The following is a 52,110-nucleotide window of genomic DNA, read 5'->3' as shown; positions in this document are numbered from 1 at the left end:
CCTCGATCAGGCTGCCGACTTCCTCGAAGGTGAGGGCCGAGATGTCGTAGCTCGCCGGGACGACGGGCGTACCCGCGCTCAGGAACACGGAGCTCGGGGTGCCGATCTGCAGCTCACCGCTGAACGTGCTGACGGTGCCGGTGACCTCGACGACGTCGCCGAGGGCGAACGGACCCGCCGCGGAATCGAAGAACTGGATGCCGCCGGTGGCGTCCTGGATGTACCAGGTGCCGCTGTTGTACGTGCCCTTGAGCACGGTGATCTGACCCGTGACGGTGACGCTCTGGCCGAGGTAGGGGCTGGCAGGCGCGCCGCCGGCATCGTAGACCTGGATGTCATCGATGTCCTGGGCGGTGGCCACGCCGCTGATCAAAACAAGGCACATGCACAGTGCCATGCCAAAAAGATGCTTCTTCATCCTTTCGGCCTCCTTCGCGCAGGGGTGATCTGTTTCGGCACTTCTGCAAGCGCCATCCGGAAAGCCATGCCGGTCGAACCCATGTTCGGACCTGTGTTCAGACGTGGGCTCGGACCCGGCATCGTGCGCTTCCTACTCGAGAAGTCAGGTGTCAAGCGAATGGACCTCAAGTGGGAATCAGAGCGCATGTGCGGTGCGGTGGGCGGATCACGTTCGGTCTCCCCCAACCTCCATCCCGGCCGGCATGCCGGCTTGGGCGAATGTGGGCCGGGATGGTCAGTCCCCCTGCGCCGCGTCCCTCTCCGCACCGCCTTAGCCGAGGCGGCCCGAAAGGGATCACAAGAATAGCATACCGGGCCCGGAAAGAAAACCGGGCCCGGTCAATAATTTGTTAAATCCTCACTATTCCGGACGGCTACGCAGGATCGTTTGTCCTGTCATTTCATGGGGTTGCGGGATCCGCAGCAGGTCCAGGACGGTGGGCGCGATGTCGGCCAAACCGAAGGATCCGTCCTTCAGGGCGTCCTTCCGGCCCGCGAATTCCCGTCCGGCGACCACGAAGGGCACCTTGTTCAGGGAGTGCTGGGTGAGGACGGAGCCGTCTTCGGCGAGCATCTCGTCGCAGTTGCCGTGGTCGGCGGTGACCAGCCAGACGGTGCCCTGCGCGAGGCTCGGCGGCATGATCTCGGACAGGAGCCGGTCGAGGGTGCGGAAGGCCGCGACCGCGGCGTCGTACACGCCGGTGTGGCCGACCATGTCGCCGTTGGCGAAGTTCACGATGACCACGTCGTAGTCGTCGCCGCGGCAGGCGCGGTCGACGATCGCCGCCACCTCGGGCGCGCTCATCTCGGGCTGCAGGTCGTAGGTGGCGACCTTCGGCGAGGGGACGAGCTGGCGGTCCTCGCCGGGATACGGCTCCTCGCGGCCGCCGTTCAGGAAGTACGTCACGTGGGCGTACTTCTCGGTCTCGGCGGTGCGCAGGTTGCGCAGGCCGTGGGCGGCGAAGACCTCGGCCAGGCCGTTGCGCGGCATCTCGGGCCGGAACACGGCGGGCAGGTCGGCCAGCTTCTCGTCGTAGGGCGTCATGGTGAGGTAGTTCACGCGGGGGCGGTGGGCCGGCGTGAAGCCGTCGAAGCCCTCCTGCACGAAGGCCCAGGTGAGTTCGCGGGCGCGGTCGGCGCGGAAATTCCAGAAGAAGACGCTGTCGCCATCCTGCACGGTGGCCACGGGGGCGCCGGCGGCATCGGTCAGGAGGGTGGGCTCCATGAACTCGTCGGTGACGCCGGCGGCGTAGCCGGCCTCGATGGCGGCGACGGGGTCGGTGGCGCGGGCGCCCTTGGCGTCGATCTCGCCGTCGACCAGCAGGCGCCAGGCGCGGCCGACGCGCTCCCAGCGCTTGTCGCGGTCCATGGCCCAGTAGCGGCCGCAGACGCTGGCGATCCGTCCGGCGCCGATGGTGTCGAGGGCGGCGACGAGGTCGGCCACGTAGCCGGCGCCGCCGCGGGGGTCGGTGTCGCGGCCGTCGAGGAAGGCATGCACGTAGATCTCGCCCAGGCCGGCGTCCTTCGCCGCGGCGACGATGCCCTTCAGGTGGTCGGTGTGGGAATGGACGCCGCCCGGCGAGACGAGGCCCAGCAGGTGCAGGCGGCCGCTGCCGGCGCGGGCACGCTCCATGAAGCCGGTCCAGGCGGGGGTGCGGGCGAACTCGCCCGTGGCGAGGGACTTGCTGATGCGCACGAGCTCCTGGTCCATCACGCGTCCGGCCCCGATGGTCAGGTGGCCCACCTCGGAGTTGCCCATCTGGCCGTCGGGCAGTCCCACGTGCAGGCCGCTGGCGTCGAGGGTGGTGAAGGGGTAGTCGCGGAAGAGCGACTCGTAGAAGGCCGGCGCGGCGCCCTTGACGGCGTTGCCGATCTCGCTGCCGGGACCGGTGCGGTAACCGACACCGTCGAGGATGCACAGGACGAGGCGGGGCTTGGTGCTCATCTTCTTCCGTTCCGTTCAGTTCGCGTCGGCGAGCGCTCCGGCGGGCAGCGCCCACATCTCGACCTCGCCGAGGGCGGCCAGGACGAGGTCCTCGATATGGTAGCGGTCGGCGGCCGGATCCGCCGCCTCCGGATCGTCGTCACGGGTCAGGACCACCGCACCGGCCTGCAGGATGGCCCGCGTGATCTCGCGGCCGTCGGGCAGGAACTGGCTCACGCGCAGCTTGCCGCGGCGCACCACGTAGTCGGCGGGCACGGCCGGGTGCAGCAGCTGGTCGCCGGCGAGGGGCACCAGGCGCCGCGCCGCCTCGAGACGTTCCATGAGGCCGGGGCGCGTGGCGAAGAGGTGGGCGCCGCGCCAGAGGATGAGTTTGCGGTTCATCGGCGCTCCTCCAGGTAGGGCACGATGCGGCTGCTCGGCAGCTGGCGGCTGCTGGCCCCGACGCGGATGTAGAACTCCTCGCTCTCCTGTCCCTTCTGTCCCTTGCGCAGGAAGACCGGATCGGTGCAGCGGTCGCAGGTGACGACGAAGACCCGCTGCTCGCCGAGGGCGTGGAAGCGGCCGTGGATCCAGGCGGCGAACTCGAGGCCGATGTGCTGCTGCACGAGGTTGTCGAAGTGGAGGATGAACTTGTCGTCGCTGGGGAAGGCGTCGCGGGCCGTGCCCACCACCCCGCCGTCGTCGGCGACGCCGATCAGCAGGTGGCCGCCGTCGGTGTTCAGGTAGGCCACGACGGTCTTGAGCCAGGCCAGCTCCATCTCCTTGCCCGGCTTGTCGGCGTGCAGGTTCCAGCGCATGGTCGCCTTGAACTCGACCCCGACGGACTCGCCGCCGGCGATGAGGGCGCGCACCGCCGCCGCGTCGTCGGGCGGGGCCACGCGGCCGCGGGCGGTGCGCCGGTACTTGTTGCGGTAGTCGAAGGCGAGCAGCACGACGGCGGTCATGGCCAGGGCGAGGATGGCGCCGAAAAGGATCGTCACCCGGCCGGTGGCCGTCTCCAGGCGGCGGCCGAGATCGCTGGCGGGCGCCATCAGGCCCAGCTCGCCGGGGTCGGTGCCGGGCACGCTGCGGTAGAACGAGGCCCACCAGGTGGTGCCGTCGACCTTGAAGCGGAAGGCCTCTTCCCAGGGGCGTTCCCGCCGGCCCCACTCGCGCAGGGCGGTGCCGATGACCTCGTGCTCGGGGCGGTCGCTGACCAGCAGGTCGTTGCTGTCGGTGGTGTCGAGTTCGCCGCCCGAACCGGGGGCGAGCCAGGCGATGCGCCCGCCGGCGAAGCGGCGCACGAGGATGCCGTTCTCGGTGATCGGCGCCGTGGCGGTGAAGCGGTCGAGGTCCGCCTTGGCGATGCCCACCGCGAGCACCGTGCCGTCATCGGTGGCCCGCCCGATGAGCAGGCCCCGCACGCCGAGCCCCGGCAGGTCGCTGTAGTCGGACCAGGCGACCGGATCGCCCGGCCGCGCCTGGCGGGCGCGTCCGTACCACTCGGAGTGGCGCGGGTCGGCTTCGCCCTCGCCGGCGGGCGCCAGGCCCCAGGTGCCGCCGCTTCGGGCGAGCCGCACGATGGCGCCTTCCGGCGGCAACAGGTAGGCGGCGCTGATCTGGGGCGTCGGCGCGAGGAGGGGCGCCAGCAGGGTCGCCGCCGCGTCGGGGTGCGCCGCGTCGAGCAGGCCTTCGCGGTACCAGCCGTCCATGGCCGCGAGGTCGTCGTTCACGGGCTGCAGGTAATAGCGGAACTGGTTGCTGGTCGCGGTCAGCTTGCGGTCGAGGATGTCGGCGAAGACCGTACGCTGCACCTGCAGTTCGCGGATGGTGATCCAGGCCACGGCCGCGACGCCCACCACGACCAGCACCGTGACGGCGGTGACGAGGGGACGCAGGCGGCGTCCGGCACGCGGGGAGGCAAGGGCGCGCAAGGGATTCTCCGGGGTGGCGGTGGCGCTTCGGTTCGCGGCGAAAAAGTACCGCATCGCCCGGCGCGCGACAACCTCCGGACCCGCCGATTGACGCCGGAAGGCGGCGCGACTAGGCTCCGCGCCAGGGAGGTTCCGACATGACGAGATTCCGGATGGCGGGCAGAAGCCGGGCGGGGACCATGGTGGTCCTGGCGGCGATGGCGATCCTGGGGGCGGCGACCGCGGCTTCGGCCCAGGAGAACGAGTGGCCCAAGGTGATGGAGGGCGAGCGGGGGCGGATCCAGCTCTACCAGCCCCAGGTCGAATCGTTCACGGGCAACCGGCTCGAGGCCCGTGCGGCCGTGGCCGTGACGGCCAAGGGGGCCAAGGCGCCGGTCTTCGGCGCCATGTGGTTCCAGTGCGACCTGGCCACCGACCGGGAGGCCGGCACGGCCACGCTCGAGCGGGTGACCGTGAGCAACGCACGCTTCCCGGACACCGACGCCGCGAAGGTCGCGGAGCTGAGCCGGTACCTCGAGGCCGAGATCCCGAAGTGGGACCTCGAGATCTCCCTCGAGCGCCTCGCCGCGTCCCTCGACGGGGTCGCCGGCGCGGGGGCCGAGGAGGGCTTCAACCACGACGCGCCGCGGATCCTGGTGCGCGACCATCCGGCGGTGCTGGTGCTAGTGGACGGCGACCCGATCATCGCGACGCTGTCCGGCACCGACCTGCGCTACGTGGCGAACACGGTGTTCTTCATCGTCGAGGATCCGGCTTCGCGCTGGCTGTACCTGCGGGGCGGGGGCATGTGGTTCACGGCGGCCGACCTGGCCGGTCCGTGGCAGGTCGTGTCCGGGCTGCCGCCGGCGCTGGGCGACGTGGCGGCCCGCATCGAGCAGGAGGAGCAGGACCAGGCCGCCGCCGCGGCCGCCGACGCCGAGAACCTCGGCGTCGCCCGGGACGCCGACGAGGCGCCGCCCGAGATCCTCGTGAGCACGGGACCCGCCGAGCTCATCGTCACCGACGGCGCCGCCGATCTGGCCCCCATCGCGGGCACCGACCTGCTCTACCTGCGCAACTCCGAGTCGGACATCGTCATGGACATCGCGGGGCAGAAGTACTACGTGCTCATCGCCGGACGCTGGTTCCGCAACGGCGAGCTGGCCGACGGGCGCTGGGAGCACGTGCCCTTCGCCGATCTGCCCGCCGACTTCGCCGCCATTCCCGCCGATTCGGACATGGGCCGGGTGCTGGCCTCGGTGCCGGACACGCCCCAGGCCCGCGACGCCATCCTCGATGCGCAGATCCCCCAGACGGCGGAGATCGACCGCCGGACGGCCACCTGCGAGGTGCGCTACGACGGCGACCCGGTGTTCGAGTCGTGCGGGGCGGGCATCAGCTACGCCCGCAACACCGACAAGTCGGTGCTGCTGATCGAGGGCGACTACTGGTGCGTGGACAACGCCGTGTGGTTCACGGCGAGCGGGCCCAACGGTCCCTGGCGGGTGGCCGACATGGTGCCGGCGGTGGTGCAGGACCTGCCCCCGGATTGCCCGGTGTACAACGTGAAGTACGTGCAGATCTACGACGCGACGCCGGAAGTGGTGTACGTGGGCTACACCCCGGGCTACTACGGCACCTACGTGGCCGGTCCGTGCGTGATCTACGGGACCGGCTGGGTGTACCATCCGTGGTGGGGCGCCGTGTACTACCCGCGGCCCGTGACCTACGGCTTCGGCGTGCACTACAGCCCCTGGACCGGCTGGGGCTTCACCTTCGGCATGAGCTACGGCTGGCTCAGCATCGGCGTGGGCTGGGGCCGGCCCTACTACGGCTGCTGGGGTCCGGGCGGCTACCGGTACGGGTATCGTCACGGCTACTGGCACGGCTACAACCACGGCTACCGGCACGGCTATGACCGCGGCTTCGCCGACGGCTACCGCGCGGGCTACCGCGCCGCGCAGCACGACCCGCGCGCCAACACCTACCGCGCGCGCACCGACGGCGTGAAGCGCACCGGCGACCTGGGCCGCCCGGCGCGGGTGCAGCCGGGCCGCAGCGACCGGGCCAACAACGTCTACGCCGACCGCAACGGCGACGTGTACCGCGACCGGGACGGCAACTGGGAGAAGCGGGAAGGCGGCGAGTGGCGCGACGAGAAGGGCGAGCGCGAGCGGGACGGGGATCGCGAGCGCGACGGCGACCGCGACCGCAGCCGCGACAAGGACGCCGGCCGGAACCGGAGCCGGGACGAGGCCCGACCCGAGGGCGACCGCAGCCGCGACGGCAGCCGCGACGCGACCCGGCCCCAGGGTGACCGACAGCCCGACCGCCAGCCCGACCGCAGCCGGGAACAGGTCAAGCCCCAGGAACGCCCGCAGCAGCGGGACCGCCAGCAGCTCGACCGCGACCGGGGCAACCGGCAGCGCGGCGCCGAGCGCCAGCGTCAGGCCCCGCAGCGTTCGGCGCCCCGGGGCGGGGGCGGCCGCCGGCGCTGAGCCGCCTGACCGGACCCGCGACGCACCACGACCCGGCCGCCGGTCACACGCGGCCGGGTCGTTTCGTAGTCGGGGCGGACGCGAGAACGGCGCCGCCCCTTGCGGGAAACCGCGTTCGGGGGTTCCTTCGGCGCTAGAAGCACCCAGCAACGGGAGGACGTCATGAGAGTCGACAAACGGGGCCTGGCCCTGATCATCATCCTGGTCGCGGCCGCTGCGGCGGCGATCGGCCAGGCGGGGGAGAAGCCCGTGGAATACAACAAGCTGAATTACGAGGAGAAGCGGGTCATCCTGCAGAAGGGCACCGAGATGCCCTGGACCGGCGAATACGACAAGCTCTTCGCGAAGGGCACCTACATCTGCCGCCGCTGCAACGCCCCGCTGTACACGTCCCAGGACAAGTTCAACTCGGGCTGCGGCTGGCCCGCCTTCGACGACGAGATCGCGGGCGCGGTGAAGCGCGTGCCCGACGCCGACGGCCGCCGCACCGAGATCACCTGCGCCAACTGCAGCGGGCACCTGGGCCACGTCTTCCTGGGCGAGGGGCTGACGCCCAAGAACACGCGCCACTGCGTCAACTCCATCTCCATGCGCTTCGTGCCCGCGGGGGAGGAGTTGCCGGAGGTGATCACCGCGGCCGCGGACTGAACCGCGTCTGGGCGGTTGTCTCCCGCGGCGAATTGACCGATGATTGGGGGCGGATTGGATCCTGTGAGATCCGGGCCGCCCCCGTTTCCCGTCGGGGCGGGCTCCGTTTTGCCCCCAGCCGGAGACCGGACATGAACCTCTTCCAGGAGCTGCGCGAGCGGCGCGTGCCCCAGATCATCAGCGGCTACGTGGTGGGCGGATGGGGCCTCCTGCAGTTCCTCGCCTTCCTCGAGGGCCGGATGCGGGTGGCTCCGGACCTGGTCAACCTCGTCGGCCTAGGCCTGCTGCTGGCCCTGCCCAGCGTGGCGACCCTGGCCTGGGTGCACGGGCGGCCCGGTCGCGACGCCTGGGGCCGCGCGCCCAAGATCGTGGTGCCCGCCAACGTGGTGGGCATCGCCGTGCTGCTCTTCGTCATGTTCCAGGGGCGGGAGCTCGGCGCCGTCACCCGCACCATCGAGGTCGAGGACGAGAACGGCGCCGTCGTCGAGCGCGTGGTCCCGACGAGCGCGTTCCGCCAGCGGGTCCTGATCTGCTACCCGACGCTGCCGGCGGGCGCCGACTCGGCCGACGTGTCCGGCGAGGTGCTGGCCTACCTGGTCTCCATGGACATCAGCCAGGACCCCTTCGTCGACACGGTGCTGCCCCTGTCGATCCCGGCCTCGTTCCGGGCGGCGGACTCCGAGGACGGGCGGGGCCTGTCCGGCGCGCGCCTGCGCAAGATCGCGCGGGACGCCCACATTCCCCACTACCTGACGGGCGAACTCGCCCCCGCCGCCGGGGGCTGGGAGCTGCGGACGCGGCTGAACGCCAGCGAGACCGGGCGCATCGTGGCGGAGCGGACGTTCACGGCGCCCGACCTGATGGCCCTGACCGACCGCCTCTCGCGCCAGGTGCGCGAGGATCTCGGCGTGCCCGCGGCCCAGCTCGAGCAGAACCCCGACCTGCCCGTGGTCGAGATGACCAGCGCCGACCCCGAGGCGGTCCGGCTGCACGTCCGCGCCGTGCTGAACGTGACCCACGCCAACAAGTGGGACGAGGCGGTGCCGCTGCTGCAGGAGGCCGTGAAGCGCGACGAGGGCTACGCCCTGGCCCAGTTCCTCCTGTTCGGCGTGTCCCAGAGCCTGGGCCAGGCCGAGGTGGCGTCGCAGGCCATCGGCGCGGCCATGGCGAATCTCTACAAACTGCCCGAGCGGCTGGGCTTCCTGATCAAGGCCCAGTACTACTTCAACGAGAAGCACGACGCGGAGAAGGCCGCCGCGGTGGTCGACATGTGGGCGCGCATCTATCCCGACGACGTCGGGGCCTACGAGCAGATGGCTACCTTCGCCTACATCCGGCAGGACCTGCCGGCGGCCGTGGCCGCCCACGAGCGGATCCTCGCCATCGATCCGGCCCGCGTCAGTTCGCTGGAGGACCTGGCCGACCTGCACACCCAGCTGGGCGATCTGGACAAGGCCGAGGGCTACCTGAAGCGGTACATCGAGCTCAACCCGACCCGGGCCGACGGCTACGAGAACCTGTCCGACTTCTACAGCGACGTCGGGCGCCTCGACGACGCGCGCGACGCCCTCTCGGAGGCCCTGCTGCTCGAGCCGGAGAACGGCACGCTGGCCATGAGCGTCATCGACCTGGACATCAAGATGGGGGCGTGGGAGCCGTCGGAGCAGGTCCTGAAGGAGAAGCTGACGACGGCGGGCGGGGCGCGCGAGACGGCGCGGGCCGCGAACCGTCTCGTGAACCTGGGCATGCTCCTCGGGCGCGGCGACATGGTCGAGGAGTACCTGGACGTGTCCCACGCCGCGATTCTCGAACTGCAGAACCCGCTGCAGGCGAACCTCGTCTACACGATGATGCTGCCGTCGCTGAGCAGCGCCGGGCGGCCCGACGCGGCGCTCGCGCGGATGGCCGCGGCGCGAGAGGCGATCCCGGCGCCGTTCACCGGGCTGGCCGGCGTGGGGCAGGCGTGGGTGCTGGTCGAGGCCGGGCGCCCCGCCGAGGCGCGGGCGGCCCTGGCCGAGGCCGTGGTGATCATCGACCAGTTCGGCTTCGAGACCTTCCGCTCGAGCGTCACCATGGTCGAGGCCATGATCGCCGAGGCGGAAGGGGACATCCCCGGCGCGGTGACGGCCTACCGCGAGGCCCTCGACGAGGCCATCAAGGTGCAGCCCTTCCTGCGGGCCGACTGCGCGCGGGCCCTGCGCCGGGACGGCCAGCTCAAGGAGGCCGCCGTGGTGCTGGACGAGGCGCTGAAGGTGGAGCCGGCCTACCCGCAGATCCGGCTCGAGGCGGCGCTGCTGGCCGAGGCCCGCCGCGACATGGACCAGGCCCGCGACCACCTGGATGCGGCGCTCGCGGCCTGGTCGCAGGCGACGCCCGGATTCCAGCCCGTGCTGCAGGCCCGGGAACTGGCGGCGCGGCTCGCGGCGCGCTGAGCCCGGCCGCCGTGCTGCGCAAGGGAAAGGCGCCGCCCCTGCGGGCGGCGCCTTTATCCTGCCGGTCCGGCGGGCGGCCTAGGAGCCACCCATCTCGCTTCCGGCCAGCGACCGCGGCTCGGCGTTCTTGCAGTAGCGCTCGAGCCACACGTCGGTCTCCCACAGCAGGTGCATGAGCGACTCGCGGGCGCGGTAGCCGTGCGACTCGTGAGGCAGCATCACCAGCCGGGCCGTGCCGCCCAGGCCCTTCAGGGCGCCGTACATGCGCTCGCTCTGCATGGGGTAGGTGCCCGAGTTGTTGTCCGCGTCGCCGTGCACGAGCAGGATCGGCTCGTTGATCTTGTCGGCGTGCATGAACGGGCTCATGGTCGTGTAGATCTCCGGAGCCTCCCACACCGTGCGCTCCTCGCTCTGGAAGCCGAAGGGCGTGAGCGTGCGGTTGTAGGCGCCGCTGCGGGGCAGGCCGCAGCGGAAGAGGTCGGAGTGGGCCAGCAGGTTCGCCGTCATGAAGGCGCCGTAGCTGTGGCCGCCGATGGCGATGCGGTCGCGGTCGACCACGCCGCGGTCGACGACGACGTCGACGGCGGCCTGGGCGCTGGCCACGAGCTGCTGCACGAAGGTGTCGTTGGGCTCCTCGTCGCCCTCGCCCACGATGGGCATGGTCGGGTCGTCGAAGACCGCGTAGCCGCGGGTCAGGAAGACCATCGGCGACCACCAGCCCACCCGCGTGAAGCGGTAGGGCGAATCGGTGACCTGGCCGGCGTCCTGCTTGCTCTTGAACTCGGTGGGGTAGGCCCACATGACGCAGGGCAGGGGCCCGTCCCGCTCCTTGTCGTAGCCCGCCGGCAGGTAGAGGGTGCCGGTCAGCTTCACGCCGTCGCTGCGCTCGTAGGTGATCAGCTCCTTGCTGATGCCGTCGAGCTGCGGCGTCGGGTTGGGGAAGCGGGTCTTCTGCGTCGCGTCGCCCGATTTCAGGTCGCGCAGGAAGTAGTTGGGGGGCTCGGTCTGCGACTCGCGCCGGGTCAGCACCAGGCGCCTGTCCACGTCGATGACCTCGACGGGATCCTCGTAGTAGGGCGCCTCGGAATGGAACAGGCGCGTGGTCTCCATGGTGCGCAGGTCCAGCGCATCGAGGAAGGGGCGGTCGCCCTCGGGGCTGGCGCCCGGGCCGTCGAGGAAGATGGTGTTGCCGCCGTCGGCGGTGAGGATCACCCACTCGCCCCAGGCGTTGGCGTGCAGCACGGGTTCGCCGGGATCGGCGTAGCGGTCCTGCCAGCTGCGGTCCTGCACGAGCACGGGGGCGACGTCGCGGTGGTCGGGCTGCACGCGCCACACCTTCACGTTGCGCGTCGTCCACCACCACGAGCTGACGAAGGCCAATTCGCCGTGGCCCCAGGTGACGCCGCCGTAGCGCTGGGCCAGGGTGGCCAGCACCGCGGGCTCGCCGCTGAACGGGGCCGCGAGGGTGAACACGCGGTCGCGCTCGGCGGCCTCGACGCCGCCGTCGCCGCCGTCGAGGGCCTCGACCCAGACCAGCTCGGCCGCGGCGTCGGCGCGCCAGTCGATCGAGCGGCGGCCCGTCTCCACGGAGCCGAAGCTGATGGGCACCTGGTCCTGCAGCGGCAGGTCGGCCACCTCGTAGACCAGCTTGCCGTCGCGGTCCCAGACCTGGACCGCCTTGGGGAAGCTGCCCTCGCGCAGGGAGTAGGAGTAGGGGCGTCTGACCATCTCGACCAGGACGTACTTCGCGTCCGGCGAGGGGTTCACCCGCCGGTAGATGGCGGCGTCGCCGATCCTGCGCGTCTTGCCCTTCAGGTCGACGACGACCAGCTCGCTGGTGGCGTAGTGGTCGTACAGGCTCTCGTCGTAGGGGTTCTGCAGCAGGTCCTGCAGGGTGCGGGCCGGGGCCTTCTTGCCCAGGTTCTCCTGGATCACCGGGCCCGACGGGACCACGGGCTCGGCCGGGGCGGCGCCGCGTCCGGCGGGGATCACCCGCGCGACGAGGGCCTTGTTGTCGGACAGCCAGCTGTAGGGGCGGCCGTAGACGGCGTTCAGGGCCATGCCCGCGGGGGTGAGCCGCTGGGCCTTGCCGTCCTTCGCCTTGGCCGTCCAGAGGGTCAGGGCGTCGTCGATGTTCACCACGAAGGCGATGCGTTCGGAGTCCGGCGACCAGGTCACGCTGGTGATCTGCGGGTCGGCCGGCAGGCCGGTGACACGCACCTCGTCGCCCGACGAAAGGTTCTGCAGCAGGAGCCCGTTCAGGTTCCAGCCGCGGCTCGGGCCGTTGCTGCGCGGGTTGATGCGCAGGCCGGCGAGACGCAGCTCGGGCTGGGCCACCTCGGCGATGGACGGGTAGCCGGGGCGCTCGAGGTGCAGCAGCCAGCGGTTGTCGGGACTGATGGAGACGCCGGGGGTCGGCGGGGCGTCGATGATGTCGGCCAGCACCTGGGGGGGCATCTGGTAGCCGAGCCTGGTGCCTTCGTCCTGGGCGGCCGCCGGCAGGGCCAGCAGCAGGACGAGCAGGGTCAGCGGCAGCGCCGGCGACCGGAACGTGCGGAACTGGGACATCTTGAACTCCTCGGTCCGGTGTGGGGAGAACGGCGGAATGCTCCCACTCTAACGCAGGAGCGCTCCCGCGGCACATACGGAATCGCGCGGCGGGGGTTGCCGACCGGGGCGATCGGGGTGAGGTTGGAGGCAGCGTCTTTCGTGACCGTCCGCAGAGGAGGATGTCCCATGTCGTCGTTCGCCCCGCATCGCCGTCGTTTCCTGATCCGCTCCGGCACCGCCCTGGCCGCGGGCTGGGCCGTGCTGGCCGGCCTCGTTCCCCTCGGGGGCTGCGGCGGCGAGGACCAGGCGGCCGACACCACGCCGGGACGCGCCAAGGCGACCATCGACGCCGCCCGCGCCGTCGCCGATCCGTGCAACGACCCGGCCTCCCTCTCCGAAGAGGCGAAGACGACCCGCGCCACCTTCAAGTACGAGATCCGCTCCGCCGATCCGGCGAAGCTCTGCCAGTCGTGCAACTTCTGGCAGCCGCCGGCCGACGGCGGTCCCTGCGGCACCTGCACCCTGGTCAAGGGTCCGATCCACCCGTTGGGAAGCTGCATGTCGTGGGTGGAGAAGGTGAAAGCCTGACCGGATCGGTCGATAATCGTAAGTCCAACAATCGGTTGGGAATGTGGTGCAGCGGGTCGGGGCCGCCGCCGAGGATTTTCTGGCCAAAAGAGACCGTTTTTTTAATATTGCGAACCAATATCACACCATGTTACCATGGATTGTGATGATTTGATTCTCATTCTCACTTGAAGCGTGGGCGCCCATCTGCGGCCCAGTCCGACGTTTCCATCACCTGTAATGACGTGACCGGTTCGCCCGCGGGGGCGGTCGGTTGTGCGGACCGCAGGCGGCCGCGAGACGCGGTGCGTCCGGGGCGGGGGTGGCCGATGCCGAGTGGGAAGTCGAATCCGATGACGACTCCGATGACGAGTCCGATGACGAGTCCGAAGCCGTGCGGGAAGACGGGAGCGTGGGGAATGACGAAGTGGTGGAGCGGGGTGCTCCTGGCGGGCCTTCTCGTGCTGGGCGGGGTCCCGGCGCTGGCCCAGTTGAACGAGGAGGCCGTCGAGTTCGACGAGCACCTGGGCGAGATCGTGCCCGGGGACATCACGCTCATCGACGAGGACGGCCAGGCGGTGCTGCTGTCGGACATCGTCGACCGGCCGACGCTGGTCACCATGGTCTACTTCGAGTGCCCGGGCATCTGCACGCCGCTGCTGAACGAGGTGGCCGACATCCTGGGCAAGAGCCGGCTCCAGCCGGACAAGCAGCCCTTCCAGCTGATCTCCGTGAGCTTCGAGCCGAAGGACACCTCGGCCATGGCCAAGGAGAAGAAGGCCAACTACCTGAAGCTGGTCGGGCGCGAGCTGCCGCCGGAGACGTGGCGCTTCTACACCGCCGACCAGGCCGACATCGACGCGCTCACCGGGGCCCTGGGCTTCCGCTACAAGCGCGCGGGCAAGGAATACACGCATCCCGGCGGCATCGCGATCCTGTCGCCCGAGCGGAAGATCGTGCGCTACCTGTACGGCCTGCAGTTCCTGCCCTTCGACTTCGAGATGGGCGTCTACGAGGCGGCCCAGGGCAAGGTGCGGCCCACGACGGCGCGCCTGCTGCAGTTCTGTTTCAGCTACGACCCCGAGGGTCGGACCTACGTCTTCAACCTGGCCCGGGTGGTCGGCGTCGTGATGCTGACCTCCATCGTTTTCTTCATCGCGTTCCTGTTCTACTTGACCCGTGTCCGCGGACGCGGGAAGGAGGCTTGATCTGATGGCCGACAGTTCCGTTGCCGCTTCCGGTGCGGCCGCCTATGGCCATTCCGGCAGCTACCTGAAGACCCCCGCCAACGGCGGTCTCCTGAGCTGGTTGACCACGGTCGACCACAAGAAGATCGGCCTGATGTACGCGGCGGCCATGTTCACCTTCTTCCTGGTCGGCATGTCGCTGGGCGTGCTGATCCGGCTGGAGCTGATGCAGCCGGGCTCGCAGTTCGTCAGCGCGAAGACCTACAACTCGGTCTTCACCCTGCACGGCGTGATCATGATCTTCCTGTTCATCGTGCCCGGCATCCCCGCGATCCTGGGCAACTTCATCCTGCCCCTGCAGCTGGGGGCGGACGACGTGGCCATGCCGCGGCTGAACCTGATGAGCTGGTACGTGTACATGATCGGCGCCGTGATGGCGGTGCTCTCGCTCTTCGTGGGCGGCGGCGTGCCGGACGGCGGCTGGACGTTCTACGCGCCCTACGCCCTGAACACCCAGACCAACGTCTCGCTCGCCGTGGGCGCGGCCTTCGTGCTGGGCTTCAGCTCGATCATGACCGGCATGAACTTCATCACCACGATCCACCGCCTGCGCGCCCCGGGCATGGGTATGTTCCAGATGCCGCTGTTCTGCTGGGGCCTGTACGCCACGAGCTGGATCCAGATCATCGCCACGCCCGTGGTCGGCATCACGCTGGTGCTGGTGATCATGGAGCGCTGGCTCGGCCTCGGGTTCTTCAACCCGGCCCTGGGCGGCGACCCGGTGCTGTACCAGCACCTGTTCTGGATCTACTCGCACCCGGTCGTGTACGTGATGGTGCTGCCGGCCATGGGCATCATCTCGGAGATCCTGCCCACCTTCTCGCGCCGCACGATCTTCGGCTACAAGGCCATCGCCATGTCGTCCATGGCCATCGCCGTGGTGGGCTACCTGGTGTGGGGCCACCACATGTTCACCGCCGGCATGAGCAACACCGCCCGCTGGGTGTTCTCGCTGCTGACGTTCTTCGTGGCCATCCCCACGGGCGTGAAGATCTTCAACTGGCTCGCGACCCTGTACAAGGGCTCCATCGAGCTGCGGGCGCCGCTGCTGTACGCCCTGGGCTGGATCTTCCTCTTCTCCATCGGCGGCCTGACGGGCCTGGCCAACGGCGCCCTCTCGACCGACATCCACGTGCACGACACCGCGTACATCGTCGGGCACTTCCACTACACCATGTTCGGCGGCGCCGCGATCGGCATGTTCGCCGGCCTGCACTACTGGTGGCCGAAGATCTGGGGCCGCATGTACAACGAGAAGGTCGCCATCATCGCGGGCGGCTTCATCCTGGTCGGCTTCAACACCCTGTACGGCTCGATGCTGGCCCTGGGCATCATGGGCATGCCCCGCCGCTACGCCGACTACCTGCCCCAGTACGCGCCGCTGAACTTCGTGGCGACCGTCGGGTCGTGGATCCTCGTCTCGGGCGTGCTGCTGATGCTGTTCAACCTGGTCCGTGCGATCCGGTCGGGCGCCAAGGCCCCGGACAACCCCTGGGGCGGCACCACCCTCGAGTGGCAGACGACCTCGCCGCCGCCGCTGTTCAACTTCGCGACGCCGCCGACGGTGACCACCGGCCCCTACGACTTCACCGAGATCCTGCGCGAGCGCGGGAACGAGCCGTCGACCACCCAGGAGGTGCGTTCGTGAGTTCCCACGCGACCGATGTCCATGACGTGAACGCCGCGCCGCACGCCCACGTGGTCCACCGCGACGACGAGGGCTCGAAGACCGGCATGTGGCTGTTCCTCTTCACGGAGATCCTGCTCTTCGGCGGGCTCTTCGTGATCTACAGCGTCTACCGGGGCATGCACGAGGCCGACTTCCACCATGCGGCGGCCGAGCTGAACAAGTTCATGGGGGTGACGAACACCGTCGTCCTGCTCACGAGCAGCTTCACCATCGTGCTGTCGATCGCGGCGCTGCAGCGCAACCAGGTCGGGCGCAGCCTGGCCTTCCTGTTCTCGACGCTGGGGCTGAGCGCGACGTTCCTCGTGATCAAGTACTTCGAGTGGAGCGCCAAGTACCACCACCACATCTTCCCGGGCACGGAGCACATCCACGAGCTGCCGCACGGGGAGGGGCTGTTCTTCAACCTGTACTTCATGATGACCGGCCTGCACGGGATCCACGTCGTGGTCGGCATGATCGTGATGCTGGTCGTGGCGGCGAAGATCCGCAGCGGCGCGGTGGGGTCGACGAACTACGCCATGCTCGAGTACGCGGGCCTGTACTGGCACCTGGTGGACCTGATCTGGATCTTCCTGCTGCCCCTGTTCTACCTGACGACCTAGGAGAGCGACGATGAGCAACGCGAATCCGGCCGCGGCCCACGCGCACGACCACCACATCGTTCCCGTCAGCGTCTTCGCCTGGGTGTGGGTGGCCCTGCTGGTCCTGACGGCGATCACCGTCGGGGCCTCGGTCTACTACCCGGGGCACGTGGGAATCCTGGTGGCGATGATCGTCACGCCGATCAAGGCGGCCCTGATCCTGATGTACTTCATGCACCTGAAGTACGAGAAGAAAGTTTTCGTGATCATGTTCCTGACGGCGATCGGCATCTTCGCCATCTTCCTGGGACTGACCTTCTTCGACTACCTCTTCCGCTAAGGGACGGACATGAACGGAGCTTCCAGTTATTCCGGTCTCGTAGACAACGCCTTCATCTTCATCCTGGGCGCGAGCGTCCTGATGCTGATCGGCGTGACCGTGGCGATGATCACCTTCGTCGTGAAGTACCGGCGCAGCAAGAACCCCAACCCGGCGCAGATCGAGGGCAACGTGACCCTCGAGACGCTGTGGACCGTGCTGCCGACCATCCTGGTGCTGGTCATGTTCTACTACGGCTGGGCGGGCTTCAAGGTCATGCGGGACATCCCGGACGACGCCATTCCCGTCACCGTGCGCGGCCAGATGTGGTCGTGGGTGTTCGAGTACGAGGACGGCCGGCAGACCACCGAGCTGATCGTGCCGACCGGACGCAACATCAAGCTGAACCTCGAGTCCGTCGACGTGATCCACAGCTTCTTCGTGCCCGCCTTCCGCCTCAAGGAGGACTGCGTGCCCGGCCGCCACAACAAGGCCTGGTTCCAGGCGACGCGCGACGGCGAGTACAACATCTTCTGCGCCGAGTACTGCGGCGAGCGGCACAGCGCCATGCTTAGCCTGGTGAAGGCCATCCCGGCCGCCGAGTGGGACGAGTGGATGGGCATCGAGGCCGGTCCGCCAGCCGGCTCGCAGCTGCTCGCCGTCAAGGGCTGCACCGCGTGCCACAGCCTCGACGGTTCGCCGCTGATCGGCCCGTCGTTCAAGGGCATCTACGGCCACAACGCGACGGTCCTCACCGACGGCGTCGAGCGCGAGGTCCTGGTCGACGACGCGTACATCCTGAAGTCGATGCTCGAGCCCAACGCCGACATCGTGAAGGGCTACAAGGAGAACCTGATGCCCGCGCAGGGCGCGCTCACGACCGAGGAGGAGCGCCAGGCGATCATCGAGGTGATCAAGGAGCTGAAGTAGCGTGAAGGACTGGCTCGGACTGCTGAAGCTGCGCATCACCCTGGCGTCGACCATCACCACGGGGGTGGGCTACGTCATGGCGCGGGGCCAGGTCGACCTGCCGATCCTGCCCGTGATGGCGGGCATCCTGCTGCAGGCCTGCGGCGCCGCGGCCCTGAACCAGGTGCAGGACGCCCACATCGACGTCCTGATGGAGCGCACGGCTAGGCGGCCCATCCCGGCGGGGCGCATCTCGCGCCGCGCGGCGACCCTGTTCGCCCTCGGGCTGCTGGCGGCCGGCTCGGTCGTGCTCGGCTTCTTCGGTCTCGCGCCCATGCTGCTGGGGCTGGGCGCCGCCGTGGTGTACAACCTGGTCTACACGCCGCTGAAGCGGGTCACGCCCTTCGCGGCCCTGCCCGGCGCGCTGATCGGGGCGCTGCCCCCGGTGGTGGGCTGGTCGGCGGCGGGCGGCTACCTGAGCGACCCGTCGATCCACCTGGTGGCGTTCTTCTTCTTCATCTGGCAGATCCCGCACTTCTGGCTGCTGCTGCTCTTCTACCACCGGGACTACGCCGACGGCGGCCTGCCCTCGCTCTTCGACCGCTTCGACCGGCGCCAGATCGTGAAGCTGACCTTCATCTGGATCGCGGCCCTGGCGGTGTCGGCCCTGCTGCTGCCGCTCGTGCACCTCTTCGACGAGGTGAGCCTGGCCTATGTCGTGGCCGCCGCGGGGCTGCTGGTGGTCGTGCGCTCGCTGGCGCTGCTGCGGGTCGACGTGATCGGCCTCGCGAGCCAGGGCGCCGCGGCGCTGCAGCCCTTCCACAGGAGCTGCCGCATCCGCTTCATGGAGATCAACACCTTCGCCCTGCTCGTGTCGGCGATGCTGGTGGTCGACGCGCTGAACTAGTTCCCGGCCGCCTGCCGGCGGCCAGGTGTCCCGAGCGGGAGGCCGCATGAACGCCGGAGACCGCCTCGCCCACTACGAGATCGTCCGGCCCATCGGGGCCGGCGGCATGGGCGAGGTCTTCCTCGCCCGCGACACCCGCCTCGACCGCGACGTCGCCCTCAAGCTCCTGCCCACCGACTTCGCCGCCGACGCCGAGCGTCTTGCCCGCTTCCGGCGCGAGGCGAAGCTTCTCGCCGCGCTCAGCCACCAGAACATCGCCGGCATCCACGGCCTCGAGGAGGACGCCGGGCGCATCTTCCTGGCCATGGAGCTCGCCGCGGGGGAGACCCTGGCCGCCGTGGCCGACCGGGGCGCCCAGCCCCTCGAAGAGGTGCTGCGCATCGGCGTGCAGATGGCCGCCGGGCTCGAGGCCGCCCACGACAAGGGCATCGTCCATCGCGACCTGAAGCCGGCCAACGTGAAGCTCGCTCCCGACGGCGAAGTGAAGATCCTCGACTTCGGCCTGGCGCGGGCCTATGCCGGGGAGGAGGTCGCGGGGGGCGATCCCGGCGCCTCGCCCACGCTGACGGCGGCCATGACGGCCGACGGGATGATCCTCGGCACGGCGGCCTACATGTCGCCGGAACAGGCCCGGGGCCACGAGGTCGACGGGCGCACCGACGTGTGGGCCTTCGGGGTCATCGTCTACGAGCTGCTCAGCGGGCGGCGGCTCTTCCACGGCGAGACCGTCAGCGACACCCTGGCCCACGTGCTGCGCTCGGAGCCCGACTGGGAGGCCCTGCCCACCGACCTGCCGCCGAGCGTCCGGCGCCTGCTGCGCCGTTGCCTGCAGAAGGACCGCAAGCGGCGCCTGCACCACATGGCCGACGCGCGCATCGTGCTCGAGGAGATCCTGAGCGAGGGGACCTCGGCGCACGAGGCGCTCGAGACGGGGGCGCTGCCGGCCGCCCGGCGCGGGGGCGGCGCCCGGTGGGCCTGGACGGTGGCGGTGATCTGCGCCCTGGTCGCCGGCACGAGCGCCTGGCTGGCCCTGAGGCGGCCGGCGCCGGCGCCGGAGCGCCCGCTGCATGCCGAGATCACCCTGCCCGAGGGCGCCTGGCTCTCGTCCGGACGCCACTCGATCAGCGTCTCGCCCGACGGCGCGCGGTTCGCCGTGGCCACGGTGTCGGTCGCCTCGGGCGCCCTGTACGTGCGCGACCTGGCCGCGACCGGGTTCCGTCGCCTGCCGGGCACCGACGACGCCGAGACCCCGTCCTTCTCGCCCGACGGCCGCTGGCTCGCCTTCATGCAGGACGGCGTCATGCGCAAGACCAAGATCGACGGCGGCCAGCCGGTCGACATCTGCAAGTCCGATTGGGGCGGCGGCGTGTGGCTGAGCGACGGCAGCATCGTCTTCACCTCGAGCTACGCCGGCGGTCTCGCCGTGATCGGCCCCGACGCGACCGAGCCGCGCCAGCTGACCACGCCGGACGCCGCCGCCGGCGAGCTGGGCCACTGGTGGCCCGACGTGCTGCCGGGCGGCAAGTGGGTCACCTACACCGCGTGGGCCTCGCCCAAGCCGCGCCTCATGGCCCTGAACCTGGCCAGCGGCGAGACGCACGAGATCCTGCGCGACGCCACCTACGCCCGCTGGGTGCCGACCGGACATCTCGTCTTCGTCCGGGAGAACCAGCTGATGGCGGTGCCCTTCGATCCCGACGCTGTCGCGACCACGGGCCAGCCCGTGCCCGTCCTCGACGACATCTACCTGAACTCGTCGGACGGGTATTCCTTCCTCGACTTCTCCGACGAGGGGACGCTCGTCTACGCGCCCGCCTCGGAGATCAACGTGCCGAGCCGGATCGCGTGGATCGAGCGCGACGGCACGGCGGTGCCCATCGACCTGCCCGAACGCCTCTACGAGGGTCCGCGCGTCGATGCGTCCGGGCGCCGGGTCGCGGTGACGATCCACGACGGCACGAACCGGGACATCTGGCTGTGCGACCTGGAGCGGGGCACCTCGACGCGGTTCACCTTCACCGAGACGGCCGACTTCAACCCGGTGTGGACCCCGGACGGCCGGACGATCATCTACAACCACGAGCAGCCGCAGTTCGCGATCTGGTCGCGTCCGGCCGACGGTTCCGCCGCACCGAAGCCGCTGCTGCAGGAACCCATCGACACCCTGCCCTCGAGCGTTTCGCCGGACGGACGCTGGCTCGTGCACACGCGCGCCTATCCCGAGACCGGCAGCGACATCTGGCTGCTGCCCCTCGACGGCGAGGGCGAGGCGCGGCCCCTCGTGGCCACGCCCTTCAGCGAGGTCAAGGGGCAGGTCTCGCCGGACGGGCGCTGGCTGGCCTACGTGAGCAACGAGAGCGGCCGCAATGAGGTGTACGTGGTGGGTTTCCCCGACGGCGGTTCCCGCGTGCAGGTCTCCATCGAGGGCGGTTCCGATCCGGTCTGGAACGCGGGCGGGAGCGAGCTGCTCTTCCGCGACGGCGGGCAGATCAACCGGGTGGAGGTCGGGGCCGAGGCCCGTCCGAACGGGGAGATCAGCGTGGGCCGGCCGGAGAAGCTGTTCAGCCGGGCCTACGACTTCTCGTACTACAACTCGGCCTTCTCGGTGCCCGATGCCGGCGGCCGTCTGCTCATGATCGACGTGGCCAAGGACCGCAAGTCGCGACGTCTGCAGATCGTCACCGGCTGGTTCACGGAGTTGACAGCGAAGCTGGCCGAGGCGGAATAGCTCCCATGTCCCGACCCCTGCACATCATGTGGTTCCGCCAGGACCTGCGCCTGGCCGACAACCCCGCCCTGCGCGCGGCGGCCGACGGCACCGCGCGCGTGCTCCCCGTCTTCATCCTCGACGACGGGAACGCCGGCGAGTGGCGGCGCGGCGGAGCGTCGCGCTGGTGGCTGCACCAGGCCCTGCAGGCCCTGGACGCTTCGCTCGACGGCAGGCTGGTCCTGCTGCGGGGCCGGGCCGACGAGATCGTGCCCCGCCTGGTGGCCGCGACCGGGGCGGTGGGCGTGTTCTGGAACCGCTGCTACGAGCCCTGGCGCATCGACCGGGACAAGCGGATCAAGGCGACCCTGAACGACGCCGGCGTGCGCGCCGAGAGTTCGAACGGGTCGCTGCTGTGGGAGCCGTGGGAGGTGCTCAAGGGCGACGGCACGGCCTACCGGGTGTTCACGCCCTACTACCGGAACGGGTGCCTGGCCGGCGCGCCGCCGCGCGAACCGCTGCCCGCGCCCCGCGACCTGGTCCACGCCCACGTGGAGGTGCCGGGAGCGCTGGACCTCGACGCGCTGCAGCTCGAGTCGCCCCTCGGCTGGCAGGAGATGCTGGCGCCCCACTGGACGATCTCCGAGACCGGCGCCCGGGAGCGGCTCGACACGTTCGTCGCGGGCGGCCTCGCGGGCTACGGGGAGGGCCGCGACTTCCCGGCGCAGGAGCACGTGTCGCGCCTGTCGCCGCACCTGCACTGCGGGACCATCTCGCCCCACCAGGTGTGGCATGCCGCGGGCGGCGGCGCCCACGCCGAGGCCTTCCGCCGCGAACTGGGCTGGCGCGAGTTCTCGCACCACCTGCTCTACCACTTCCCGACGCTGCCGCGCGGCAACTTCCAGGACAAGTTCGACCGCTTCCCGTGGGCGTGGGAGTCGCCCCACATCGAGGCCTGGCAACGGGGCCGGACGGGCATCCCCTTCGTCGACGCCGGCATGCGCGAGCTGTGGCGGACGGGCTTCATGCACAACCGCGTGCGCATGATCGCCGCCTCGTACCTGGTGAAGAACCTGCTCGTGCACTGGCACGTGGGCGCGGAGTGGTTCTGGGACACGCTGGTCGACGCCGACCTGGCCAACAACAGCGCCTCGTGGCAGTGGGTGGCCGGCAGCGGGGCCGACGCGGCGCCCTATTTCCGGATCTTCAATCCGGTGACGCAGGGCAGGCGCTTCGACCCCGCAGGCGCGTACGTGCGGCGGTGGGTACCGGAGTTGGCCGCCCTGCCCGATCGCTGGGTGCACGAGCCGTGGGCGGCGCCGACAGGGGTGCTGAAGGACGCCGGGATCGCGATCGGCGCGGACTATCCGGCACCGGTCGTGGACCTGAAGGCGTCGCGGGAGAAGGCGCTCGCGGCGTTCTCGTCGCTCAGGTAGGAATCGCGACTTTCTGGCCGTCCGGTTGCATCCGGATGGCGGTGGTGGTAGTCTGGCGCCCACCCCCTGATCGCATTCCCGACCAAAGCGTCGCTCGTCGACCAAGGGGGACCATCATGCCTTGCCGATTCCTTCGTGCCATCCCGATCTGCATCCTCTTCCTGCTGCCGGCTCCGCTCGCCCTGGCGGTCTGCGTCGCCGACGTCGGGATCACTGCCGACCTGTTGCCCGCGCCGGACGAGGGGATGTGGCGCTACACGATGACCATTGCCTGGTCCTATCGCGATCACACGACGAGCACCTGGCAGCTCTATGCCGTGGTGCCCGGAACGGATTGCGATTGCACCGAACTGGCGGGCCAGTACCGCTTCCCGGACGACGCGGGCGCGGCAATCGGCGCGGGCGGAGGCTGCGAGGTTCCCTATGCGGGGGCCCTGGAATGCGGTCCGGACTCCCCGAGTCCCGACTATCCCTATCTCACATTCGTCGCCGGGGACGGGACCTCGTGCACGATGCCGGACGGCGGCGTGACGACCCTGGTCTTCGACTCGGTCCTGCCGCCGGTGGCGACCGACGGGGAGTTCCTCCTGGTGGTCGACCGGACCTGCGCGATCGCGGTGCATGGGGTACGGCCAGCCTACTCGTGCGGTGCCGTCCGCGTCGACGGCCTGGGCTGGGGGAGCCTCAAGGCGACCTACCGGTAGCCGGCCGGCGGCGACGGTCCGGCCTGCGGGACCGGGCTGCGGAGCGGGGGGCAGCGGAACGGCGCCGGATGTGGTAGGGTGTGCGGACATCATCGTTCCGGAGGCATCCCTGTCACCTCCCCGCTGTTCACGGCGCGCCGGCCGGGTCCGATCCCGGCCGGCGCTGCCCCATGGAATCGCGAGGCCGTGCCATGACCCGTCTCCTTGCCCCCCTCGTCCTGTTGACCCTGCTCGCCTCTTCGGCGCCCGGCGCCGAGCCCGCGGCGCCCTCCCCGATCGTCTTCATCTACGACTCCAGCGGTTCCATGTGGGGCCGCATCGACGACCGGGCGAAGGTGGAGATCGCCCGCGAGGTCATGTCCGCCACGGTCGGCGAACTGCCGGCGGGGCAGACGGTGGGCCTCGTCGCCTACGGCCACCGCAGCGAGGGCGATTGCCGCGACGTGGAGACGCTGCTGGAGGACGCGGCGCCGGCCGCCGTCGGTCCGGCGCTCGCCGCGATCCGGCCCCTGGGCAAGACGCCGCTGGCCTGGTCGGCCACGCAGGTGATCGACCGGCTGGCGCAGGACGGCCGCAGGGCCACGATCATCCTGCTCACCGACGGGATCGAGTCGTGCGACGGCGACCTGTGCGGCGTGGTGCGCGACGCGCGCGAAAAGGGCATCGAGTTCGTGCTGCACATCGTCGGTTTCGGCCTGCAGCCGGGCGAGACTGCGGCCCTCGAGTGCGCGGCCGAGGCCGGCGGCGGCCGCTACTTCGACGCCGCCAGCGCCGACGAGCTGGCCGCGGGGCTGCACGAAGCCACGGCGCAGACCGTCGATCTGCCGGCCAACGTGAGCCTCACGGCGACCAAGAACGGCGCCCCGCTCGACGCCTACATCGAGGCCTTCCCGCCGGGAGGGGGCAAGGCCGTCCGGGCGGCGCGCAGCTACCACAAGGGCGCCCTGTTCGCGCTGCCGGCCGGCACCTGGGATCTGAAGGTGAGCGCGCTGGAGGACACCGACCTGCAGCCCATCTGGCTGCGGGGCGTGACGGTGCGCGACGACGAGCTGAGCGAGCACGTGGTGCGCTTCGACGCGGGCACCGTCAGCTTCACCGTCATGAACAACGACGAAGGCTGGGACGCCCTGGTGACCCTCATCGCCGACGGCAAGCCCGTCGCCAAGGGCCGCACCTACGGCCGCGCCAAGGAGATGCAGGTGCCGCCCGGGCTCTACCGCGCCGAGGTGCAGGCCCTGGCCGTCGAGGGCACGACGACCACCTTCGAGGTGGCCGGCATCGAGGTCGCCGCCGCGGAGACGCGGGACGTGGTGCACCGGTTCGCGACGGGCATCGCCCTGATCGGCGTGCGCAAGGGCGACGAACTGGTCGACGCCGTCGTGAACATCACCGACCAGGCGACAGGCCGTGGGGTCGCCGGCGCGCGCACCTATACGAGCGAGGGGTCGAATCCCCGCAAGTTCGTGCTGACGCCCGGCACGTACTCGGTCAAGTACTCGACACTCGGCGCGCACAAGGGCCATGCCGACACCTTCGAGATGACCGTCGAGGCGGGGGGCACGTTCGAGAGGACGATCCGGTTGGAGTAGGCGGGAGCCCGGGAATTTCCGCCGATCCCGTCCGGCGCGGCGGCGGCGGCGGGACCTTGCGCAGCGGGGCCGGGATTGCGCATGTGCAGGTGATTGTCGGCCCGTCCCCTGCCAGGAGGTCTGGTTCCATGTCTGCTGCTTCGACCCATCCGCCCCGCCCGGACCGGCTCGTCCGGGCCGCCGTGCTGCTCGTGCCGCTCCTGCTCCTGCTCGGGGCGGTCGGCTGCGGCGATGACGACGACCCCGTGGCCCCGCGGCAACCCGCCGTGCGGGAGCCGGTCGCCCGGTTCTCGGTGCGCAACGGCACCCAGCTCGATCCGCTCGGGAGCTCCGGCATCTTCGACGACGGCCAGGACGACGCGATGCTGGAATTCCCAATCGATTTCGGCACCGCCGCCCGGGTCACTGCGGAGTTCGCCGTGTCCGACTTCATCTACAGCTCGGCGGACCCGTTCGCCGCGTTCGAGGTGTCGGTCTATGCGGCCAACGGGGTGCCGGACGCCGGCGACTACGGAGCCGGCACGCGGGCCGGCCTGTTCGCGTTGGCGCCGGGAGGCCGCGACACGTTCTCGCTCGATGTGACCGGTGTCGTGGCGGACCTGCAGGCGTCCGGGACGACCCATCTGGGCCTGCGGTTCTCCGATTCGACGTACTTCCAGTTGTCCGTCCGGCAGGAAGGGTCCCAGCTGACCGCCGAATACTGACGGGGGCGCCGGTCCGCCGGCAGGGACGGCCGGGGCACATGGCGCGGGCGGCGGCGGGACACCGGGATCCCGGGGCGAGCCGACCGGCGCGACGTGGTATGATGAAACCACGGGCGCCGCGGCGCCCGGCGAAGTCGGACCACCGCGACCCTCGGGAGCGACGCCAAGATGGACAGACCGCGTTCCCCGTCGGTGAAGGGGCGGCGCCCGCCGGTCGCGGGCCGTTCCGGTCTCGTCGGCGCCGTTCTGCTCGGGTTCCTGCTGTCCCTGCGCCCCGGGGAGGTTCGCGCGGAGCCGCCCGCGCCGCCGGCCGCGGCGGTCATCGACTCGGTGCGCGCGCTGTGGGGCGCCGGCGATCGCGACGGGGCCCACGCCTGCGTGGCGGCGACGTTGCCGCGGCTGCGGGCGGCCGCGGACACCCTCCAGCTCGGACGCCTCCTGATCCTGCAGGGCCAGATGTTCGCGACGCTGGGCGACAGCCGGCGCGGGGAGCCCCCTCTCGCCGAGGGAATCGACCTCGCCCGCGCTGCGGCCGACACGAGCTGGCAGCTGCGGGGCATGCGCTGGTACGGCGTGTGCCTCGGCTACAACCTGAAGCATGCCGAGGCCGAGGCCCTGTTCCGCGACATGGGGGAGCTCGCCCGGTCCGCGCGGGACTCCACCCACTGGGGCTGGGCCGAGGCGGGGCTCGCCTTCCAGGCCGGCCGGACCGGCGACGTCGCCACCGAACGGCGGCACTACGAGCAGGCGGTGGCGCTGTTCCGCGCCGCGGGCGACGTGCGCGGCGAGGTCTTCGCGCTCAACGGCCTCGGCACCGTGCTCGACCGCGAACACGACTTCACCGCCGCCCGCGCGTGCTACGACCGCACCCTCACCGTCGCGCGCGGGATCGGCGACACGTTCGTCGAGGCGCTGGCGGAGAACAACCTGGGCGCCCTCGAATACGGCGTCGGCGATCCGGGGCGGGCCGCGGAGCACTTCCGCCGCGCCTATGCCCTCCACACCGCCGGGGGCGTGCTGCAGGAGGCGGTCGCCGTCGCCCGCAACGTCGCCATCTGCCTGACCGCCCTGGGCGACTACGACCGGGCCCTGGAACTCCTCGACGACGCCATCGCCACCTGCCGGGAGCGCGGATTCACCGGGCGCGAGTACAGCGCGCAGACCGAGAAGGCCATCGTCCTGACGATGCAGCGGCGCCCGGCCCGGGCGGAGCGTCTCCTGGCCGATCTGATCGCACGCCCCGATCCGGTCACCGCCCGCGATCGCCTCGAGGCGGTCCTGGGTCGGGCGGTCGCGCTCGCGCAGCTCGGCCGCGCGGAGGAGGCGGCGACGCTGATGCTCGGGTTCGCCGGGGAGGCCCGTTCCCTCGGCGACACGTTCCTGCGCTTCGAGTACGGCGTCCGCCTCGGCCGGCTGCTCAACGACACCGGCCGTCCGGACGAGGCGCTCGTCCGGATGGCGGAACTCGAGCGCGAGGGGATCGCCGCGGACGTCCCGACCGGGCGGCTGGTGGCGCCCCTCGAAGCGGGGCGGGCCTGGCGGGCCCTCGCCCGTCCGGACAGCGCCCTCGCCTGCCTGGAGCGCGCGGCCGCCGTGTGGCGCGAGCAACGCGGGGTGCCGCGGGATCCGGTCTGGCGCGAACGCCGCGGGGAGGAGGGGCGCCGCATCCACCTGGAGCTGGCGGACCTGCTCCTGAACGGCACGCCGTCCGGCGACGCGGACCGGAGGCTGCGGCGCGCGTACGCCCTGCTGCAGGAGTTCAAGGCGCGCACCCTGTTCGAGCGGATGGTCGGGCCGCAGGCGACCCCGGCGCAGCCGCGGGAGCCGACCACGCTGGCGGCGGTCCAGGCCGCGCTCGCCGCCGACGAGGTCCTGCTGGACTGCTTCCTCGGGGCCGACCATTCCTTCGTGTTCGCGGTGACGCGCACCGAAGTCCGCGTGGCCGATCTGCCACCGGCGGCCGAACTGGCCGAACGGGTCGCGCTCTTCCGGGCCCTGCTCGGAACCGGTCGGCCGGCGCTGCCCGGGCGCGGGGAAGCGGTCGCCGCCGGCCGGGACGCGTTGCGCCGCCTCCTCCTGGATCCGGTGGCCGACGTGCTGGCCGGCCGGACCCGGCTGATCTGCTGCCCCGACGGCGTCCTGAACCGCCTGCCCGAGGCCTTCCTGGCGGGACCGGGCGTCGTGGCGTGCCGGGTCCCGTCGGCGAGCATCTTCGCCGACCTGCGGGCCGGACTCGCCGCCGCACCGGCCGCCGTCGGCTCGGTGTGGATCGCCGGCGGCGGGGTCGACGGCTCCGGCCGGCAGCTGGCCGCCGCGGTGCGGGAGGTGGCGTGGCTGGAACGGCGCTACGCGGACCGCGCGAAGGCGCCGCTGCGGGACGACGACGCCCGGCTGCCCGACGGCGACCTGATCCACCTGGCGTCCCACGTCGAGGTGAGCGACACGTACCCCTGGCGCTCGGCCGTCCACCTCGGTGGCGACACCGTCGTGTCGGCCGCCGACATCGCGGCGACCCGCCGCAGCGCCCGGCTGGCCGTGCTGGCGGGCTGCGAGTCGGGCGGCGGCGCCGTGTCCGACGGGGGCGGCGTCATGGGGCTCGGGTCGGCGTTCATCGCCGCGGGCACGCCCACGGTGGTGGCCAGCCTGTGGCCGGTGGACGATGCGGCGACCTTCCGGCTGATGCACGGCTTCTATCGCGGTCTCGAGGGCGGCGGGACGGTCGCGGGGGCCCTGGCCGCCGCCCAGCGGGAGCTCGCCGCTGACAGCCGCTTCGCCGACCCGTACTATTGGGCGGGCTTCGTCGTCATCGGGGAGGGGAACCAGCGGCTCGACCTGTCGCCGGCCCGGAGTTCCCTGCCCGCGGGCCGTCTGCTCGGCGCCGGCGCCCTGCTCCTGGCCGCCGTCGCCGCCTTCAGCGCGAGAGGAAGATTTTCGTGATCGCCCGCCTGCCGGATCCGTCTCAGACATGAACGCCGGACGTCCCGCGCCGCCGACCGACGCCGAGCTGGTCTGTCGTGCCCTGGAGGCGCGCGACCCCGCCGCGCGGGCCGCGGCGGGTTCCGAGCTCCTGCAGCGCTACCACGCGCGGGTCTTCCAGTGGTGCCACGCCCAGCTGGGCGATCCGGACCTGGCCGCGGACGTGGCGCAGGAGGTGCTGCTGAAGGCGTACCACGGTCTCGCGGGGTTCGCGGGGCGGTCGCAGTTCTCGTCGTGGCTGTTCGCCATCGTGCGCAATCGCTGCCTGGACGAGCTGCGCAGCCGCCGTCCCCCCGGCGACCCGGACGCCGTCGACGAGCTCGTCGACGACGCGGTGTCGGCGCTGGGACGGCTGGAGGCCGCGTCCGAGCGGGAGGCCTGGCTGCGGCGCCTGAGGCGCTATCTGGCGCCGCGGGAACAGGAGGCGGTGTATCTGCGGTACTTCGAGAACATGCCGCTCGAGGAGATCACGCGGCTGCTGGATCTCGACCAGACCACCGGCGCGCGCGCCGTGCTGCAGACGGCGCGCCGGAAGCTGAGGGCCGCGCTGGCGGGGAAAAGGAGGTTCGACCATGACTGAACCGTGTCCGTCGATCGAGGAACTGGGACCTATGGCGGAGCTCGCCGCCGGCGACCCACGCCGGGCCCATGTCGATTCCTGTCCGCGTTGCCGCGGCCTGCTCGCCGCCTTCGCGGGATTCGTGGCGGGCAGCCCGTCCCATGCGGATCCCGCGCGCGAGGCGCGGCTCGCCGCCGGCCTGGCCGCCCTGGCGACCCCCGCGTCCCGCCGCGAGCCCGGGACGGTCGTGCGGATCCTGCGGTCGCGCGTCACGGCCTCGCTGCTGGCGACGGCGGCCGTCCTGGTCCTGGTCGTGGGGCTGTCCCGCGAGGGCGATCCGCTGCCGGGCGGGCCCGCCGGCGTGACCCGCACCACGTTGTCCGCCAAGGACTTCGGCATGGAGGCCCGCGTCGTCACGGACGGCGGCTACCGCCTGTCGTGGACCCGTCCGGCGGCTCCCGGCGAGACCTTCCGGGTCGTCTTCTTCGGCGGCGACCTCGTCGAGGTCGGCCGCATCGAGGCGGGAACGGCGGCCGGCGTGGACTGGACCCCGCCGCAGCGCGCGGGGGGCGACGCGGCCGCGATGACCTGGCGGATCGAGGTCGTGCGCGAGGGCGACGTCGTCGCGCGTTCGACGCCGCAACCGTTGCCCCGCCGCTGAGGCCCGCGAAATTTCCTGTGATCTTCGTTCCCCGGGGCTCGTCTCATGCGCGGACCACCCAACCGCGAAAGGGGACGACCCATGCGCACCGACCATTCCCGCCCCGGGCTCCCGGGCCTCATCGGGATCATCAGCCTGCTCCTCATCACCGCCAACGCCCACGCCGGCTGGGAACACGACCACTGGGCCGAGGTCTTCGCTCCGACCGGACGGGCCGACGATGTGGTCTCGGCGCCGAGCGGCAGCGGCGGCCTGCTCGTGATCGTGCACGATCCGGCCGACGAGGCCTTCAACATCCTGGTCCAGAAGCTCGACCAGACCGGCAACGAGCTCTGGGGCGACCAGGGGACGGTCATGCCGTACGACCTCGCGAGCGAGGGCACGCGCGGCCCCGTCGACGTGGTGGGCGACGGCGCCGGCGGCGCCTACTGCATCTACCGCGAAATCTACGCCGGCCAGAGCTACCTGAAACTGGCCCGCGTCAATGACGCCGGGCAGTTGCAATGGGCCCAGGTGATGGCCTCGTTCGGACCCAACCCGCAGCTGGACGCGCGGCTCGTCCCGGCCGGCGGCAGCGACCTCTATCTCGTGTGGACCCGCAGCAGCGGGCTCTTGGACCAGGAGATCATCGCCCTGCGGGTCGCCGCCGACGGCAGCCCGCTGCAGGAGACGACCATCTGGGAGGATGCGAACGGCGATCTCGACGAGATCCGCTGGGTGGTGGAGCCGGACGGATCAGGGGGACTGCTGTTCGGCATCCACTTCAACCCGTTCAACGGGCTCTTCGAGGGGCGGGCCCAGCGCCTGGACGCGGGCGGGAACCTGCTCTGGGGCGCGCGCGGCAGCGAGCCCTTCCCGGCGCTGGGGAACGTGGTCGGCGTCGTGCCGGACGGGGCCGGCGGGGGCTACGTCGTCAACAAGCGGGGCTGGGGCGAGACCTGGGTGCAGCACCTGGACGCCACCGGCGCCGAGACCTGGCCGGCGGGCGGCATCCAGCCCCTGGGCACGTTCAGCACCTGGCCGAACCCGTCCGAGCCGGCCTTCTGCGGCGACGGCGCCGGGGGCTTCTTCATGGCCGACGGCGTGACCGACCTCTTCGCCCAGCATCTCGATGTGTTCGGCAACCGGCTATGGGGCGCCGGCGGCCTGCAGATCACGACCCTCGCAGGCTGGCAGCAGGACGCCACCCTCGCGCCGGACGGTTTCGGCGGTGTCCTGGTCGCCTACTGCGACCACTTCTTCAGCGAGGTGAGCGACATCCGCTGCCGGGCCCTGAGCGCGATCCGGCTCGACGGTTTCGGCAACACGCTTTGGGAGAACACGGGATTCTGGTGGACGGTCGCCGAAGGCCTCTCCGGCACGGCGGTCTACTACCCGCGCGTGCACGCCGACGGTTCCGGCGGCGCCCTGGTCGCCTGGCAGCAGTACAACGACACCTACACCGCCGACGAGGTCTACGCGGCCGGCGTCGGCGCGAACGGCAACTCGCCCGCCTTGCCCACGCTCGCGTACATCGATCCGGACGCCGGCGCGGTCGGCGACCTGCCGGCCGTGCACATCCTGGGCGACTACCTCGACGCGGGGCTCGAGTTCTCCCTTGCACGGGGCGGCGCCGCCGACGCCACGCTGACCGGCGTGTCCGCCCTGAACGCCCAGGTCGTCACGGGCCAGCTCGATCTCGCCGGCGCCCAGCCCGGCGCCCACGACCTGCGCGCCTCCCGCGGGGGCGGCGTCGTGGCGACGCTGCCGGACGCGTTCGGCGTGGGCGACGCCGTGCCCTGCGATGACGAGGAGGTGATCGCGGACGCCTTCGGCCCCATCCTGGCGCCCGGCGGCAAGCGCCGCATGGCCTTCGCGTCCGGGGGAGACCTGTTCACGGTCTGGATCGAGACGCTGGCGTCAAGCTGGATGACGGTGTGGAACCAGCGCGAGCCGTCCGGACTCGGCTGGACCGCGACCGGGCTCAGTTCGAGCCGGCCGCTGCGCGACATCGCCATCGCCGTCGGGCCGGACGACACGCGCCACGTGGTGTTCGTCGTCGAGCAGGCCGGCTACGACCAGCTGCAGTACCAGTACCTGCGCCCCGACGGTGCGACGGGCGGCCACCTCGTCGACATGCCCACCACGATCCACCATCCGGCCATCGCCAGCGACGCTCCCGGCGAGGCCCACATCGTCTGCGAAGCGGACGGGGGCGGGACGACGGCCCTGATGTACGTCCGGGTCACGGACGCGACGGTCGACGCCCCGGTCGACATCGGCGCCGGGGTCGGCGCCGCCCAGCCGGACCTTACGGTCGATGGCAGCGGCCTGACCCTCGCCTACGTGCGCGACTTCTGGTTCCCGGGCCTGCACGAGATGTGCTACCAGCGCTTCAACGGCGGCACCTGGGAGGTCCCGGTCGGCGTGTACTTCGGAGTGCAGGTCACGTCGCCGGCGGTCGCGTGGGACGGGGCCGATCGCCTGCTGTTCAGCTGGGTCCTGGACAACACCGGCTCCGACCCCCTGCTGCACACCATGACCATGGACCACCAGGTGGCGGGACCGGTCCGCTGGCGGCTCGGCCTGCCCCTGGTCTACGACAGCACGGTGGTCGCGGCCGGGCCGGAGCGGTTCTTCCTGGCCACACGCGAGACGGTCACCGGCACGCCCATGCAGATCATCCTGCGCGAGGGCGACGGCAACGTCTTCTTCCCGCGCAAGCGGATCAACGCCGGCGACGACGTGGAGCCGGCGGTCCTGGCCGCGCGGCCGGGCCTCGACGCCGTGGCGGCGACCTGGATCGACTACGCCACGCCCCTCCACCGCCAGCGACGCTTCTTCTGCAGCACGGCGCCGTCGCCGGCGCCGCTGCCGACGGCCCTGCGCGCCCTGGCGGCGGGGCCCAACCCCTTCAATCCGGAGACGACCTTCCGCTTCGACCAGCGCGCCGCGGGCTGGACGCGCCTCGCGGTCTTCGACGTGCGGGGCCGCGTCGTGCGCACCCTGGCCGACGGGAACCGGGCCGCCGGCGGGCACGCGATCCGCTGGGACGGCCGCGACGACCACGGCCGGAACCTGCCGTCCGGCGTGTACTTCGGGCGGGTCTGGTTGCCGGCGGGCCAGGAAGGCTCGGTCGTGAAGGTGACCCTGCTGAAGTAGGGGGGAGCGGAGGGGCCGGCCGCGGGGACGGGGCCGGCCTCTCCACCGGTTCGCAGCGCTGAGCCTGCGCTCAGCGCAGGATGACCAGCTTCCGCGTCTCGTCGTGCCGACCGGTCCCGTCGCGCACGGTCAGGCGCGCGAAGTAGATGCCGTCGGCCAGGGTGCGGCCGTCGGGACCCCTCCCGTCGAAGGCCAGCACGTGGCCGCCCGGCTCGAACCGGCCCACCGCCACCGCCTTCACCAGCCGCCCGCGCACGTCGTAGACCTTGAGCGAGACGTCGGCCGCGTCCGGCAGCACGAACTGGAAGCGGCTCGCGCCGCTCGACGGGTTGGGATGCGGCGGCGCGAACGCGATCCGGGTCGGGCGCACGTCGTCGGGGACGGGGCTGACCACGGGCGTGTCCGTGTTGGACAGGCAGAAGGTGTGGCCGGCGTCGAAGCCCCACTGGCCCCAGTGGACCCGCGCCGTGGATTGACGTTCGGCGTTGGTGTCCATGGCGCGCATCTCCCCGGCGGTCTGCACGATGATCTCGTTGCGGCCGTCGGCGTCGATGTCGGCGATCACCGGTGAATACAGGATGGGGTCGTCGAACGTGAGGGGCCATCCGTCCAGTTCGTTGCCGAAGTTGTCGACGCACCACGCGCCGCCGAAGACGTTGCCGTAGACGATGTCGCTGGAGAATCCCTCGACGGTGCCGACGACCGGGGCGATGCGGCCGCCGGTCCCGGTCGGGTGGGGGAAGCCGCCCCAGAGGGTCCCGTCCTCCCGGAGGTTGTAGATCCCGCCGTCGATGGCGAACTGGAGACCGGGCGCGCCCGCCCCGCGGATGAACGTCGAGGCGATGGCCGAGACGTCGTGGGCCACGCCGGAGTCGAAGGTCCACAGGGAAGTGCCGTCGGCCCGGTAGGCGCGGACCGTGCCCGCCGCCGTGCCGAAGACGATCTGCCGGCTGGCCTCGATGGTGCCGTCGACGTGGAGGTCGGTCAGCGTCGGCGGCGTCGTGATGCCGGTGAATCCGGTCAGGACGGACCACGTCCGCACCGGGTCGCCCGGGTCGATGCGGACCAGGCGCAGGGATTCGACGACGACGATCTCGTTCTGTCCGTCGAAGTCGAGGTCGCCGATGGCCGGCGGCTGGCTGATGTTCGCGCTGGTGGTCCAGCTCTGCTCGATCTGGCCGTCCGCGCCGATGATGTGGACGCCCGTGCCGCAGGTGGCCACGATCGAGCGCGGCGCGCCGGTCGCCACGGCTCCCACGGCGACGCGGGCGGCGGCGGTGCCGAGGTCGACGGGGAAGCCGGGCAGCAGGGCGCCCGTCGCGGCGCTGAACGCGTGCACCTGCCCGTCGGCGTCGCCGACGACCAGGGCGGGCACGCCGTCGCCGTCCAGGTCGCCGACGGCGACGGCGTTGCCGTCCACCGGGTTGCCGACCCAGAGGGGCGTGCCCAGGATGGGCGCGCCGGTGTGCGTGGTGACGTGCAGGTACCCGGCGTCGTCGAGCCAGGTGAGCTCGAGCTGCGGGCGGTAGTCGAGCTGCACCGCGGTGAGGGGTCCGGCCGGCGCCTCGGCCAGCGGCACCGGGAAGCCCGCCTCGGTGACCGGGAAGCCGGGATCGTTGCGCCAGGTTGCGTCGAAGCGCATCGGCCACGCGGCTGGTGGTTCGCAGACGCTCGCGTTCGCGGCCCAGGCGACGCCGAACGCGTCGGAGTCGGCGGAGTCGATGCCCACCACGGTCTCCCAGATCCCCTGGTCGGTGTTGTCGGCGGCGAAGACCATGGGCGCGCCGAAGTCCGGTCCCGCGGCCCCGGCCACGACGCCGCGCTGCACCACCGGTTGACCCCGGCACCCTTCGCCCACGGCGTCCCGGTGCACTCCGGACACGTAGAGGCGGTCGCCGGCGTCGTTCAGGGCGAGATGGGCCATGGCGTCGTCGGCGTCGAAGGTGCCCACGTCGGCCGGGTCCCACGTCGAACCCCCGTCGCGGCTGCGCCAGACTTCGCCGCCGGAACTGAACCCCACCGTCGCGTAGAGCAGGTAGACGTCGCCGGTCGCGCTGGAGGCGACGATGTCGAGGGGATTGTTCTCGGGGCCGACGTCGGCGGGCAGCAGGTCCTGCATGGGGGCGAAGTCGCCGGGGCCCGCACCGAAGCCGGTGGCGTGGCGGTAGCGCACGCCGTTGGCGGTGAACCCCTCGCCGAGCGAGTCGTCGCCCCACGACCAGGTCACGTGGAGGCGCCCCGCGCCCCAGGCCAGGTGGGGCCGACGCACGAAGAAGTCTCCGTCCTGACCGTCGGCGAGGGAGAACGACGGCTCCCAGGTGTCGCCCTGATCGGTCGAGCGCGCGTACTGCAGGCCGGCCCAGTGCACGCCGTCGTAGCGGACGGCGACCGCGTACACGCGGTAGTCGTCGTAGTCGGCGGCGTCGACGGCCAGGTCGCCGCCCCAGTACGAGACACCCGTTTCGGCGAAGGGCACCGACTCGGACCAGTTCGGCGGGCCGCCGGTGTACGGGGTCCAGGCGTGGCGGATCGTGCCGTCCGTCAGCGCGTTGTCGGACTCGACCGCGTAGAGGAGGTGCAGCCGCGGGTTCATCCCCTCGGTCAGGGCGGCCCCGTGGAGGAAGAGGTTCTCGCCGGCCGTCCGCGGCGCCCGGCCCCATTCGGACCAGGTGGCCCCGCGGTCGGTGCTGAGCATGATCAGCACGTCGTAACCGGCCCGGAACACGTTGTAGAACGCGCCCGCATCCGTGACGAAGAGGTGATTCTCCAGCAGGTTGCCGCCCGCATCCGCCACCACCAGGACGTCGTCGCCGCCCTCGTTGACGGGCGACGCCGGGGCGAAGACCGGGTGGCAGAGCAGGCCGAGGGCCAGCAGGAACAGGGCTCCGGTGCGCGCGCGTGACGTGATCATGGTGTTGCCTCGGTGGAGCGGGTGGATGCCTTGGGCTCACCTGCTCATACGGAATCCGGGGCGGGATCCGGAAGGCCGGTCCGGGGCCGCTCAGCCCATCCGCCCCATCCGCCGCGCCATCCCCACCAGCTCCGCCATGTCCGCCCCCGTCAGCGCCTGCTCCTTGTCGCACAGCGCCTCGTCCGGATTCGGATGGCACTCGACGATCAGCCCGTCGGCGCCCGCCGCCACCGCCGCCGCCGCCAGGGGCAGCACCAGTTCCCGCCGCCCCGCGGCGTGGGACGGATCGACGATCACCGGCAGGTGCGTGCGCTCCTTCAGCACCGGCACCGCGCTGAGGTCGAGGGTGCTGCGGGTGGCCGTCTCGAAGGTGCGGATGCCGCGCTCGCACAGGATCACCTGCTGGTTGCCGCCGGCCATGATGTACTCGGCGGCGGCGAGGAGGTCCTTTACGGTGGCGCTCATGCCGCGCTTCAGCAGCACCGGCTTGTCGGTGCGTCCGAGCTCCTTGAGCAGCTCGAAGTTCTGCATGTTGCGGGCGCCCACCTGCAGGGCGTCGGCCATTCGGGCGACCTTGGCCACGTCCTCGACGCGCAGCACTTCGGTGACGATGGGCAGGTCGTAGGTGTCGCCGGCGGCGCGCAGCAGCTCCAGGCCCGGGAAGCCGAGGCCCTGGAAGCTGTAGGGGCTGGTGCGGGGCTTGAAGGCGCCGCCGCGCAGCACCTGGCCGCCCGCCTCCTGCACCATCTTCGCCGCCGCCGTCACCTGGGCGCGGCTCTCGACGGCGCAGGGCCCGGCGATGAGCATGAAGTGGCCGCCGCCCACGGGCACGCGGCCGATCTTGACGATGCTCGGCTCGTGGGCCGCGGTGCGCGCGCTGCGCCGCAGGTTCGGGTCGACCACCGGCAGGGGTTTGCGGCCGTCGGGCGCGGCGGCGCCGACCCACTCGGCGAGATGCTCCTCGGGCTCGAGATCGTCGCCGAAGCTGCCCCGGCGCGGATAGCAGCCGAGGACCTTCAGCGTGTTGGCGTGGGTGGCCACCTCGTCGAGGGCCTCGCGCACGCGGTCGCTGTCGCGGTGGCCCTCGATGTCGATGTAGAAGACATATTCCCAAGGACTTTCAGGCCTGGGACGGCTCTCCAGCTTGGTCAGGTTCACCCGGCGCCGCGCGAACGCGTCGAGGCACTTGGCCAGGGAGCCGCGACGGTGGTTCACGCTCAGCACCAGCGAGGTGCGGGCCGGACGCCGGCGGTCGACCACGGCCGGCGCGCGGCCCATGAGCACGAACCGCGTCGCGTTCAGGGCCTGGTCGGCGATGCCGCGGGCCAGCACCTGCAGGCCCAGGCGGCTGGCCGCCTCCTCGGAGCAGATCGCCGCCGCGGTCGGGTCGTCGCCGTCGGCCACGATCTGCGCGGCGGTGGCCGAGTCGGCGCAGGCCTCGGCGCGGCAGCCGGGGCGGGCGCCCAGCCAGGCGGCGCACTGCTGCAGGGCGACCGGGTGCGAGCGCACGACGCGCACGGCGGCCAGGTCGGCGCCGGGGCGTCCGGCCACGATGTGCTCCACCGGCAGGATCTCCTCGTCGACGATGTGCAGGTCGCGGCCGGTGAGCAGGGCGTAGGTCTCGTTCAGCGAGCCGGCGATGGTGTTCTCGATGGGCAGGAAGGCGAAATCGACCTCGTCGCGCTCGAGGGCGTCGACCGCGGCGGTGAAGCCGGCGAAGGCGACCGGCGTCAGGGCGCCCTCGCCGCGCTCGGCGAAGAGCTTGGTCAGCGCGAGATCGCTGTACGAGCCGGGCGAGCCGATGCGGCCGACGCGGACCGGGGCGGCGCCCGCGGTGGCGTCGTCCTGGGGCCGGTCGAGCAGCTCCTCCTGCACCCGCCGCGAGTAGTTCATCACCTCGCGCAGGATGCGCCCGGCGAAGAACGGCGACAGGCCGTGTTCGGCGGCGGCGTCCTGCCAGTTGGCCAGGACCTCCTGCTCGCGACGGTGGTCCCTGAGGGGCTGGGCGTCGTCGGCGCCCTTGGTGCGCCCGATGGCGCGGACGGCGTCCATGCGTTCGGCCACGAGGGCGACCAGGCGGCGGTCGATCTCGTCGATGCGGGCGCGGGGCGTGTGCAGCTTCTCGGCGGACATGGCGTGGACCTCGGTGCGTTGCGCCGGCGCGGGGGCCGGACGACAAGGAAAAACCCGTCGCGGAGCGGGCCGGACGGGTCAGCGGTACCTGGAAATGTCGCGGGGAATCAGGCTCCCGGGACGGCACCTCCGGACGACCATCCGGACCAGCACGTGGACACGCCCCGCCAGCGGGGCGTCTTAAACGTGAAGGAGAGGTCGTGACGGGTCATGGCGCGGCGCCACCCGCGGGCGGGCCGGGGTGCATCCGAACGCAAGAGAGGGGTTATAGGGCAGAGGGTCGAGCGAGGTCAACGGCAGCGCGGCAAAAAAGGCGGTCCGATAGCCCAGGGCGGCCAGGTCCAGACCCGTCAATTCCCGGGTGAGCCGGTTGCTGGCGGCGAAGCGGTCGCCCACCAGGGCGGCCGCCTGCCGGGCCAGATCGCGCTTGCGGGCCGCCTGGACGCGGGTCGGGATGAGGCGGTCCAGGTACACCGAAAGGCGGTCGGCGCGGCGCCAGCCGGCGGGGGGCTCGGGTCCGTCGGCGTAGGTCCAGCCGCCGGCGAGGCGGTTCAGGCGTCGGCGGACGAGCAGGGTGGCCGCCCCGAAGCCGGGGTGCTCCACGCTCGGGCTCGGCGCGGACGCGGTGCGCGCGCCGGCGAATCCGGTCACCCGGCGGGCGAATTCGGCGGGGTCGGCGCCCAGCAGTTCGAAGGGGAGCACGCACACCCGGTCGCGGCCGAAGAGCTCCTGGTAGAAGGCGATCATGCGGTCGTAGGCCAGGAAATCGGGCCGGCAGGTGGCCTCGAAGCCGGGTTGGCGGCTGAAGAACGCCGCCAGGGTCTCGGTGCCGCCCACGTGCAGGTGCTGGCGGTACGAGGAGACCAGCATGGCCGTCTGCTCGCGGATGACCATGAGCACGCGGGCGTCCGGGAAGACCGCCTGGAGGCGGCGGGCGACCTGGTGGCCCCAGTAGCGGCCCTGGGTCTGGTCGCCGACGAGGACCTCGTGGCTGACGACCGGCACGGCGTCGGCGGCGTCGGCACGGGTCCGGAAACCGGCCAGCTCGGCCGCGATGCGTCCGGGGGCGGTCTCGGCGTCGTCGCGGAAGACGAAGTACTCCAGGGCGTCGAGGAGGGGCAGAAGCAGGAACGGCCCGTCCGGCCGGCCGAACACCGACTTCTGCAGCCAGGTGGACCCGGTCTTGGCGTAGCCGACGTGCAACAGGGGTTGGCGGTGGCCATTCCCCCCTTCAGTTGGTACCATATGCGCCGATCCCACTGAAAAGACATGGCGGCAGGCATTCCAACCTGCTCGGAACCTTGCGGTTGAACGCACAAGGTCGGGGGCCGATGAACGCGATCACGGTAACGGATCTCTGGAAGCAGTACAAGCTCGGTCAGCTGCACAACCAGCACACGATGCTGCGCGAGGCGATCATCAACGCCGTGCGCCGGCGCAGCGCCGACCAGGCGGCCGAGAGCTTCTACGCCCTGAGCGGCGTGAACTTCGCCGTGGCCGAGAACGAGATCGTCGGCATCATCGGGCGCAACGGGGCCGGCAAGAGCACCCTGCTGAAGGTCCTCTCCCGCATCACCTACCCGACCCGCGGCTCCATCGAGGTGCGGGGCAAGCTCTCCTCGATGCTCGAGGTCGGCACCGGCTTCCACGAGGAGCTGACCGGCCGCGAGAACATCTACCTCAACGGCTCGATCATGGGCATGTCCAAGAAGGACACCGACCGCAAGCTCGACCAGATCGTGGCCTTCTCGGGTGTCGAGAAGTTCGTCGACACGCCCATCAAGCGCTATTCGTCGGGCATGCGCCTGCGCCTGGGCTTCGCGGTGGCGGCGCACCTCGAGCCCGACGTGCTGCTCGTGGACGAGGTGCTCGCCGTGGGGGACGCCGCCTTCCAGCGCAAGTGCCTGCAGACCATGGACGAGCTGCAGCGGGGCGGCCGCACCGTGCTCTTCGTCTCGCACAACATGGCGGCCATCGAGTCGCTCTGCACGCGGGTGATCTGGATCGACGGGGGCAAGGTCGTCGACGACGGCGAACCGCGCGAGGTGATCGGCCGCTACATGGAGACCTTCGCCACGGCCAGCCAGGGCCAGGCCGACCTCGAGGCCATCGAGTCGCGGGGGGGCACGGGTCAGGCCCGCGTCACCGGCTTCGAGATCCTCGACGCCGACGGCGACCTGAAGAACATCGTGCGCAGCGGCGACGCCATGACCATGCGGGTCCACTTCCGGGTCCACGAGACCATCGCCGACCTGCACGTGGGCGTCAACGTGACCAACGATCTCGGGGCGCTCGTCAGCGGGATCAACAACTGGATGGCCGGCGACGCCATCACCAACATCGCGCCGGGCCGCTACGCCATGGACCTCGACGTCGACCTCTTCAACCCCATGCCGGGGCGCTACCACATCTCCCTGTGGCTGAAGACGGCGGGCCAGACCTACGACTCGCTGGAGAACTGCGTCACCCTGGACGTGGACACGTCCGACTGGTACGGCACGGGGCGGGGCATCGACAGCCGCTTCGGCCAGGTCTTCCTGCCGGCCCGCTGGCGGGCGCCGCGCAAGCTGCCCGAGACCACGGGCGCCTAGCAGGCTAGCCGTGGTCGACCAGGCGGTCGGCGGCGGCGAAGAGCTCGACCAGGCGCCCGGATCGCTGCTCCCAGGTGAATTTGCGCCGCGCACGTTCCCGGCCATTCCGGCCCAGGCGGTCGCACAGCTCCGCGTCCCCGAGGCAGGCCAGCATCGCGGCGGCCAGACCGTCCACGTCGCCGGGCTCGGTGAGGAAGCCCGTCTCGCCCGGCACGACGATCTCGGGCGCCCCGCCGACGGCCGTGCCGATCACCGGCATGCCCGAGGACATCCCTTCCACCAGGCTCAGGCCGAACGTCTCGCTGTAGGACGGGTTGACGAGCACGTCCGCCTGGGCGTACCGCGCGGGCAGCTCCGAGGTCGACACCGGTTCGACGAATTCGACCCGGCCGGCGAGGGCCGATCGGGCGGCCCGGGCACGCAGGTAGGCCCCGTAGTCGGTGCAGACGGTGCCGTCGTAGAAGTCGGCCAGTTTCCGCACGCCGGCCTGGGTGCTGATGTCGACGATGAACCCGCGCGGCAGCGTCGCCATGGGCCCGATCAGGACCAGACGGGCGTCCGGGATCTCGGCGAGGACCTTCTCCATGGCGTCCAGCAGGTCGTGCACGCCCTTCTCGGGCGAGATCCGGCCGACGAAGAGGATGGTCCGGCGCTCGGGGCCGCGGTCGCCGGCGGCCGCGGCGAAGCGCTCGACGTCGCAGCCGTTGTGGACCGTCTCGATGGGGACGGTCAGGCCGGGATGGGCGTCCCGCGCCTGTTCGGCGACGTCGTCGCTCACGCAGGTCACGAGGTCGGCCGCCGCCAGGCGCCGGCGGATCTCCCGGGCCGGGAACTGGCTCAGCCAGTAGCTGTGCATCTCCAGGTTGAAGTGGGAGCGGGGGGCGGCGCGGTGCAGCACGGGCAGGAACTGGGAGTAGTTCACCACGTGGACCCAGTCGTAGTTCCCCTTGGCCAGCAGCCGCGCGACGCGCTCGGCGTAAATGCGGTAGAAGAAGCGGGACTCGAGCACGCGCTCCTGGGGGATCCAGTTGGGGAAGTGTTCCAGGAAGCCGAGGATCGGGGTGTCGGGCTCGTCGCCGACGAAGTGGTACCTGATGTTGTCGTCCGGAGCAAGGGACGGAGGGTTGTAGCGGGAGCCGGCGATGATCGTCACGTCGTGGGCGGCGGCGAGGCAGCGCGCCGTGTTGTGCACCACGACCCCGATCGAGTTCTGCCGCAGGGGCATGACCGAGTCGAGCGGTTGGGTGACGAACGCGATGCGCATGGTGGACTCGCAGTCGGGAACTCGGGTGGTCCGTTGCCGCACCGGCCCGCCCGTCGGGAGGGCGGCCGATGTGATGCCATTGCGGACTAGACAGGTCCACGGTCGTCGTTGTTAGGGCGAATCCCGACTTTCCTGCGCAAAAAAACGCCGAGGCGGAAAAAACGGGGACCTGAACCCCGTCCGCCGCGTCCTGCGGGGTGGATCGTCCGGTCGTTGCGGCGATCGGGAGCGGTAGTCTAGTTCAGGCCGCAGGTCCGGTCAACGCCATGGCCTTCTTTCGTGAGATTCTTCGCGGCTGTTATTTTATGCAACAACTTCTGGATATCGGGATCCAATGACCTATATTGGTCAAATCATAGTGGGGAAAAGGGCTTTTCAACCGCAACCGGAGCCGTGCTCACCATGTCGACCCGCATCCGCAATGCCGTCTTCGTCCCTCTCCTGTTCCTGGCCTTCTTCGCATCGGGCGCCGCGAGCCTCGTCGCCGAGGTGACGTGGAACCGGATGCTCATCGTCGTGGTCGGCAACTCGCTGAGCGCGGCGGCCATGATCATCATGGTCTTCATGGGCGGCCTCGGCCTGGGCAGCTGGCTGGGTGGCCGGTGGGTGTCCGGGCGCCGGATGAATCTCGTGCCCTACCTGCTGCTCGAGACGGTGATCGGGCTGTACGTGCTGGCGTCGCCGGCGCTCTTCGACGGCCTGACGGCGCTGTTCACCTCGCTGGCCGGGACCATGGAGAATCGCGAGGGCCTGACGGCGATCCGGCTGTTGGTCACCTCCCTGGCCCTGCTCCTGCCGGCGACGTTGATGGGCGCCACCTTCCCCGCGATCATCGCGGGCGCGGCCCTCGACTCGCCCACGCGCCGCTCGGCGCGCACGGGCTACCTCTACAGCACGAACACCCTGGGCGCGGCCATCGGCTGCTTCGCGGCGGGCTACCACCTGCTGCAGGAGTTCGGGGTGCAGTTCACCCTCAACACGGCCTTCGTCGCCTACCTGGTGGCGGCCGGCAGCGCGCTGGCGGCCCACCTGGTGGCGGGCCGACCCCGGGCCGACGCGGCGGACGCGGCGGACCCCGCGCCGGCGGCCACGGCCATCCCGGGCTCCGCGCCCGACCTGCGTCGCTTCCTCTTCGCCGCCACCTTCGTCGTCGGCTTCGTCTCGCTGGCCTACGAGGTGCTGCTGACCCGCGTGAGCATCCTCTATCTCGGCAACACGGTGTCGGTGTTCCCGCTGGTGCTGACGGCGTTCCTGCTGGGCACCGGCTTCAGCGCGGTCTTCGGCACCTGGCTGTTCGGCGTGCTGCAGGGCCGGGGCGCCGGACGGGTCTTCGGCGTGTCGGCGGTGCTGGCCGGCCTGCTGCTGATGGTCACACCGTACCTGCTGCTGTCCGACCTGATCCTCAGCGACGACCGCTTCGCCAAGTTCGCCGACGCCGCGCCCCAGAGCCCGCTGCCGGTGCTCGGCATGCTCATCCTGCCGGTGGTGTTCATGGGGGCGCTGCTGCCCCTGGCCATCCGGATGCTGCAACCGCAAGGCAAGGGGGCGGCCTCGCGGGAGGCGGCCACCCTGTATTCGCTGAACACGGCCGGCGGACTGCTCGGCGCGGGCATCGCCAACCACTACCTGGTGCCGAACATCGGGCTGCAGGGCACGCTGGCGCTGCTGACGGCTCTGCTGGTGCTGGTGGGCGTGGCCAACCTGGCGGGACGGCGCCCGGCGCGCGGGGGGATGGCGCCGGCGGTGGGTGTGGCCCTGGCCGTCGGCCTGGTCGCCGCCTTCGCCCTGCCCGACATGACGCAGCGGTACGCCGGCAAGCTGGCCGACTCGACGACCGCGGAGCGGGTCGAGATCAAGTGGGTCAAGGAGGGGCACGCCGCGACGGTGACCGTGCTCGACCAGTTCGACCCCAGGCTGCAGGACTACCGCGACATGTACCTCAACGGCGTCGAGGAGGCCTCGACCCGCTTCTGGCACGTGCAGCTCTTCAAGCTGCTGGGCGTGCTGCCGCCGCTGCTGCACGAGTCGGACGGCCCCAAGGACGCCATGGTCATCGCCTTCGGCGCCGGCATCACCGCGGGCTCGGTGCTTGCGTCGGACGAGATCGCGTCGCTCGACGTGGTCGACCTGAATCCCGACATCGAGGGCATCAACGACCTCTTCACCGACGTCAACGGCGACGTCTTCCACAAGGACCGCTTCCACTTCCACAACGACGACGGCCGCAACTACCTCGTCACCTGCAACAAGCAGTACGACGTCATCATCTCCGACTCGACCCATCCGCGCGCCTACGACAGCTGGATCCTCTACACCGAGGAGTTCTACCGCGCCGTGAAGCAGCGCCTGAAGCCCGGCGGCGTGTGGGCCCAGTGGGTGCCCGTGCTCGGCTCGATGCGCGGCGAGCTCATGCAGATCCACCTGAACACGTTCAGGAAGGTCTTCCCCACGGCGACGGTCTGGTACGTCTACGGGTCGGACCAGGCCTTCCTGCTGGCCACGCCGGAGCCGCTGGCCATCGATGCGCCGCGCCTGCAGGCGAAGCTCGACAAGCTGCCCGCCTGGTTCAAGGCCGACCACTACCAGATCGACACGGTGCCGCGGGTGGCGGGCTTCTTCTGGATGAGCCCCGAGACGATGGACGTGATGATCGGCGGCGAGACGCGCGTGAACACCGACGGCGTGCACTACTTCGACAAGCAGTCGGTGCTGTGGCCGCTGCCGCCCCAGCGCCAGATGCCCGCCTTCCAGACGGCGGCGCAGCCCTTCTTCACCGGACTGACCACGCCGGAGTCGGCCGCCATCGCGCACGAGCAGAAGGTGGCCGGTCACCTCGGCCGCTACGCCTTCCACATCGTGCGGCCCGAGCTCGACCAGGCCTGGTGCCTGGACAGCGACAACGGCAACGTGCGCTTCTTCATGGCCGAGGCCTCGGGCGGGAACCTGCCCGGCCCCGACTATTGCGGCGAGATCCTCGTGGCGCAGCGCCGCCTGGCCGTGGAGCAGCACCCGAACAACGCCTTGGCCCTCAACGGCCTGGCCGACGCCCTGGCCGGGGCGGGTCGCCTCGACGAGGCCGAGGCCACCGTGCGCGAAGCGTTGGCGATCGACCCGGAAAATGGCATGATCCTCGACACGCGGGGCTGGATCGAGCATCTGCGGGGCGATCAGGAAGCGGCCCGGGCGACCCTGGAGCAGGCCGCCCGCGCGCTCGACCGCCACCCGATCGTGCTGTTCCATCTCGGCGAGGTGGCGGCGGCCGCCGGCGACGTGCCGGCGGCCCGGGCCTACTACGAGGAGGCCTTGCGGGCCGATCCCGATTTCGCCAACGCGGCGGAGGCGCGGGCGGCCCTGGCGGGTCTGCGGTAGGACGACCGGCCGTCGGGGTGGCACGGCGGTCGCGATCGATGGTATGATGTCCGCGGTTCTCGCCCGGAACCCTGCGGAGCGGTCATGCCCCAAAGGTTCGGACTCAGGGACGCGGGCCCGACGCTGGAGACGCCGGTCGGTCGGCTGCTGAAGGCCGTGGCGGCCGGATGCGTCCTCGCGCTGCTCTACCTGCTCAGCCGCGACAACTACCCGACCTTCCACACCCTCGTCGAGGTCGCCTCGATCAGCCTCACCTGGAGCGTGACGCTCCTGCTGTGGAACGCGCGCCGCTTCCAGGACATCGATGCCTACCTGACCCTGGGGCTCGCCCTGTTCCTCGCCGGCGCCGTCGATCTGCTGCACACGGCGTCGTACGAGGGCATCAACGTCTTCGGTCAGCCCCACGACCCCAACATCGCGACCCAGTTCTGGATCATCGCGCGCACGGTGGAGGCCGTCGGGTGGCTGGGCTTCGCCTTCCTGGCGGCCCGGCGCCGGTCGCTGGTGGTCATCATGACGATCACCGGAGCCATGGCGGTGTCGGGCGTGGCGCTGGTGCTCGGTTCCGACGCCTTTCCCGTCTGTTTCGTGGCCGGCCGGGGGCTCACCGGATTCAAGGTCGGCGCGGAGTTCGTGCTGGTGGCCGTGCTGGTGGCGGCGCTGATCGTCTTCCGCAGGCGTTCGGGCGGCACCGACGCGGGGGTGCGGCGCCGACTCTCGTGGTCCCTCGCCCTGGTCGCCGTGGCGGAGCTCGCCTTCGTCACCTACAACGACACGTACGGCCTGACGAACATGGCGGGCCACCTGATCCGGATCGTCTCGCGCTACCTGCTCTACCTCGGCCTCGTGGAGCTGGCGGTGGCCCGACCCTACGCCCTGTTCTTCCAGCGCCTGCAGGCCGAGAAGGACGAGATCGCCGCCTCGGAGGAACGCTGGCGCCTGCTCTCCCAGACCAACCCCGACCACATCCTCGATCTCGACGCGGACCTGCGCATCCGCTTCGCCAACTACCCGAGTCCGGGCCTGGCCTTCGACGATATCCTGGGCCGGAGCATCCTGGACTTCCTCACGCCGGACGACGTCGCGAGGGTCGAGCCGCTGCTGCGGACGGCCCTCGGTTCGGCGGAGCCGGTCCGCTACGAGACCCTCTACGAGGGCCCCGACGGCGAGGTCATCCACTACGAGACCACGGCGATCGGCGGACCGGCGCCGAACGGGTCCGGCCGCCGCCTGACGCTCGTGGCGCGCAACGTGACCGAGCGCAAGCGGGCCGAGGCGCGTCTGGCCGAGACCGAGCGGCAGCTGAGCGGGGTCCTCGCCAACCTGCCCGGCATGGTCTTCCGCTGCGCCAACGACGACGACTGGACCATGCACTTCTGCAGCGAGGGCTGCCACGACCTGACCGGATGCGAGGCCGACGACCTGGTGGGCAACCGCGTCGTGTCGTACGCGTCGCTGATCGTGCCGGAGGACCAGGACCACGTGGCCCGGGTGGTGCGCGACGGCCTCGACCACGACGAGCGCTATCAGGTGACCTACCGGATCCTGCCCCGCGGGGGCGACGAGAAGTGGGTGTGGGAGCAGGGCCGCGGCGACTTCCGGGACGGCGAACTGGTGGCCATCGAAGGCTTCATCTACGACATCACGGCGCAGGTGCACGCCGAGGAGGAGCGGCGCGGCCTCGAGAAGAAGGTGCTCGCGTCGCAGAAGCTCGAGAGCCTGGGCGTCATGGCCGGCGGCATCGCCCACGATTTCAACAACCTGCTGCAGATGATCGTCGGCTTCGGCGAGATCGCGGCGGCTGAGACCGGGCCCGACCACTCGGCGGCCGCCGCCCTCGCGGACATGCTGCGGGCGGCCGGTCGGGCCGCCGACCTCACGCGCCAGATGCTCGCCTTCGCGGGGCGCGGGAAGCTGACCATGCGCGACATCGACGTCGCCGGGGAACTCGCCGGGATGGCGCCCCTGCTCGTGGGCGCGGTGCCCAAGTCGATCGAGTTCCACCAGGACCATCCGCCGCGCCTGCACCTGGCCACCATCGACGAGACGCAGCTGCACCAGGTGGCCCTGAACCTGGTGCGGAACGCGGCCGAGGCGGTCGGCGACGGACCCGGCGAGGTGACCCTGCGGTCGGGGCAGGGCATCTTCACCGCCGCCGAGCTGGCCACGAGCGTGGCGGGCGAACACCCGGACGGCGCGCCGGCCCGGCCGGGCGAGTACGTCTTCCTCGAGGTGACCGACAACGGCTGCGGCATGGATGAAGCGACCCGCGCCCGCATCTGCGAACCCTTCTACAGCACGAAGTTCGTCGGCCGGGGGCTGGGCATGGCGGCGGTCCAGGGCATCGTGCGCGGTCACCGCGGGGCCCTCTTCATCGACTCGGTGCCCGGGCAGGGGACGACGGTGCGCGTCCTCTTCCCGTCGCTCGGGCGGTACGCGCCCGATGCCGCGGCGGGCGGCGACGGGGATTCGGCGCCGGCGCCGGCGCCGGCCGGGGCCCTGCCGGACCAGGGGGGCTTCGTGCTCGTGGTCGACGACGAGCCGGACGTGTGCCGGGCCGCGGCCACCGGCCTGGCCTTCGCCGGCTACCGGGTGGTGACGGTGGCCAACGGCCGCGAGGCTGTCGCGACGGTGGCGCGCCGCGGCGACGAGGTCCTGGCCGTGCTGCTGGACGTGGTCATGCCCGCCATGGGCGGCGAGGAGTGCCTGCGCCGCATCCGCGCCGACCATCCGGAGCTGCCGGTGGTGATCATGAGCGGCTGGACCGAGGTCGAGCTGGCCGAACGCTTCGCCGGCCAGCGCTACGACGCCATCCTGCCCAAGCCGTTCCGCGCCGAAGCCCTGCTGCGCGTCCTGCAGCAGGTCCTGCCGGCGACCGATCGGGCCTGAGGCCGCCGGGTCAGCAGATCCGCGGCAGCTGCTCGCCCACGGGCATCTCGACGATGCGCTCGGCGCCGAGGGCGGTGCGCACCGCCACCGTGCCCGGATGCCCCGCCACGACCTCGCCGACGATGGCCGCCGCCGCGCCGACCGGATGGGCCCGCAAGGCGGCCAGGGCGGCGTCGGCCCCGTCGGCCGGGACGACGGCCACCAGCTTGCCCTCGTTGGCCACGTAGAGCGGATCGATGCCCAGGATCTCGCAGGCACCGCGCACGTCCGGGCGCACGGGCACCGCGCCTTCGTCGAGGGTGATACCGACCCGGCTGGCGCGGGCGAACTCGTTGAGCGTCGTGGCGAGACCGCCGCGGGTGGGGTCGCGCAGGGCGCGCAGGCCGGGGCAGGCCCGCAGCAGGTCGGCGACGAGGCCGTTCAGGGCGGCCGTGTCGCTGCGCACCGTCGACTGGAAGCCGAGGTTCGCGCGGGCGGTCATGACGGCCATGCCGTGGTCGGCCAGCGTACCGGAGACGAGCACGGCGTCGCCCGGGCGCAGGCCGGCCGCCGAAAGGGCGACCCCGTCGGGAATGACGCCCACGCCGGACGTGTTGATGAAGATCCGGTCGCAGCCGCCGCGGCCGACGACCTTCGTATCGCCGGTGACGACCCGCACGCCCGCGGCCCGGGCGGCCGCCTCCATGGAGCAGAGCACGCGGTGGAAGTCGGCCAGGGGGAACCCCTCCTCGAGCACGAAGCCCACGCTCAGCGCCTCGACCCGCGCCCCGCTCATGGCCACGTCGTTCACGGTGCCGTTGATGGCGAGGTCGCCGATGTCGCCGCCGGGGAAGAAGATCGGATCGACCACGAAGGTGTCGGTGGAGAAGGCGACGCGGCCGGGCGGCAGTTCGAGCACGGCCTGGTCCTCGAGCCGCGCGAGCTCGGGGCTGCGGAACCGCGGCAGGATCAGGCGGTCGATGAGGTCGGCGGAGAGCCGGCCCCCGGCGCCGTGGGCGAGCTGCACCGTGTCGTGGTCGAGCAGGGGCATGGGGCAGCTCATGCCGGCGAAGTCGGGGCGGTCGGCGGCGCTCACAGGAGATCCCTCCGGGCGTAGCGGTGGTAGGCGGCGCAGGCGCCCTCGCTGGACACCATCGTCGCGCCCAGCGGCGTCATGGGCGTGCACTCCCGACCGAAGGCGGGGCACTCGTGCGGCTTCTTCAGCCCCTGCAGGATCTCGCCCGCGATGCACACGGAGGGCTCCTCGGTGCGGATGTCGCCCACGTCGAACTTCCGTTCGGCGTCGCAGGCGGCGTAGGCGTCGGCCAGGCGCAGGCCGCTGCGGGGAATGGTGCCGATGCCGCGCCACTTGCGGTCGCACACCGTGAAGATCTCGTCGACCACCGCCCGCGCCGCCGGGTTGCCGCCGAGGTGCACCACGCGCGTGTAGTCGTTGCGCACGCCGTGCTCTCCCGCCTCGAGCATGCGCACCGTGCTGAGGATGCCCGAGAGGATGTCCACCGGCTCGAAACCCGTGGGCACGATGGGCACCGCGTAGCGCTCCGCGATGGGCACGTACTCCTCCCAGCCCATGATCGTGCACACGTGGCCGGCGGCGAGGAAGCCCTGCACCCGGTTGTCGGGCGAACCGAGGATCGCCTCCATGGCCGGCGGCACGAGCACGTGGCTGACGATCTCGCTGAAGTTGGTCAGGCCCTCGGCGGCGGCCTGCTTGACGGCCATGGCGTTGCCCGGGGCGGTGGTCTCGAAGCCCACGGCGAGGAAGACGACCTCGCGGTCGGGGTTCTCGCGGGCCAGCTTCAGCGCCTCGAGCGGCGAGTACACCATGCGCACGTCGCCGCCGCGGCTCCTGACCCGGAAGAGATCGTCGCGGCTGCCGGGCACGCGCAGCATGTCGCCGAAGCTGGTGAAGATCACCTCGGGGCGGGCGGCGATGGCCAGGGCGCGGTCGATGGTCTCCAGCGGCGTGACGCACACGGGACAGCCGGGGCCGTGGACGAGCGTGATCTCCGGCGGCAGCAGCTGGTCGAGGCCGTGGCGCATGATGGCGTGGGTCTGGCCGCCGCAGATCTCCATGATCACCCAATCGCGGGTGACCGTCGCGGCGATCCCGTCGAGCAGCTTGCGGGCCAGCGCCGGGTCGCGGAATTCCTGCAGATGTTTCATGTGCGGACGGCTCCGGGTTCGCGAAGAAGGAACGGTGTCATGGTAGCACCCCGCACCGCCGCGGTCAGCAGCGGGTGCGGGCCACCACGGCCTGGCCCAGGGCGACGGCCCCGTCGTTGGCGGGCAGCTGCAGCGGCCGCCGCACGTCCAGGCCCCGGGCCCGCAGCCCGTCGCGCACGCCCGTGAGCAGCAGTTCGTTCTGGAACACCCCGCCGGCGAGGACGACGGTGCCGAGGCCGCGTCGCCGGGCCACGGTGGCGGCGGCGTCGGTCCACAGGTCGATCAGGGTGCGGTGGAAGCGGGCCGAGAGCTCGGCCACGCCGGCCCCCGCCTGCACCGCGGCCAGGGCGCCGCAGACGATGGGGCCCACCGGGATCACGGCCGGCTCGCCCGCAGCCAGGGGTTCGGGCGGGCACAGGGGCGCCGCCGCCGCCACCGCCGCGCCGTCGGTGGCGGCCATGAGTTCGATGGCGGCCTGGGCCTCGTAGTGCACGTCGCCCCAGCGTCCGGTCAGGGCCGCGACGGCGTCGAAGAGGCGGCCGCAGCTGCTGGTCGGGGGCGAATTGAGTCCCTGGGCCAGCATGGCGAGCACGGGCCCGGTGTCGTGGCGCGCGAGCCAGGCCAGGTCGGGCAGGGGCGTGCCCACGGCGTGGCGCAGGTAGGCCACCGCCGCGCGCCAGGGCGCCCGGATCGCCGCGTCGCCTCCCGGCAAGGGCACGGGCTCCAGGTGCGCCGCCCGCACGAAGCCGCCCGGGTCGCCGACCAGGATCTCGCCGCCCCAGATGGTGCTGTCGTCGCCGTAGCCCGTGCCGTCGAGGATCACGCCGACCACCGGCCCGTCGAGACCGTGCTCGGCGTGCACCGCGGCCAGGTGGGCGTGGTGGTGCTGCACGCCGATGCGCGCGCGCGCGCCCGCGTGGTCGTGCACCCAGCCGGTGGTGTGGTAGGCGGGATGGGTGTCGTGGGCGAGGGTGTCCGGATGCTTCTCGAGCACGTCCTGCAGCGTGGCGACCGTCTCGGCGAAGAAGCCGCCGGCGGCCAGGCCGCCCAGGTCGCCCACGTGGGGGCTGACGAATGCGCGGTCGGCACTGGCCAGGCAGACCGTGTTCTTGAGCTGAGGGCCCACGGCCAGGACATCCGGCCCGGCGGCGGCGGCGCCCGCGAGGAAGACCGGCACGGGCGCGTAGCCGCGGCTGCGGCGGAAGAAGAGGGGGCCGTCGGCGAGCATCTGCAGCACCGAGTCGTCGGCGCGCCGCACGATGTCACGATCGTGGAGCAGCCAGGCGTCGGCGATGCCCGCCAGCCGCGTGCGGGCCTCGGCGTTGTCCAGGCAGATGGGCTCGTCGCTGGCGTTGCCGCTGGTCATGACGACGGCCGGCACGTCGCGGGCCGCGAGGGCGTCGGCGAGCAGGTGGTGCAGCGGGGTCGACGGGAGCATGAGCCCCACGCGGCGGTGGTCCGGCGCCACGAGGCGGGCCAGCGGGGCGTCGCGGCGCGCGGTCAGCAGCACGATGGGCGCGGCGGGCGAAGCGAGGGCCTCGGCCTCGGCGGCGTCCACCTCGGCCAGGCGCCGGGCGGCCGCGAGGTCGCGCACCATCACGGCCAGGGGTTTGGCCTCGCGGTGCTTGCGGCGGCTCAGCCGGCGCACGGCGTCGTCGTCGTCGGC

34 protein-coding genes are annotated in these 52,110 nt (G+C 71.4%); 22 read left to right on the top strand and 12 right to left on the bottom strand.

What is annotated here, in order from left to right:
- The 4 genes from KDM41_03995 to KDM41_03980 form a co-directional block, all read right to left on the bottom strand.
- The coding region (locus KDM41_03995; GenBank protein ID MCB1182572.1) for a hypothetical protein at nucleotides 1-397 on the bottom strand (397 nt) is incomplete at its 3' end.
- A gap of 423 nt (nucleotides 398-820) precedes the next feature.
- Nucleotides 821-2,404 (bottom strand): 2,3-bisphosphoglycerate-independent phosphoglycerate mutase, encoded by a 1,584-nt coding sequence (gene gpmI, locus KDM41_03990; protein MCB1182571.1) that lies wholly within the window; start codon nucleotides 2,402-2,404, stop codon nucleotides 821-823.
- Nucleotides 2,405-2,419: 15 nt separating this feature from the next.
- Complete coding sequence (locus KDM41_03985) at nucleotides 2,420-2,785, bottom strand: cyclic nucleotide-binding domain-containing protein (GenBank protein ID MCB1182570.1); 366 nt, start codon at nucleotides 2,783-2,785, stop codon at nucleotides 2,420-2,422.
- Nucleotides 2,782-4,317 (bottom strand): ATP-binding protein, encoded by a 1,536-nt coding sequence (locus KDM41_03980; protein ID MCB1182569.1) that lies wholly within the window; start codon nucleotides 4,315-4,317, stop codon nucleotides 2,782-2,784. Before KDM41_03980 ends, KDM41_03985 begins: the two co-directional genes overlap by 4 nt.
- A gap of 137 nt (nucleotides 4,318-4,454) precedes the next feature.
- Here KDM41_03980 and KDM41_03975 point away from each other — a divergent pair, with 137 nt between their 5' ends.
- The 3 genes from KDM41_03975 to KDM41_03965 all read left to right on the top strand — a co-directional run bounded on the left by KDM41_03975 (nucleotide 4,455) and on the right by KDM41_03965 (nucleotide 9,874).
- Nucleotides 4,455-6,794, top strand: coding sequence for a hypothetical protein (locus tag KDM41_03975; GenBank protein ID MCB1182568.1), 2,340 nt, complete (start codon nucleotides 4,455-4,457; stop codon nucleotides 6,792-6,794).
- A gap of 162 nt (nucleotides 6,795-6,956) precedes the next feature.
- A complete protein-coding gene (locus KDM41_03970) occupies nucleotides 6,957-7,442 on the top strand; it encodes a methionine-R-sulfoxide reductase (protein MCB1182567.1) in 486 nt (161 codons plus the stop codon).
- A 131-nt stretch (nucleotides 7,443-7,573) separates the two neighbouring features.
- Nucleotides 7,574-9,874, top strand: a complete 2,301-nt coding sequence (locus KDM41_03965; protein MCB1182566.1) for a tetratricopeptide repeat protein — start codon at nucleotides 7,574-7,576, stop codon at nucleotides 9,872-9,874.
- A 78-nt stretch (nucleotides 9,875-9,952) separates the two neighbouring features.
- Here the strand turns inward: KDM41_03965 and KDM41_03960 are convergent, their stop codons facing one another.
- Nucleotides 9,953-12,442 carry a S9 family peptidase gene (locus tag KDM41_03960; GenBank protein MCB1182565.1) on the bottom strand — a complete coding sequence of 830 codons (2,490 nt, stop codon included), beginning with the start codon at nucleotides 12,440-12,442 and terminating at the stop codon, nucleotides 9,953-9,955.
- Between the two features lie 168 nt (nucleotides 12,443-12,610).
- Here KDM41_03960 and KDM41_03955 point away from each other — a divergent pair, with 168 nt between their 5' ends.
- From KDM41_03955 to KDM41_03880, 16 genes are all read left to right on the top strand, one after another.
- On the top strand, nucleotides 12,611-13,012 hold the full coding sequence (locus KDM41_03955) for a hypothetical protein (GenBank protein MCB1182564.1): 402 nt from the start codon (nucleotides 12,611-12,613) through the stop codon (nucleotides 13,010-13,012).
- 398 nt (nucleotides 13,013-13,410) lie between these two features.
- Nucleotides 13,411-14,199: an SCO family protein gene (locus KDM41_03950; GenBank protein ID MCB1182563.1), complete on the top strand. Its 789-nt coding sequence runs from the start codon at nucleotides 13,411-13,413 to the stop codon at nucleotides 14,197-14,199.
- 4 nt (nucleotides 14,200-14,203) lie between these two features.
- On the top strand, nucleotides 14,204-15,886 hold the full coding sequence (locus tag KDM41_03945) for a cbb3-type cytochrome c oxidase subunit I (GenBank protein MCB1182562.1): 1,683 nt from the start codon (nucleotides 14,204-14,206) through the stop codon (nucleotides 15,884-15,886).
- An 86-nt stretch (nucleotides 15,887-15,972) separates the two neighbouring features.
- Nucleotides 15,973-16,530 (top strand): cytochrome c oxidase subunit 3, encoded by a 558-nt coding sequence (locus tag KDM41_03940; GenBank protein ID MCB1182561.1) that lies wholly within the window; start codon nucleotides 15,973-15,975, stop codon nucleotides 16,528-16,530.
- A gap of 10 nt (nucleotides 16,531-16,540) precedes the next feature.
- Complete coding sequence (locus KDM41_03935; protein MCB1182560.1) at nucleotides 16,541-16,849, top strand: cytochrome C oxidase subunit IV family protein; 309 nt, start codon at nucleotides 16,541-16,543, stop codon at nucleotides 16,847-16,849.
- A gap of 9 nt (nucleotides 16,850-16,858) precedes the next feature.
- Entirely contained in the window at nucleotides 16,859-17,758 is a 900-nt protein-coding gene (gene coxB, locus KDM41_03930) for a cytochrome c oxidase subunit II (GenBank protein MCB1182559.1), read from the top strand.
- A 1-nt stretch (nucleotide 17,759) separates the two neighbouring features.
- A complete protein-coding gene (locus KDM41_03925) occupies nucleotides 17,760-18,644 on the top strand; it encodes a protoheme IX farnesyltransferase (protein ID MCB1182558.1) in 885 nt (294 codons plus the stop codon).
- A 46-nt stretch (nucleotides 18,645-18,690) separates the two neighbouring features.
- The gene (locus KDM41_03920; protein MCB1182557.1) at nucleotides 18,691-21,372 is read left to right on the top strand and encodes a protein kinase; all 2,682 of its coding nucleotides are present in this window, start codon (nucleotides 18,691-18,693) and stop codon (nucleotides 21,370-21,372) included.
- Between the two features lie 5 nt (nucleotides 21,373-21,377).
- Nucleotides 21,378-22,787: a deoxyribodipyrimidine photo-lyase gene (locus KDM41_03915; GenBank protein ID MCB1182556.1), complete on the top strand. Its 1,410-nt coding sequence runs from the start codon at nucleotides 21,378-21,380 to the stop codon at nucleotides 22,785-22,787.
- 116 nt (nucleotides 22,788-22,903) lie between these two features.
- A complete protein-coding gene (locus tag KDM41_03910) occupies nucleotides 22,904-23,491 on the top strand; it encodes a hypothetical protein (protein MCB1182555.1) in 588 nt (195 codons plus the stop codon).
- A 191-nt stretch (nucleotides 23,492-23,682) separates the two neighbouring features.
- Nucleotides 23,683-25,080: a VWA domain-containing protein gene (locus KDM41_03905; GenBank protein ID MCB1182554.1), complete on the top strand. Its 1,398-nt coding sequence runs from the start codon at nucleotides 23,683-23,685 to the stop codon at nucleotides 25,078-25,080.
- Between the two features lie 128 nt (nucleotides 25,081-25,208).
- Nucleotides 25,209-25,784, top strand: coding sequence for a hypothetical protein (locus KDM41_03900; GenBank protein ID MCB1182553.1), 576 nt, complete (start codon nucleotides 25,209-25,211; stop codon nucleotides 25,782-25,784).
- A gap of 168 nt (nucleotides 25,785-25,952) precedes the next feature.
- A complete protein-coding gene (locus KDM41_03895) occupies nucleotides 25,953-28,721 on the top strand; it encodes a CHAT domain-containing protein (GenBank protein ID MCB1182552.1) in 2,769 nt (922 codons plus the stop codon).
- 28 nt (nucleotides 28,722-28,749) lie between these two features.
- Nucleotides 28,750-29,340: a sigma-70 family RNA polymerase sigma factor gene (locus KDM41_03890; GenBank protein MCB1182551.1), complete on the top strand. Its 591-nt coding sequence runs from the start codon at nucleotides 28,750-28,752 to the stop codon at nucleotides 29,338-29,340.
- Nucleotides 29,333-29,980 carry a hypothetical protein gene (locus tag KDM41_03885; GenBank protein MCB1182550.1) on the top strand — a complete coding sequence of 216 codons (648 nt, stop codon included), beginning with the start codon at nucleotides 29,333-29,335 and terminating at the stop codon, nucleotides 29,978-29,980. The genes KDM41_03890 and KDM41_03885 overlap by 8 nt, the downstream gene beginning before the upstream one ends.
- An 81-nt stretch (nucleotides 29,981-30,061) precedes the next feature.
- On the top strand, nucleotides 30,062-33,121 hold the full coding sequence (locus KDM41_03880; protein MCB1182549.1) for a hypothetical protein: 3,060 nt from the start codon (nucleotides 30,062-30,064) through the stop codon (nucleotides 33,119-33,121).
- A gap of 70 nt (nucleotides 33,122-33,191) precedes the next feature.
- On the opposite strand, the gene KDM41_03875 is transcribed toward KDM41_03880, so the two are convergent.
- The 3 genes from KDM41_03875 to KDM41_03865 all read right to left on the bottom strand — a co-directional run bounded on the left by KDM41_03875 (nucleotide 33,192) and on the right by KDM41_03865 (nucleotide 39,368).
- Nucleotides 33,192-36,032 carry a hypothetical protein gene (locus KDM41_03875; GenBank protein MCB1182548.1) on the bottom strand — a complete coding sequence of 947 codons (2,841 nt, stop codon included), beginning with the start codon at nucleotides 36,030-36,032 and terminating at the stop codon, nucleotides 33,192-33,194.
- A 90-nt stretch (nucleotides 36,033-36,122) separates the two neighbouring features.
- On the bottom strand, nucleotides 36,123-38,165 hold the full coding sequence (aroF, locus tag KDM41_03870; GenBank protein MCB1182547.1) for a 3-deoxy-7-phosphoheptulonate synthase: 2,043 nt from the start codon (nucleotides 38,163-38,165) through the stop codon (nucleotides 36,123-36,125).
- A gap of 180 nt (nucleotides 38,166-38,345) precedes the next feature.
- On the bottom strand, nucleotides 38,346-39,368 hold the full coding sequence (locus KDM41_03865; GenBank protein MCB1182546.1) for a sulfotransferase: 1,023 nt from the start codon (nucleotides 39,366-39,368) through the stop codon (nucleotides 38,346-38,348).
- Between the two features lie 128 nt (nucleotides 39,369-39,496).
- On the opposite strand from KDM41_03865, the gene KDM41_03860 reads away from it, so the two are divergent.
- Nucleotides 39,497-40,756 (top strand): ABC transporter ATP-binding protein, encoded by a 1,260-nt coding sequence (locus tag KDM41_03860; protein MCB1182545.1) that lies wholly within the window; start codon nucleotides 39,497-39,499, stop codon nucleotides 40,754-40,756.
- Between the two features lie 4 nt (nucleotides 40,757-40,760).
- On the opposite strand, the gene KDM41_03855 is transcribed toward KDM41_03860, so the two are convergent.
- Nucleotides 40,761-42,020, bottom strand: coding sequence for a glycosyltransferase family 4 protein (locus KDM41_03855; GenBank protein MCB1182544.1), 1,260 nt, complete (start codon nucleotides 42,018-42,020; stop codon nucleotides 40,761-40,763).
- 402 nt (nucleotides 42,021-42,422) lie between these two features.
- Here KDM41_03855 and KDM41_03850 point away from each other — a divergent pair, with 402 nt between their 5' ends.
- Nucleotides 42,423-45,389 (top strand): fused MFS/spermidine synthase, encoded by a 2,967-nt coding sequence (locus KDM41_03850; protein ID MCB1182543.1) that lies wholly within the window; start codon nucleotides 42,423-42,425, stop codon nucleotides 45,387-45,389.
- A gap of 84 nt (nucleotides 45,390-45,473) precedes the next feature.
- Nucleotides 45,474-48,278, top strand: coding sequence for a PAS domain S-box protein (locus KDM41_03845; protein MCB1182542.1), 2,805 nt, complete (start codon nucleotides 45,474-45,476; stop codon nucleotides 48,276-48,278).
- A 10-nt stretch (nucleotides 48,279-48,288) separates the two neighbouring features.
- Here KDM41_03845 and hypE read toward each other — a convergent pair whose 3' ends face one another.
- From hypE to KDM41_03830, 3 genes are all read right to left on the bottom strand, one after another.
- A complete protein-coding gene (hypE, locus tag KDM41_03840) occupies nucleotides 48,289-49,320 on the bottom strand; it encodes a hydrogenase expression/formation protein HypE (GenBank protein ID MCB1182541.1) in 1,032 nt (343 codons plus the stop codon).
- Nucleotides 49,321-49,349: 29 nt separating this feature from the next.
- Nucleotides 49,350-50,444 (bottom strand): hydrogenase formation protein HypD, encoded by a 1,095-nt coding sequence (gene hypD / locus KDM41_03835; protein ID MCB1182540.1) that lies wholly within the window; start codon nucleotides 50,442-50,444, stop codon nucleotides 49,350-49,352.
- 64 nt (nucleotides 50,445-50,508) lie between these two features.
- Nucleotides 50,509-52,110 (bottom strand): carbamoyltransferase HypF (locus KDM41_03830; GenBank protein MCB1182539.1); only part of this gene is annotated, 1,602 nt, incomplete at its 5' end.

It is taken from the genome of bacterium (assembly GCA_020440705.1).
Taxonomy (GTDB): domain Bacteria; phylum Krumholzibacteriota; class Krumholzibacteriia; order LZORAL124-64-63; family LZORAL124-64-63; genus JAGRNP01.
This window is presented reverse-complemented; position numbering and strand designations above follow the sequence as displayed.

What these genes read in the sequence shown, in the direction of transcription:
- KDM41_03970 (MCB1182567.1), top strand. Translation starts at nt 6,957, where the DNA reads ATGAGAGTCGACAAACGGGGCCTGGCCCTGATCATCATCCTGGTCGCG.
- KDM41_03965 (MCB1182566.1), top strand. Translation starts at nt 7,574, where the DNA reads ATGAACCTCTTCCAGGAGCTGCGCGAGCGGCGCGTGCCCCAGATCATC.
- KDM41_03880 (MCB1182549.1), top strand. Translation starts at nt 30,062, where the DNA reads ATGCGCACCGACCATTCCCGCCCCGGGCTCCCGGGCCTCATCGGGATC.
- KDM41_03960 (MCB1182565.1), bottom strand. Translation starts at nt 12,442, where the DNA reads ATGTCCCAGTTCCGCACGTTCCGGTCGCCGGCGCTGCCGCTGACCCTG.
- KDM41_03890 (MCB1182551.1), top strand. Translation starts at nt 28,750, where the DNA reads ATGAACGCCGGACGTCCCGCGCCGCCGACCGACGCCGAGCTGGTCTGT.
- KDM41_03915 (MCB1182556.1), top strand. Translation starts at nt 21,378, where the DNA reads ATGTCCCGACCCCTGCACATCATGTGGTTCCGCCAGGACCTGCGCCTG.
- KDM41_03905 (MCB1182554.1), top strand. Translation starts at nt 23,683, where the DNA reads ATGACCCGTCTCCTTGCCCCCCTCGTCCTGTTGACCCTGCTCGCCTCT.
- KDM41_03875 (MCB1182548.1), bottom strand. Translation starts at nt 36,032, where the DNA reads ATGATCACGTCACGCGCGCGCACCGGAGCCCTGTTCCTGCTGGCCCTC.
- KDM41_03955 (MCB1182564.1), top strand. Translation starts at nt 12,611, where the DNA reads ATGTCGTCGTTCGCCCCGCATCGCCGTCGTTTCCTGATCCGCTCCGGC.
- KDM41_03910 (MCB1182555.1), top strand. Translation starts at nt 22,904, where the DNA reads ATGCCTTGCCGATTCCTTCGTGCCATCCCGATCTGCATCCTCTTCCTG.
- KDM41_03945 (MCB1182562.1), top strand. Translation starts at nt 14,204, where the DNA reads ATGGCCGACAGTTCCGTTGCCGCTTCCGGTGCGGCCGCCTATGGCCAT.
- KDM41_03940 (MCB1182561.1), top strand. Translation starts at nt 15,973, where the DNA reads ATGTGGCTGTTCCTCTTCACGGAGATCCTGCTCTTCGGCGGGCTCTTC.
- hypD (MCB1182540.1), bottom strand. Translation starts at nt 50,444, where the DNA reads ATGAAACATCTGCAGGAATTCCGCGACCCGGCGCTGGCCCGCAAGCTG.
- KDM41_03855 (MCB1182544.1), bottom strand. Translation starts at nt 42,020, where the DNA reads ATGCGCATCGCGTTCGTCACCCAACCGCTCGACTCGGTCATGCCCCTG.
- KDM41_03860 (MCB1182545.1), top strand. Translation starts at nt 39,497, where the DNA reads ATGAACGCGATCACGGTAACGGATCTCTGGAAGCAGTACAAGCTCGGT.
- KDM41_03985 (MCB1182570.1), bottom strand. Translation starts at nt 2,785, where the DNA reads ATGAACCGCAAACTCATCCTCTGGCGCGGCGCCCACCTCTTCGCCACG.
- gpmI (MCB1182571.1), bottom strand. Translation starts at nt 2,404, where the DNA reads ATGAGCACCAAGCCCCGCCTCGTCCTGTGCATCCTCGACGGTGTCGGT.
- coxB (MCB1182559.1), top strand. Translation starts at nt 16,859, where the DNA reads ATGAACGGAGCTTCCAGTTATTCCGGTCTCGTAGACAACGCCTTCATC.
- KDM41_03845 (MCB1182542.1), top strand. Translation starts at nt 45,474, where the DNA reads ATGCCCCAAAGGTTCGGACTCAGGGACGCGGGCCCGACGCTGGAGACG.
- KDM41_03935 (MCB1182560.1), top strand. Translation starts at nt 16,541, where the DNA reads ATGAGCAACGCGAATCCGGCCGCGGCCCACGCGCACGACCACCACATC.
- KDM41_03975 (MCB1182568.1), top strand. Translation starts at nt 4,455, where the DNA reads ATGACGAGATTCCGGATGGCGGGCAGAAGCCGGGCGGGGACCATGGTG.
- KDM41_03950 (MCB1182563.1), top strand. Translation starts at nt 13,411, where the DNA reads ATGACGAAGTGGTGGAGCGGGGTGCTCCTGGCGGGCCTTCTCGTGCTG.
- KDM41_03900 (MCB1182553.1), top strand. Translation starts at nt 25,209, where the DNA reads ATGTCTGCTGCTTCGACCCATCCGCCCCGCCCGGACCGGCTCGTCCGG.
- KDM41_03885 (MCB1182550.1), top strand. Translation starts at nt 29,333, where the DNA reads ATGACTGAACCGTGTCCGTCGATCGAGGAACTGGGACCTATGGCGGAG.
- KDM41_03850 (MCB1182543.1), top strand. Translation starts at nt 42,423, where the DNA reads ATGTCGACCCGCATCCGCAATGCCGTCTTCGTCCCTCTCCTGTTCCTG.
- hypE (MCB1182541.1), bottom strand. Translation starts at nt 49,320, where the DNA reads ATGAGCTGCCCCATGCCCCTGCTCGACCACGACACGGTGCAGCTCGCC.
- KDM41_03895 (MCB1182552.1), top strand. Translation starts at nt 25,953, where the DNA reads ATGGACAGACCGCGTTCCCCGTCGGTGAAGGGGCGGCGCCCGCCGGTC.
- KDM41_03920 (MCB1182557.1), top strand. Translation starts at nt 18,691, where the DNA reads ATGAACGCCGGAGACCGCCTCGCCCACTACGAGATCGTCCGGCCCATC.
- aroF (MCB1182547.1), bottom strand. Translation starts at nt 38,165, where the DNA reads ATGTCCGCCGAGAAGCTGCACACGCCCCGCGCCCGCATCGACGAGATC.